Origin of the sequence: Hymenobacter sp. BT559 (assembly GCF_017571525.1) — a bacterium.
GTDB lineage: Bacteria > Bacteroidota > Bacteroidia > Cytophagales > Hymenobacteraceae > Hymenobacter > Hymenobacter ginsengisoli.
Genome location: NZ_JAGETY010000004.1, coordinates 57672 through 114648 on the forward strand (window position 1 = coordinate 57672; position 56977 = coordinate 114648).

The following is a 56977-nucleotide window of genomic DNA, read 5'->3' on the forward strand; positions in this document are numbered from 1 at the left end:
GCAAGGATTTTAGCTCGTTCACGGCCTTGCGCCGCCAGTAGATGTCGGTGCCAACGCTCAGGAAGTGGTTCAGAAAATCATACTTCCCCGCAATGTTGTCAAACATGCGGGCCACCTGCGATTTCTTATCGGCGGCGTCTTCTTTGTAGGGTACTACGGCCATATAGGGAATGCAAAGAACGGCACGGGGCCATAAAAATTGCGTGTTTTGCCTGCGAGTTTCGGGCTGCTTCTAGCAGGACAAAAAAACGGCCGGACTGTTCGTCCGGCCGTTTTCTTTTTCAGCAAAGTTGCCGTGGATTACTCAGCTTTGGTTTTCACCTTAGCTTTTTCGCCCGAAGCGTCCTTGGCTTTTGAGTCAAGCTCACCGTCTTTCGACACGGTCTTTGACTTTTCGCCAGCGGCGCCTTTGGTTTTCACTTTCACTTTGTCGCTGTCCTCGTCCACTTTGGTTTTCACCTTCGTGCCATCGGCCATGCGCACCTTGCTCTTGCCGGGCAGCGGGCGGGCAGGCGCCACCGGTACGGCAATAACAGTTGTGCTAGTCGTGGTAACCGGCTGTACAGTCGGCATCGGCTCACCTTCTTTGAACACCGGCTTGAAGTCATCGCGGCGGTTAATCTGCATGTTCTCCGGCGAGTCGTTCGGCACTTTAGGCTTGCGCTCGCCGTAGCTTACCGTAGTGAGGCGGCTAGACGAGATGCCTTGCTTTACGAGGTAGTTTTTGGCAGCATCGGCGCGGTTCTGGCCGAGTACCATGTTGTACTCATCCGTGTTGCGCGAGTCGCAGTTACCCTCAATCGAGATGTTGAGGCCGGTGTTAGCTTTCAGGAAGGCCGTGGTGGCATTCAGCGTCTTAATCGACTCGGCCCGCAGCTTATACTTGTCGGTGTCGAAGTAAATCGGCTTCATGTTTTTAGCATACACCGTCTGCGTCGTGTCGATGTAGTCAACGTAGAAGTTCTTGGTGATGCTCGTCGAGTCGTTCGTCGAAATTGGCACCGCAAACTCTTGCGTTTCAATGTTCTTACCGTCTTTGTTTACGGCTACCTGGTAGGTACGAGCCGACAGAACCTTTACTTGGTAAGTACCGTCCTCCTTGGTGATGTCGCGGAAGCTGATGGCCGTTTTATCAGCCTGCGTGCCGTTAAACACCAGTTCTACGCCGGGGATGCGCTGCGTGCTGTCACGCTTCGAGAACACCGCACCTTTGATGTTGATGTTCTTGATATAGCTAATAGTGTAGATATCCTTCTCACCGTAGCCGCCGATGCGGTACGAGCTGAGGTAAGCATACGTGCCATCGGGCGCCAGGCGGTAGTAGGAGTCAGCGTCGGGCGTGTTAATGGGATAGCCCATATTCTCGGGCCGGCCCCATTTATGACCGATGCTATCGTACTTCGACTGGAAGATGTCGTAGTCGCCCATCGTGTTGTGGCCACGTGAGCTGAAATACAACGTGCGGCCATCGCGGCTGATGTACGGGCTGTCCTCGTCGTATTTGGTGTTAATGGTGCTGCCTAGCGACTTAGCCGGGCCCCAGTCGCCACCAGCGGTACGGGTGCTGTAATACAGGTCGAGGTTGCCATCTTCCGAGTAGCGTGCAGTTGAGAAGTACAGTGTCAGGCCGTCCGGCGTGATGTAAGCATCGCCTTCGTAAGCCTTCGAGTTGATGTTGCTGTTGAGCTTGGTTGGGGCACCCCAGTCGCCGCCGGCCTGCTTCGACGATACGAATACGTCACCGTCCTCGTCGCTGCGGTACATCAGCAGCTTGGTGTCATTGTCAAACAGCTGGTCCGACGCGTCGTGACCTTTGCTGTTGAGCGCGGCCGACAGCGAGCGCGGCTTCTCCCAGTTGTCGGCGTCGATACGGTGGGTTTCTACGATACCCTCGTAGTATTCACCGTCGGCAGCCGTCTTATTACGGGCTTTAGTATCAAGGCCAGGAATATCGGTCGGGTTAGCGCGCGTCGTAAAAATCAGCGTCTTATCATCCGAAGAAATAACCGGGCTGTGCTCCGAATACTGGGTGTTCACCGTCGGGCCCAGGTTCTTCACGAAGATATCCTTAGGCGAGTTGAACAGGATTTTCGCGTTTTTGCTGTGCTGAATCAGCTGAGCTACTTCCTCGCGGCGGGTATCATTGCGCTTTTTCAGCGTCGCGTTGTAGGCCTGGTAGTGCGTAATAGCCTCATCAAAGTTGTAGTTGAGGTGGTCGACGCGACCGAGCCAGTACTCTACATCTTTAGACACCTTTGGCTTGATTTTCTGCGCCTTATAGATGTAGTCGCTAGCCTTCTCTTTGTCAAAGGACAGGTAGGCTACACCAGCCCGGAACAGCGCCTGCGCGTTGTTGGGGTCTTTCGCAATCACCCGCTCGTAGTAAGGGATGGAGGCGCGATAGTTCTCCTGGTTGAACAGCTTGTTGCCGGTTTGCAGGTCCTTACGCGTGCTCTGCGCCTGCGCCGAGGTAGCCACGGCCGAGGTGAGAGCTAGCGCGGCAGAAGCTTGCAGCAGCCTTTTGGATAGGTTGTCCATTGAAAAAAGGGTGTTTGGAAAATTTTAAAGGAAAGAGCGAAAAGGTAGTATTAGCACAAGGCCTGGCGCCGACGCACCGCTGGCACGCTCATTTTGCCGACTTATACTAATTTTTTGCAGCAGGGTTGGCCCGTTTGGCCCACTGGCAGCAACAAAAGGAGTGAGAAAAGCCCTTTACAGCGGCAAATATATCAAAAAAGGGCCGCCGCGCCCGTTTAAAGAGGGCACTAAAACGGTTGCGCGTTTGTAAAGTAAAGTTTTATAGCTTGGTAAATAGCCGATTTGGGTGCTGCGCAAATATAGTGGCAGGTTTTGAAAGACAATTGCTTAACAAATCACTAACAGCCCCAGGTTTGTTGCTTGGCCCGCTAGCAGCCGGAGCGCAACGCATCTTTGTACCGACATTGCCGCATAGGTAACCCTGCCATGATAATTCGAGAAGCAAGTTTTTTAAGCAGCAACACGCAGGTAGCCGCCTGCCCGGCCCCAGACCGGCCCGAATATGCCTTCATTGGGCGCTCCAACGTGGGCAAGTCGTCGCTGATAAATATGCTGACCGGACGCTTGGGACTGGCCAAAACATCGAGCACACCCGGCAAAACCCAGGTCATCAATCATTTCAACATCAATAATGAGTGGTACCTAGTTGACTTGCCCGGCTACGGCTATGCCAAGGTGAGCAAGAGCTCGCGCGCCGACTGGGGCAAGATGATAAACGCTTACCTTACTAAGCGCGAAAACCTAACCTGTGTGTGCGTGCTACTCGATTCACGCCATGCGCCGCAGGCTGTTGACCTGGAGTTTATGGAAAAGCTGGGCGAAGCGGGTGTGCCGTTTATCATGATTTTTACCAAGACCGACAAGCAGTCGACCAGCCAGACGAAAGCCCTGCTCGCCGACTACCTAACCAAAATGGGTGAAACCTGGGACGAGCTGCCGCGTCACTTCGTCACATCGGCCGAAACGGGACTGGGGCGCGATGAGGTATTGGATTTTATTACGGAAATAAACCGACAGGTAGCGGCCGATGCCGCGAGCGCTTAAGTACTTTTGGCCCGCCAATTGCCTACTGGCAGGGATTTTCACGTTAGTCCCTCCCCTTATTTTGCTCATGAAAAAGATATTGCTCACGCCGCTGGCTTTGTGCGGCCTGCTAGCCTCGGCCCATGCCCAAACGGCCAAGCCCAACACCCCGCCCATGCCGAAAGACCGCCCGCAAACCGAGCAGGGCACGGGCATCAACCACGTAGCGGCCGACATTCCGGTGGCGGCCTACTACGAAGGCGGCCAGGAGGCTATGTACGCCTTCATTGCCAAAGAGCTGAAGTATCCGCTGCTGGCCAAGCGCAACCGTATGCAGGGGCGCTGCATCATCAGCTTCACGCTCAACCCCGATGGCAACATTCAGGGCCTGCGCATTGTGAAGCAGGTGGGCGGCGGCACCGGCGAGGAGGCTGCCCGCGTGGTGCGCCTGCTCAAATTTAAGAAGCCCGAATACCCAATTCTCACTAGCCTGCCCATCGACTTCAAGCTGGGCGTGACCGGCGCGAACACGGTGGAATAAGTAAAGCAGTGAGCAGTTAACAATGAACAGTGAGCAATACGCTTGCTTCAGTTAACTGCTCACTGTTCATTGTTAACTGTTCATTGTAAAAAGAATGCCCTACGATTTAAAAGAGCTGGCCTCCATTAGCGGCCAGCCCGGCCTGTTCCGCCTGGTGCGCCCGGCCCGCCACGGTGTGTTGGTTGAAAGCCTCGATGCCAAAGCTACCCGCTCGCTAGCCCCGGCCAGCAACAAAGTATCGCTGCTAAGCGAAATCGGCATGTACACGCAGGACTCGGACGAGACGCTGCCACTGGCGGAGATATTCGAGCGCATTTACCAGAAGCATGGCGCTAACGTGCCGGTGACGAGCAAATCGAGCGAGAGCGAGCTGACCAGCTTTCTGGCCGACGTGATGCCGGAGTATGACCGCGACCGCGTGTATCTGTCCGACATCAAGAAACTGGCCACCTGGTATGGCATTGTAAGCCAGCACCTACCCTACACCGAGGCTAGCGCCGAAGAGCCAGCCGCCGGTGAGCCCCTGAGCACGGGCGGCGTAATTGGCGAAACCGATGCGAACGACACCGCAGCCGGCAACCCCGAGGCTACGAAGTAGCGGCTAGCCCAACCGCCATTAAAAAGGCCGTTCCTGCTGGCAGGAACGGCCTTTCTGTTGCTTCACATGTTCCTGATTAGGCCGCCGCTTCGGGGGCCTTTTTCTCCTGCGCCAGCAAAGCCTCGGCCTGCTCGACCAGCTCTTTGCTGCCGATGAAGAGCGGGCAGCGCTCGTGGCAGGTCTGGGGCTCGATTTCGAGGGTGCGCTGCTGGCCGTTGGAGCTTTTGCCGCCGGCTTGCTCTACGATGAATGCTAGCGGGTTGCACTCGTACATGAGACGCAGCTTGCCGCCGGGCGTTTTGGCGGTGGCGGGGTAAATATAAATACCGCCCTTGAGCAGGTTGCGGTGAAAGTCGGCCACGAGCGAGCCAATGTAGCGAGCCGAGAATTTCTCGGTTTTGCACTGCTGCACGAAGGCCACCACGCCCGGCGAAAACGAGTCGGACGAGCCTTCGTTGATAGAATAAACGGTGCCGGTTTTGGGCGTCTGGATGTTGGGGTGCGAGAGGAAGAACTCGCCCAGGCTGGGCTCGTAGGTGAAGCCATTTACGCCATTGCCGGTGGTGTATACGAGCATGGTGCTGGAGCCGTAGATGACGTAGCCGGCCGCCACCTGGTGGGTGCCAGGCTGCAGGCAATCGGCGCTGCCACCTTCGCGGCCGGTGGGCGAGATGCGGCGGTAGATGCTGAAAATGGTGCCGATGCTCACGTTCACATCAATGTTGCTCGACCCGTCGAGCGGGTCAATGGCCACCACGTACTTGCCTTGGTTGTTGCCAGTCTGGATGATGTCGTCGTCTTCCTCCGAGATGATGGTGCACACCTCGCCACCGTTGCGCAGGGCCCGGATAAAGCGGATGTTGGCAATCACGTCGAGCTTCTGCTGGTCTTCGCCCTGCACGTTGCGGTTGCCGTAGGCACCGGCGATGTCGATGAGGCCCGAGCGGTTGATTTCGCGGTTCACGATTTTGGCAGCTAGCGCAATATCGCGCAGCAGCTGCGAAAGCTCCCCGGTAGCATACGGGAAGTCTTCCTGCTTGCGCATGATGAAGCGGTCGAGGGTAGTGCCGACTGGTAAAGCGAGTTTGTTATGGTCCATGTAAGCGAATAAGGGCGAGAATTGCCTACAAAGCTAGCCGGAGCGCGCCAAGCGGCCTAGCGAAAACTCCGCACTCGATTGCAGTGGCTGCTGAGGCCGTTTTTACGCCCTTTGGTGTACCTATTACGGCCGCAGCTAAGCGCCTACCCTAGCTGCGCCCTAGTTTTGGGCCTTATGAAAGACGAAGGAACAGGCTTGCAGGTCTACAAATTTGGCGGCGCCTCGGTGAAGGACGCGGCGGCGATTCTCAACCTCTGCCGCATCGTGCGCGACTTTGGCCCTAGTGGGCCACTGCTCATTGTAGTGTCGGCCATGGGCAAAACGACTAATGCGCTGGAGGAGATTTACGACCTGGCGTATCACGGGCGGGACTACTCGGCGCAATTGGCGGCGTTGAAAGCTTATCACGAGCAAGCAGGCAAAGAAATAGGTCAAGCCCTGCCTCATCCAGGCATTGACCCTAGCAAATCAGATGCTGGTTTAGCAAGCCTCTTTCAGGAACTCTCTTACAGATTAGCAAACTCATCACCTAGCAAAAGCTACGACGAAGGCTACGACCAAATAGTAAGTTTTGGCGAAGCACTTTCTTCAGAACTTGTTTATGGCGCCCTAGCAGGCAGTTTAGACTGTGAAGTGTATCACCGTTCGACACAAATTGCAACTGACAGTACTTGGCGCGAAGGAAAAGTAGATTGGCAAGAAACCGAGAAGAAGATTCGAGGAGAAATACAAGGATTGTTCTCTCCTAATGACGACGCACGAATTATTGTAACAGAAGGATTTGTAGGCCAAGTAAAAGACGACCACCGTACTACTACCCTCGGCCGCGAGGGCTCCGACTACTCGGCCGCCATCTTCGCTTACTGCCTGAATGCCGAAAGCGTCACCATCTGGAAGGACGTGCCGGGCCTGCTCAACGCCGACCCCAAGATTTTCCCCGATACGGTGCTGTACCCCGAAATCAGCTACCAGGAAACTATCGAAATGGCGTTTTACGGGGCCAGCGTCATTCACCCCAAGACGCTGAAGCCGCTGGCCGAGCGTCACATTCCGCTGCGGGTGAAGTCGTTTTTGGACCCTAGCGCGCCGGGCACGCTCATCCACGACTGTCAGCACCCGCCGCTGGTGCCGGCGTTTATTCGCAAGGCGGGGCAGTGCTTGCTATCGTTTGAGAGCAAGGATTTCGCCTTTATTTCGGAGGAAAACCTGGAAGTGATTTTTGGGGCCCTAGCCCAGGCGCGGCTTAAAATCAACGTGATGCAGAACTCCGCCATCAGCTTTTCGGTGGTAGTTGACTACAACGAAATGCGCGTGCAGCGGCTACTAGGGCTGCTGCAAGGCCAGTTTCGGGTGCAGTACAACAGCGAGTTGACGCTATTCACGATTAAGAACTACGACCAGGCTAGCGTAGACCGGCTTACCAGCGGGCGCGAATTACTGCTGGAGCAGCGCACGCGCAGCACGTTTCAGTTTTTGGTGAGGGAATAACAAGCGCGGCGCTTTTGGAGTAAGAGGGCCTGGCGGCAGTTCCCGCAGAGGGCGCCAAAGGTTGCGCAGATGGCGCAGAGCGTTCCCGGCACGGATTCACAATTTTTACTTCATAATTTTTAATTCAAGAAGATGCCCGTTCTCGTTGGCAAGCGCGCCCCTGCTTTTAAGGCCAAAGCCGTTATCGGCCAGCAGATTGAAGAAGAGTTTTCGCTCGACCGCTACCTCGGCAAGCGCTACGTGCTGCTGTTTTTTTATCCTTCCGATTTTTCGGGCCTCTGCCCTACCGAGCTGCTAGCTTTTCAGAAAGTATTGCCTGAGTTTGAAAAGCGGGGCGTGGCCGTGATTGGGTGCAGCACCGACTCTCACCAAGTGCACCAGGCCTGGCTGCGTACCCCGCTTGATGAGGGCGGCATCGTAGGCGTAACTTATCCGCTAGTGGCCGATGCTACCAAGACTATTTCGGCCAATTACGACGTGCTGGCCGGGCACTTCGACTACAACGAAACCGGCGAGATGGTCTTTATCGGCACACCGCAGGCTTACCGGGCGCTATTTTTAATTGACCGCGATGGCATTGTACGGCACCAGTTGGTGAACGACCGCTTTCTGGGCCGCCGCATTTCCGATGTGCTGCGCGTGGTCGATGCTCTGCGCCACTTCGAAGAGTTTGGTGAAACCTGCCCCGCCAACTGGGAGGCCGAGGAAGCCGACGACGTGGCCTAGCCACAAAAGCCGTAATTTTGGGGCCGCGCCCGGGCTTTTATTTCCGGGCGCGGCCTTTTTTGCGCTTTTTATATTCTTTAGGCTTAACGCTTTACGCCCTTCTGCTACGGCTGGTGGCACCCTTCAACCCGAAGGCCGCCGCCTGGGTAGCGGGCCGCGTGGGGCTGCTACCGCGGCTCGAGCAGGCCCTAGCGGCCGATGCCGCGCCGCGGCTGTGGGTGCACTGCGCCTCATTAGGCGAGTTTGAGCAAGGCCGCCCGCTCATTGAAGGCCTGCGGCGACAGTACCCGGGCCACAAAATTGTGCTCACGTTCTTTTCGCCTTCGGGCTATGAGGTACGCAAGAACTGGCCTGGGGCAGACTACGTTTTCTACCTTCCGCTCGACACGGCCGATAATGCCCGGCGCTTCGTGGCAGCGGTGCAGCCCCGGCTGGCGGTGTTCGTGAAGTACGAGTTCTGGTACTACTTCCTCAGCGAGCTGCGCAAGCAACATATTCCGGCGGTAGTGGTGGCGGCAATTTTCCGCCCTAGTCAGGTGTTTTTCAAGCCATGGGGCGGCTTCTTCCGCGAAATCCTGGGGCAACTCAGCCACATCTTCACCCAAAACGAAGCATCGGCCCAGCTGTTGCGCAGCCTGGGCCTGAAGCGGGTGACCGTAGCCGGCGACACCCGCTTCGATACCGTAGCGGCCACGGCGCTAGCCCCTGCCCGCGCGCTGCCCCTGGCCGAAGCCTTCGTGGCCGATGGCGCACCCGTGCTGGTGGCCGGCAGCACCTGGCCCGAAGACCTGCCCGCGCTAGCCCCCCTGCTGCGCAAGCACGCCCGCACCATGCGCTTTATCGTGGCCCCGCACGAGGTGAGTGAGGCGCATTTGCAGGAAGTGGAAGCCGCGCTGCCGGGCCTCACGGTGCGCTACTCGCAGGCCAGCCCGACTACCGTGGCCGAGGCCCGCCTGCTGCTTATCGACAACGTAGGTATGCTGAGCCAGCTCTACCGCTTCGGGCGCTTTGCCTACATCGGCGGCGCGTTTGGGGCGGGCCTGCACAACACGCTGGAGGCGGCGGCCTTTGGGCTGCCGGTGTTTTTTGGGCCACGCTACGAGCGCTTCCAGGAAGCTGCGGAACTGGTGCAGCTAGGGTGCGCCTTCTCGGTGCAATCGCCCCAGCAGCTTGAAGCGGCGTTCGACCGGCTGTATTACAATGAGGAAGCTCGTCTGAAAGTGCAGGATATGAGCCTCGACTACGTGCACACCCACGCGGGCGCTACGGGCCGCATTCTTTCACAGCTAACGGTGAGCAGTGAACAGTGAACAATGTTTTCCTTCCTGTTGGCTTGCTAGCTTTCCCTCAATTGCTCACTACTAACTGTTCACTATAGATGACCGGCATCGTCGTCAAATCTACCGGCTCGTGGTACGTGGTGCGCGACCGCGAAACCAGCTTGTTGCACCGCTGCCGGCTGCGGGGCAAGTTCAAGCACAAGGGCCTCAAGGTAAGTAACCCCCTAGCCGTGGGCGACGTGGTGGAGTTTGAAGTGCCCGAGCAGGCTGAGGGCGCGGGCGTGATTCACACCATCGTGCCGCGCCGCAATTACATCATCCGGCGCTCGGTGCACAAGAGCGAGCACGCGCACATCGTAGCCGCCAACCTCGACCAAGCATTGCTGGTCGTTACGCTGGTGTCGCCGGCCACCTCGTTTGGGTTTATCGACCGCTTTCTGGTCACGGCCGAGGCATATCACATTCCGGCCAAGCTGATTTTCAACAAGGCCGACCTCTACGACGAGGACACGCTCGATTATCAGCAGCAGATAGCCGGCATGTATGCCAGCCTGGGCTACCCGAGCGTACTGTGCTCAGCCGAAACCGGCGATAAGGTGGCTGAAGTGGCCGCGCTACTACCCAATAAAGTGTCGTTGCTTTCGGGCCACTCGGGCGTGGGCAAGAGCACCCTTATCAATGAGCTGGTGCCCGATTTGGACTTGAAAACGGCCGAAATCAGCGCGTTTTCCGACAAGGGCAAGCACACGACCACGTTTGCCGAAATGCTGGAAGTAGTACCCGGCACCTACCTCATCGACACGCCCGGCATCAAGGAGCTGGGGCTGGTAGACGTACCGCCGGCCGAGCTGGCGGGTTATTTCCCGGAGATGCGCGCGTTGCTCAATCAGTGCCGCTACCACAACTGCCAGCACGTGCACGAGCCCGGCTGCGCCGTGCGCGAGGCCGTAGACAAAGGAAAGCTGGCCGTGCCGCGCTACGAGAGCTACCTCAGCATGCTCGCCGACGAGGACAATCGGCACTAGGGCAGGCACAAATCTAATCTAGAGAGAACGTCATGCTGAACTTGTCGAAGCATCTCTATCGCATCGTTGGGTTATTGACCCTAGCGGCGTGGTAGAGATGCTTCGACAAGCTCAGCATGACGTCCTTTTTTGGTTGGTACGTGATTCTTAGTAGGTGAACACTTTTCCGCCAACCATTACTTCCTGCGTCTTCTCATCGAAGGTGGCTTTGAGGCCGGTGTGCGCGGCGGCTGTGGTCATAATATTGGCGATGGAGTGGCTGTAGCCGGCCTCTACAGGCGCGTGGGGCTGCTTGCGGCTGCGGATGCACTCCATCCAGTTGCGCACGTGGTTGGAGGTGAGCACGTCGCCGCCGGTATTGGCCGAGGCTACCACGGCCTCAGTCTGCGACAGGCTGAACTCGGGCAGCAGGTTGGGCTGCATGTGCATAGCCTCGGCGTGCTGCTTGGTGAGGCCACCAGTGGGCGATACGCGGTTAGTAATCAGGTTCAGCTCGCCACCGTTAGAGTAATAGATTTCGGCCGGGTGCTCGTCGCCATTGTGCATACGCGAGCCAAACGTGACCTGGAAGCCGCTGCTAAGGTCCTGGGCCGGGCCGTAGTCGAACACGGCCGTGAGGGTATCCCAGTTGCGGCGGCCGTCCTTCCACACGTAGATACCTCCGTTGGCCACCACGCTGCGCGGGTGGGCTAGCCCCGTAAACCAGTGCACAGTGTCAATCTGGTGGCTCATCCACTGCCCCGGCAGGCCCGACGAATAGGGCCAGAATAAACGGTACTCCAGGTACTTGCGCGGGTCGTAGGCCTCGGCGGGGCGGTTCATGAGGTAGCGCTTCCAGTCGATGTCGGCCTCGCGGAGCTGCGCCACCAGCTCGGGGCGGCGCCAGCGGCCGGGCTGGTTCACGTTCCAGGTCAGCTCGACCATCGTGATGGGCCCAAACTTGCCCGACTTGATGAACTGCTCGGCGGCCATGTAATTGGTGCCGCTGCGCCGCTGCGAGCCAATCTGCACAATCTGCTTCGAACCCTTGATGGCCTTGAGCGCGGCGCGGTTGTCGGTCATCGTTTCGGCAAAAGGCTTCTCCACGTAGGCGTCACAGCCAGCCTGCACGGCCTCAATGGCGTGCAGCGCGTGCTGAAAATCGGCGGTGCCGACGAACACGGCATCCACGCTTTTGCTGGCGTAGAGCTCGTCATTATTGCGGTAGGCGGCTATAGGGTGGCCTAGTTTTTCCTTCCACGCGGCGGCACCTTCTTCGCGGCGCTTGCTCCAGATATCGGACACGCCTACGATGTCGAAATTCAGCTCCTTGTAGTGCTGCAAAAAGCAGGGCATGTGCGAGTTGCGGTGGCGGTCGGAGAAGCCGACCACGCCCACCCGCACCCGGTCATTGGCGCCGAGGATGCGCTTGTAGCTGCTGGCCGACCACGTGATGCGCGGCAGCACCACGCCCGCGCTGGCTAAGGCCACTTGCTGAAGAAATTGACGACGCGGCTGCGACATGGCTAGGGTAGATTGGGTGGGATGTAGCACGGACTTTTAGTCCGCGTGCGGTTTTTGTCAATAAGTTAACTCGCGGACTAAAAGTCCGCGCTACTTCAGCTCTTTGAGCTTGATGCTGCGGAAGGACACGCGGTTGCCGTGGTCTTGCAGCAGCAGATGGCCGGCCTTGGCTTCGCCAAAGTTGGGCCAGATGTGGTACTTGCTTTGGGCCACCAGGTCGCGAAATTCCTTGGAGCCGCGCTCGTATTCGAGCACTTTGGCGCCGTTGAGGTAGTGCTCGATGTGGTTGTTGGGGTACACTACCACGCGGCCCACGTTCCACTCGCCGATGGGGTGCACGAAGCGCGGCGGCTTATTGGCCGTTTTCAGGTCATAGAGCGAGGCGAGCGTGCGGTCGCCGTCGCGGCCCAGCTTGGCGTCGGGGTGCAGCGCATCGTCGAGCACCTGGTACTCCAGGCCGATGGCCGAGCCCTCGGTTTTTTCGGCCAGGGTCACGAAGTACTTCACGCCGCTGTTGGCGCCCGGCGTCAGCTTAAACTCGAAAGACAAGTCGAAGGCGCTGTACTCGGCATTGGTCACGATGTCGCCGCCATTGGCCGCTTCCTTACCCGCCGAAGGCTGTACGGTCAGGGTACCATCGGTTATCTCCCAGCCCGCAGCCGGAAACGCCGGGCCCTTGGCGCTACGCCAACCGGCCGGGGTTTTGCCGTCGAATAACAGCTTCCAGCCGTGCTGCTTTTCGTAGGCATTCAGGTAGTTGGGCACAAAGTTGACCACGTAGATATCGGCCGGGAAAGCGCTGGGCTTCAGGTCGGTGGTCTTGATGCGGATATTTTTGAAGTACACCTTGTGGCCGGCCTGGGCGGCGTCGCTCACAGCGTGCACCTGCAAGCCAATGAAGCCGCTCGGGTCGATGGGGTCCACCACGTAGGCCACGGGCACGCCGTTGACCCAGGTTTTCATCTCGTTGCCGAGGCATTCTACTTTGAGGTGGTTGTACTGGCCTACCTTGAAAGCCGTTTTGGCCTGCGGGTGCAAATCCAAGGGATAGAGCCACTGGCGGCGGGCCTCGTCGTAGATGCCGCCCGACCAGCTCCGCGCCGAGGGGTCTACCTCCACCTGGCGGCCGTAGACCTTGCCTGGCTGCTCGGCCGAGTCGAAATGGCTGCGGGTTTGCACCCCCGAATTATTGCTAGGGTCATCAATCTTGACATCGAGTTCCAGCACGTAGTCGCCGTATTCCTTCTCCGTCACCAGGAAGGTATTGCCCGAATTGGCCACGGTAGTGCCCACAATGGCGCCATTTTCGACCTTATAGTCGGCGGTACCCCCTAGCCGCTTCCAGCCGGTGAGAGTTTTTCCGTCAAATAGGTTTTGCCAGGTTTCGGCGGCCGGCCGAGCGTGCCAGGACATGAGCAGCGGTGCGGCCGCGCAGGCCGTTAGTAACGCGGTTTTGCCAAGAAGATGCATGGGTGGGAAAAGAGAGAAGCCAGCGGGAGCGCTTGCGCCGCTAAAAGTAAGGGCCAGAAGCACTGCAAAAAACCGATGAGCTTTTTTGTCCTACACGCCCCCGAAGCAACCCCAGCTACCAACTGGTAGTATTTGGCCCGCACCTCTCCCACTCGCCCCATGCCTACCAAGCCACTGGCCACCATTGTAGCTCTCTTCTTTCCACTGCTGCTAGGCCGGCTGGCGGTAGCCCAGGCCCCGGCGCCGCTGCGGGTGGGCATCGCTGGCCTCACCCACACGCACGTGCACGGCATCCTGGGCCGGGCCAAGCGCGGCGATATCGTGATTGTGGGTATTGCCGAGCCCAACCGCGAGCTGGCCCAGCGCTACTTGCAGCAGTACGGCCTGCCTATGTCCTTGGTCTACAACTCGCTGGCCGAAATGCTGGCCAAAACCAAGCCCGAAGCCGTGACGGCCTTCGGCAGCATCTACCAGCACCTGGAAGTGGTGCAAACGTGCGCGCCTAAAGGCATTCACGTGATGGTGGAGAAGCCGCTGGCCGTGAACATGGACCATGCCCGCCAGATGCAGGCCCTGGCCCAGAAGCACCACATTCACCTGCTTACCAACTACGAAACCACCTGGTACGGCTCCAACCGCGAGGTGTATCAGCTGGTCCAGAACAAGGCCCTCGGCGATGTGCGCCGGATAGTGGCCCACGACGGCCACCAGGGCCCCAAGGAAATTGGCGTCAATAAGGAGTTTCTCGACTGGCTCACCGACCCCGTGCAGAATGGCGGCGGGGCCCTGCCCGACTTTGGCTGCTACGGCGCCGACCTCATGACCTGGCTTATGCACGGCGAGCGGCCCTTGTCGGTTACGGCCAGCGCTTTGCACATCAAGCCCGATGTGTACCCCAAAGTGGAGGACGACGTGACGATTTTGGTCAACTACCCCAAGGCCCAAGGCGTCATTCAGGCGTCGTGGAACTGGCCCTACGCCCGCAAAGACCTCGAAGTGTATGGCCAGACCGGCTCGGCCATTGCCCTCGACCGCGACCATGTGCGCGTGCGCCGCGCCGAAAAAGACCCTGCGAAAGACGAAACCGTGGCCGCGCCCCCGGCGCCCTACGATGAGCCCTTCGCCTACCTGGCGGCCGTGGTGCGCGGCACCGCGCCCGAAGACGTGCTTTCATCGCTGCCCACCAACATGCTGGTGGTGGAGATTCTCGACGCGGCCCGGCAGTCTATCAAAGAGGGCAAAACCGTGCAGCTACCGCGCTAGCCCCTCCTTACTCGCCGGGATAGCGCAGGCCAATTTCGGCCCGCACGGCGTCGAGCGTGCGCATCAGGTCAAGGCTGAAGGCGAGCGGCAGCAGCGGGCTTTCGGCTAGGCCCTGCGCCAGGCATTCTTGCACGTGGGCGGCCTCGTAGTGGTAGCCCAGGCCGGTTTTCGGGTACGGAATTACTTCTATTTCCTGCCCCGGACGGTGAATTTCCAGGCCGCTAGGGGCATGAAACCGACCCATAAGGTGCAGTTGGCCGGTGGCGCCATAAAGCACGCAATTGTTGTTGCTGGTGGCTGCTATCGTAGAAAACAAGCTGGCTGTGGCGCCACTGGCGTAGGCCAGCGCCATTGCACAATTCTGGTCGACGCCGGTAGGCGCGGGCGTAGCCACGGCGCGCACCGTGGCCGGCACACCAAGAAATAATTGACTGATAAACAGCGGATAAACTCCGATGTCGAGCAGCGAGCCACCGGCCAGCGCGGGGGCAAATAGCCGCGACTCGGGCTTAAAATCAGTGATGAAGCCGAAGTCGGCCGCCAGGTGCTTTACCTCACCGATAGTGCCGGCCTGCACCAGCTCCAACGCCTGCTTAATGGCCGGGAAGAAGCGCGTCCAGAACGCTTCCATCAGAAACACGCCGTTTTGCTGGGCTGCCTGCACCATTTCCTCAGCCTGGCGGACGTTCTGGGCGAAGGCTTTTTCGCAAAGCACGGGCAGGCCGCCGCGCAGGCACAACAGCGCGTGAGCGTGGTGCTCAGAGTGCGGCGTGGCAATGTACACGGCGTCGATATCGGGCACGGACAGCAATTCTTCATAGCTACCCACGGCATGGGCCGCGCCGTGCGCAGCGGCAAAATCCTGGGCCTTGGCCAGGCTGCGCGAGGCTACGGCGTGCAGACGCGCCTGTGGCACCAGGGCCAGGTCGGCGGCAAACTTGTGGGCGATGTTGCCCAGGCCCAGAATGGCCCAGTTGAAGGTGCGCATGCGCTAGCTGGCGAAGAGTGAATGGCGGCGCAAGGTACCAGCGGCCTGGCTGAACGCGGACCCGGGCAGCCCGCTTTTTTCGCCCTGGCTAGCCCCCCAAATAAGCCCGACAAGGCAGGCAGCGCGGCAACGGTAGCCCGGTGCCGCTCGTTTAGCCAGTCTACGCTTTTCTATTTTCCTTATCCACATCATGCACGAAGAACAAAACCTCAGTCGGCGCGCTGTGCTGGGCGGCCTGGGGGCCAGCCTCGCGGTAGCCGCCGTGGCGCCCCTCGAGGGCGTGGCCAGCCCGGCAGCGGCCACCCCGGCTGCCCTGGTCAATCCCGTTACGAAGTATCCTAAGCCGCCGTTTAAGGGCCAGTCGCAGCCGTTTCCGGGGCTAGCCAGCCAAATGGACCCGCGCCCCGACCACGGCGAAACCAGCTACAAGGGTTCGGGCCGCCTGGCCGGCCGCAAGGCCCTCATCACGGGCGGCGACTCGGGTATGGGCCGCGCGGCTGCCATCGCCTACGCCCGCGAAGGCGCCGACGTGGCCATCAACTACCTACCGGCTGAAGAGGCCGATGCCAAGGAAGTTATCGCGCTGATTAAGAAGGAAGGCCGCAAAGGCATCGCCATTCCCGGCGACCTGCGCGAGGAAGCTTTCTGTCAAAAGCTAGTGGCCGAGGCCGTACGCCAGCTTGGCGGGCTCGATATTGTGGTGAACAACGCCGGCCGGCAGCAGCAGCGCCAGTCCATCCTGGACCTTACCACCGAGGATTTCGACGCCACGATGAAAACCAACATCTACGCGCCGTTCTGGATTATTAAGGCTGCTCTGCCGCACCTGGCGCCCGGCTCGGCCATCATCGGCACTACCTCCGAGCAGGCCTATGACCCTAGTCCCAATCTCTACGACTACGCCCAGACCAAGGCTGCCACGATGAACTACGTGAAATCCCTGGCCAAGCAGCTGGCCCCTAAGGGCATTCGCGTCAACGGCGTGGCGCCCGGTCCCATCTGGACGCCCTTGCAGGTGGCGGGCGGCTCGACTCAGGAAAACCTCAAGGAGTTTGGAGGCAAAACGCCGATGGGCCGCCCCGGCCAGCCTGCCGAGCTGGCGTCTATCTACGTGCAGCTCGCTGCGGCCGATGCCAGCTACGCCACCGGGCAGGTCTATGGCTCGGCCGGCGGCGGCGGGCAGCCCTAGCGTTTTGAGTGAGCAGTTAGCAGTGAACAGTTCACTGCTAACACTAGGGGCGCAGCATGTACAGGTGCGGAATACCGTCTTCGAGGTAGCCTTCTACTTGCTGCACGAAGCCGAAGCTTTCGTAAAATGCCTGCAGGTATTGCTGCGCCCCAATCTTGATAGGCTGCGCCCCGAATCGCGCTTCGCACTCGGCCAGGGCCTGGGTGAGCAGCTGCCGGCCTAGCCCCGCGCGCCGGTAGCGGGGCGAAGTCACCACCCGCCCAATGCTCACTTGCGCATAGCTGCGCCCGGCTTCAAATAGCCGGGCGTAAGCGGCCAGCTCGCCGGTTGAGGTGTGCCCCAGCAGGTGGTAGGCCACTTGGTCTTGCCCGTCAATATCCTGAAACGGGCAGGTTTGCTCCACTACGAAAACTTCGCTGCGGAGCTGCAGCAGGGCGTAAAGCTCGGCCAGGGTAAGGGCCTCAAAGGGTTTGGTGGTCCAGGAAATCGTCATCGGCTGCGAAAATAAGCAGGTTGGCAGCGGCCCCACCAGCAACCCCCTGCGTCCTTCTGGGTTTAGGAGGCCATTGTCTCCCTCTTTTCACTTCTTTTAACCAAGTACCTTTTCATGACTATTGCTTTCCTGGGCCTGGGCAGCATGGGCGCCGCTATGGCCGCCAACCTGCTCAAGGCTGGCTTCCCGCTGACTGTTTACAACCGCACCGCCGAAAAAACCGAGCCGCTGCGCCAGCAAGGCGCTACCGTGGCCGCTAGCCCCGCTGAGGCCGTGCGTTCGGCCGATATCGTCTTCACGATGGTGACCGACGACAAGGCGCTCGAAGAGCTTACCACTGGCCCCGACGGTATCCTCACTACCCTACCCCAGGGTGCCATTCATGCCTCGTGCAGCACCGTGGCGCCCGACACCAACCGCCGCCTGGCCGAAGCACACCGCGCTCACGGCTCGTTCCTGGTGGCCTCGCCAGTGTTTGGCAAGCCCGATGTGGCGGCAGCCGGTAAGCTCTGGGTGGGCTCGTCGGGTCCGGCCGAGGCCCGCCAGCGCCTCAAGCCCGCGCAGGATGCCATCGGCCAGGGCACGCACGATTTTGGCGACGACCCCGGCGCGGCCAGCGTAGCCAAGCTCTGCGGCAATTTCCTGCTCGGCACCGTGATTGAGGGCCTAGCCGAAGCCCTGACCCTGGCCGAGAAGTGCGGCCTCGACCGCGTGGGCTTTTACGAGATGCTGACCAGCACGCTCTTCAACAACCCTATTTACAAGAGCTACGGCAAGCTCATTGCCGAGCAGCACTACCAACCGGTGGGCGCACCGCCGGCCATCATCCGCAAGGATATGAACCTTGTGGTGCAGGAGGCCTATAAGCAGGACATGCCCATGCCCTTCGCCAACATTGTGCGCGACCGCCTCACGGCTACCGTGGCCCTGGGCGAGCCCGACGTAGACTGGGCCAGCTTCGCCAAGCGCGTGTCGGAAGACGCGGGGATGTAAAAATGGTTACTTGATAAATGGTCAATGGTTAATGCCGTTCAGAACTGAAGAACGACATTAACCATTGACCATTTATCAAGTAACCATTAAGTACTATTTCGCGAGCGGCAGCACTACGGTATCAATCACGTGGGTCACCCCGTTTTTGGAGATTACGTCGGCGATTTGCACGGTTGCGGGGGCATCCTTGCCGTTGCCTACCATCACTTTACCGTCTTTAACCATCATGTGCAGCTTCTCGCCGTTCACGGTAGTCAGTTCCTGGCCGTCCTTGAGGTCGGCGGCCACGAGGCGGCCGGGAATGACGTGGTAGGTGAGCACGCCCTTAAGCTTGGCGGCGTTGGCGGGGTCTTGCAGGGCAGCCACTGCCGCTTTCGGCAGCTTGTCGAAGGCCGCGTTGGTGGGGGCGAATACGGTGAAGGGGCCAGGACCCTTCAGGGTTTCGACCAGGCCAGCCTGCTTGACAAGCGCTACCAGCGTGCTCACGCTTTTGGCACCCATCGCGTTGTCAACGATGTCTTTGTCGGCCGTCATGGCCACGCCATCTACCATTACGCCGCCGGGCTTGGCCATGCGTGCCGAGTCGCCGGCCATGGCGGCTACCGAGTCGGCGGGATTAGCGGTGCTGGCCTCGGTAGTGGTGGTGCTGGTTTCGGTGGTTTTGTCGCTGCCGCAGCTGGTCAGGCCTAGCGACAGGGCGAGCGCCGTAGCCAGGGGGAAGAAAATCTTCTTCATGAAAAAAGAGTAGAATTAAGGGTTTGGAAAAACATCCGGCTAGCCTTACGTAATAGCTAGGCCCGGCGGTTCGCTTAAACCCCGGCCCGCGGCGGGCTGTTTACCTTCGCAATGCCCAGCCAGCCTAAGCTGGGCCGTTTCCCACCCTTCACTTCAGGTTATTTTTCGATGAAAACCGCTGAAATCCACACGCCTAAGGGCGTTATGAAAGTCGAGTTCTACGAGCAGGACGCGCCCAATACTGTGAAGAACTTCACTGACCTGGCCAAGAAAGGCTTCTACGACGGCACCACCTTCCACCGCGTTATCCCGAATTTTGTGATTCAGGGCGGCGACCCCAACACCAAGCCCGGCGCCAAGGGCATGCCCGGCACCGGCGGCCCCGGCTACAAAATCGACTGCGAAACCAGCGGCGGCCATCAGTACCACGAGCGCGGCGCCCTCAGCATGGCGCACGCCGGCAAAAACACCGGCGGCTCGCAGTTTTTCATCGTGCACAGCCGCGACAATACCGCCCACCTCGACCGCGTGCACACGGTATTTGGCAAAGTGGTAGAAGGCCTGGACGTAATCGACCAGATTAAGCCCAATGACACGATTGAGAAAATCGTGGTGAAGGACGACGCCCAAGGCTAATACCTTAGTGCAAGTTCGTCTTTACACCTTAGCTGGACACTAAAAAAGGCCCTACCAATAATGGCAGGGCCTTTTTTAGTAATTGCATAATTAGCGTTCAGCCACCACCTAACGGCGACGGCGCGGCTTTTGCTCCTCGTCGTCATCGTCATCATCGCCGAAGCTGGGCATGGTGAACATCGACGACAGCAGGTCCTTGAACTGGGCGCCGGCCGTGAGCTTATTGCGCGAGATGAGCGAGTGCTCGGCTAGCCCGTGCAGCAGGAATTCCATAAGGAAATAGGTCGTTTCGACGTCCTCGTTGGGGTGCAGCTCTTTCACGATGTCGCGCAGGCCGGGCACTTTGTCGAGGGCGGCGCGGTAGTCGGCGGTGCTGGCATCGCTGAGGATGTCGAGCGTGTTGCCATTGCCAAACCACTCCTGCACCGTTTTGTAGGGGCTAGGGCGGTTTTTGAGCTTCTTCGACTTGTCAGGGTCAGGGAAGTAGTTGAGGAACAGCGTGCGGATGGCTTTGCCCATAAGCTTCTCGGCCACAATGCCCGCGCCTTCCTGCTCGCCTTCATACACCAGCTCTACCTTGCCGGTGATGGCGGGCACGGCCGAGATGAAGTCGGCCACGCGCACGTAAGTCGTGGTTTCACCGTTGATGAGCGCCCGGCGCTCGGCGCCGGCAATCACCTGCTCGTAGGCCGAGATGGTGAGGCGGGCCGACACGCCCGACTTGGCATCCACAAACTCGGAGCCGCGGGCCTCTACGGCCACCTGCTCCACGAGGTCGTGGGTTATCTCATTGGTTGTCACTAGGCCGCGCTGCTCTTCCTTGATGCGCGCCTCCTGCTTGGTGATGCGCTTGCCGATTTCAATCGACTTGGGGTAGTGCGTAATAATCTGCGCGTCGATGCGGTCCTTTAAGGGCGTCACGATGCTGCCACGGTTGGTATAGTCCTCGGGGTTGGCCGTGAACACAAACTGAATATCGAGCGGCAAACGCACCTTGAAACCGCGAATCTGAATGTCGCCTTCCTGCAAGATATTGAACAGTGATACCTGAATGCGCGCCTGCAAGTCGGGCAATTCGTTGATAACGAAAATGCCGCGATGTGCCCTGGGTATCAAGCCAAAGTGAATCACGCGCTCATCCGAGTACGGCAGCTTGAGCGTGGCGGCCTTGATGGGGTCGGCATCGCCGATGAGGTCGGCCACCGTCACATCGGGCGTGGCTAGCTTCTCGGTGTAGCGGGCATCGCGGCCCAGCCACTCGATGGGCGTGTCGTCGCCTTTCTCCTCAATGAGGTTTTTGGCGTAAATCGACAGCGGCTGCATGGGGTCGTCGTTCAGCTCCGAGCCCTTCACCACCGGCACGAAGGGGTCGAGCAGGTTGATGAGCAGGCGGGCTATACGGGTTTTGGCCTGGCCACGCAGGCCTAGTAGGTTGATGTGGTGCCCGGCCAGGATGGCGCGCTGCAGTTCGGGTATCACGGTTTCTTCGTAGCCGAAGATGCCCGGAAACACGTCTTCCTTGTTTTTGAGTTTAGCGATGAGGTTATCCCGCAGCTCTTGTTTTACGGTGCGGGGCTGGTAACCACTGGCGCGGAGTTGGCCCAGGGTGCGGATAGTTTCGTGCTGCATAAAGAAGAATTGGCGGAAGGGAGCTTCCGGCTTACTTAACTCCGAAACAGTAGCTGAGGTTCAGCCAATGGCCTGTGCACTCTTCCGGAGCAGCTGGTGGCCGGGGAGGGCAGCGATAGAACGAAAGTGCTATTTGATTTCGGGCGCGGCGTGTAGTACTTGCCGCCCTGGTTTTCATCTCCTTAAGCGGGCGTTGCCCTCCTCCCAACTATGAAAAAAACGCTACGCCTGCTGAGCTGGGCTGCCGGGCTGCTGGTGCTGGCGGCGGCCGGCTTTGCCGCCTATGTTAGCCTGCGCGGGGTGCCCCGGTACCCTGTGCCAACGGTGGGCCAGGTGCTGCCCAGCACTCCGGCCCGGCTGGCACACGGCGAGCAGCTGGCCACCATGATGTGCATGCACTGCCACCGCGACCCGGCTACCAATACGTTCAGCGGCCGGGCCTTACCCGAGGTTGGCACTGCCCTAGGCCAGCTGCACTCGGCCAATATCACCCAAGACCCGGTTTATGGGATAGGCAAGTGGACCGACGTGCAGCTGGTGGGCCTGCTGCGCACCGGTATCGGCGCCGATGGCCGCATGCGCCTGGTTATGCCGCACTTCGCCTACCTGAGCGATGAAGACGCGGCTAGCCTCGTGGCCTTCTTGCGCTCGGGCGATGCCCTGGTGCGTGCTACGCCCACCGCCCAGGGTCCGCAGCAGGTATCGTTTCTGGCCAAGGCGCTCACTAACACCGTTATGAAGCCGACGCCCCTGCTGGCGCACCCTGCCGATGCGCCGCCCGCCACCGACCCCGTAGCCCTGGGCCATTACCTGGTAGTAGCTCGCTACCAGTGCTACTACTGCCACTCCCGCGACTTTAGCACCATCAACCAAGCCCACCCCGAGCAGTCGGAGAACTACCTTGGCGGGGGCAATGCCATGCTGGGCGACAAGCTGGAGCCCCGCGTGAGCCGCAACCTAACCATGGACCCCGAAACCGGCCTGGGCGACTGGTCGGAGGCTCAGTTCAGTCGAGCCATTCAGGCTGGTATGTCGCCTCACGGCCCGCTCTATGAACCCATGCCTAAGTTTACTGCCCTCACCAACGAGGAAGCCCACGCCATTTGGGCTTATCTGCAAACGGTGCCGAAAATCAGAAACGCCACGCCTGAGGACGGCGCCCTGGCCGGCCGCTAGGGGCCGGGTGGCTTAACGCAGCTACGCTAGCCTATTCCCGATGAGTACAACGCACGAACCTGACAACCTATCCACCCCGACCAACCTCCTGCCCTACCTGGTGCCGGCCGCCGCGCCGCGCCAGCTGCGCTGGTATATGGGCGGGCTGCTACGGTTTCTGGCTACTGCGCCCGATACGGGCGGGTTGTTCAGCCTCTTTGAAGTGGAGATGCGCCAGGGGGCAGCGCCTCCCCGCCACCTGCACACCCACGAAGACGAAAGCTTCTACGTGCTGGCCGGCGAGCTGGAAGTCTGCGTCGGCGATGTTACGCATCAGTTGCGGCCGGGCGACTTCCTCTTCCTGCCTCGCCAGGTGCCGCACAACTTCCGCGTGCTGAGCGAGACCGCGCGGTTTCTGAATCAGCTGGCCCCCGCCGGCCTCGAGCGCCTGTTTCTGGAGCTGGGCACCCCCACCGAGCGGGCCGAGCTGCCGCCCCGGCCCACAGGCCCGCCTCCGGCCGAGTTTCTGGCTCGCGTGCAGGCGCTGCAATACCAGCTCGGCATCCGGCCGGCTTAGCAGCTTATCTACGAGCCGCTTACAACGACTTGCGCCGGTTCTTCTTGTAGTCTTCAAACACCAGATGGCCTAGCCCCTTCAGGCCCGAGTAGTAGGCCTTGCCCTGGTTTACCTCCGTGAACTCTTCCACGAACTTCTGCAAATACGGGTCGGAGGTAATCATGAACGTGGTAATCGGAATCTTGATGCGGCGGGCAGCGGCGGCCAGGTTCAGGGTCTTGTTCACCACCTTGCGGTCGAGGCCAAAGCTGTTTTTATAGTAGCCATTGCCCTCTTTCAGGCAGGTAGGCTTGCCGTCGGTAATCATGAAAATCTGCTTGTTGGGCGTTTTGCGCTTGCGCAGCAGGTCCATGGCCAGCTCGAGGCCGGCTACGGTGTTGGTGTGGTAGGGGCCGACTTGCAGATAAGGCAGGTCTTTCACCTCAATCTGCCAGGCGTCGTTGCCGAACACAATGACATCGAGCGTGTCTTTGGGGTATTTCTGCTTCACGAGCTCGGCTAGGGCCATCGCCACCTTTTTGGCAGGCGTGATGCGGTCTTCGCCGTAGAGTATCATCGAGTGCGAGATGTCAATCATCAGCACCGTGCTGGTCTGCGACTTATGCTCATTTTCGCGCACTTCGAGGTCGCCCTCGGTCAGCATAAAGCTGTCGCCGTCCATGCCGTGGTTGAGCTGGGCATTGCGGATGCTTTCCGACATCTGAATCTGCTCCAGCGAGTCACCGAAGCGGAATTCGCGCAGGTCGGTGCTCTGCTCGTCGCCCTGCCCGGTGTGGGGCGTGCGGTGGTTGCCGGTATTGCCGCGCTTGAGTTTGCCAAAGATTTCCTCCAGCGCTGACTTACGGATTTTTTGCTCGGTCTTGGGCGTGATTTTCAGCTCGCCCCGCTCCTGCTCGTTCTCATCGATGTAGCCCTTCTTCTTGAGGTCATCAATAAAATTGCCCATGCCGTAGTCGTTGTCGGTGAGCCCATACTGCTTGTCAAGCTCATTGAGCCACTGCAGGGACTCGCCCACATCACCGCTGGTGATGGTTATCAACTGCATAAACAGCTTGAACAGTTGCTCAAACCCCTTATCACCCGCGTTTTCATCAGGCACAAAATCACGAAAGCGAACACCAATAGCCATATAATCTACGTAACGGTAGTAAGGCAAAAACAACACGCGCCTCTGCAATGTTCACTCGCTTATGAAAGCCGTTTGGAACAATACCGTCGTGGCTGAGAGCGACGACACCGTGGTGGTGGAAAATAATCATTATTTCCCCGCCGATTCGCTCAAAAAAGAGTTTTTTGAGGACAGCATTGCCCACACGTCCTGCCCCTGGAAGGGACGCGCCAGCTATTATTCGCTGCGCGTGAATGGCGAGCTCAACAAGGATGCCGCCTGGTTTTACCCCGAAACCAGCCCCGCCGCCCAGAATATCCAGGGCCGCGTAGCGTTCTGGAAGGGTGTAAAGATTGAAAAATAGCTATTGCCAATCGTCAGAAGTCGAAACAGTTACCAGCTGAAAAAGAAAGCATCTGCTTGCGGCCGAACGGTTAGGCTCCAGCGTAAGCAGATGCTTTCTTTTTCAGCAAACCGGCGTGCTTATTTTTTCTCCGGGCGCTGCGGCACGATAACCACCTTGCCCGTAGTGTGGTGCGACTCTATCTGCTCGAAAGCCTTCTTCACGTCATCGAGTGCAAAGGTGGCGGCGATGGGCACCGTCAGCTTGCCCGCATCGGCTAGCTCGCGCAGGTGGTCGAGGTCGGCCACGCTGGGCTGGGCCATCACGTGCTGAAAGCGCACGCTAGCCGGTAGGCTCAGGCTTTTGCCATCGTTGAGCACGGAGATGAGCCGGCCATTGGGTTTGAGCGTGGCCAGGCTTTGGGCGAGCGTGTCGCCGCTGATAGCATCGAAAAGCAGGTCTACGCCTTCGGGAGCGAGTTTTTTCACCGTATCGGCCACCGGACCGGCTTTATAGTCGATGGTTTCATCGGCCCCAAGCTTGGTCATGTAGTCGGCATTTTCGGCGCTGGCCACGGCCAATACCCTAGCGCCGGCATCCTTCGCCAGCTGAATGGCCGCGCTGCCCACGCCACCCGACGCCCCTAGTATCAGCACGGTTTCGCCGGCCTTCAGCTGCCCGGCCTTGATAACCGACTGATACGCGGTTAGGCCCACCAGCGGCAGGCCGCCGGCTTCGACCCAGCTCAGCTTTTCGGGGCTTTTAGTCAAATACTGTTCGGGCACTACAATGCGCTCGGCAAAGGTGCCGTGCTGGGCCACCGGCTGGCGCACGTAGCCATACACTTCGGTGCCCACGGGCAGGCGCGTGGCCTCGGGGCCGCACTTTTCGACGATGCCGCACACGTCCCAGCCCGGCACGGTAGGGAAAGCGCTCGGCACCACCGGGGCAAACTTACCCTCGCGCACTATCGCATCGACGGGGTTGATGCCGGCCGCTTGTACCAGCACCTGCACGTCGGCCGCGCCGAGCTCGGGCAGGTCGAGCGGGCCAACCTGTAGTTTATCGATGCCGCCAAACTCGGTGTAGTAGGCAGCCTTGGTTTGTTGAGCCATGAGGAAAAGAAAAATGAGTATGAGGTACTGATAACTCTTTTTTCGGTCAATAGTTGGGCGCAAAAAAGCCCCGGTTGCGCAAGGCAGCCGGGGCTTCTCAATCTTAAAGGGCCAAGGCAGGGCCTAGCTAATCCACTTGAACTTGTATTCGAGCTTAGGCACGGCCATGCGCTCGCTCACGCGGCGCAGGCGGGCGGGCAGGTTCATCACGTAGTCCTGGGCCTTCTGGGCAGCGGGCGTGAGGCCGGTGCGGTCGGCTATCTTCCACTCGTCGAGCAGCGAGTCGAGGATATCGGTGTAGTCGTTGCTGGTATAGACGCCAATACGCTGGGCAGCATCGGTAAAGTGGCCGAAGGTTTTGCCCATATCCACCCCTAGCTCGCGCATGTAGTGGGCCGGCATCACGATTTTTTTGCGCATCATGTCCTCAAAAGCCAGCATCATCTCGCTAGGGTCGAGGTCAAAAATCTTGCTTACGAATGTTTTGTAGGCCTTGGCGTGGCGGTTCTCGTCGCCGGCAATCATGCCGCAGATTTTCGAGAGCTGGTCGTCGCCGGCGGTGCGGGCCAGCTGGCCCACGCGGCGGTGCGACACGTTGGTAGCCATTTCCTGGTAGCTCGTGTACACGAAAGCGCGGTACGGGTCATTGGCCGTGCCCAGGTCGAAGCCGTCGTTGATGAGGTGCTGGGTCGAGTACTCAAACTCGCGCATGTTCACGCGGCCGCTGAGGTAGAGGTAGCGGTTGAGCAGGTCGCCGTGGCGGTTTTCTTCGGCCGTCCAGCCCCGAATCCACTGCGCCCAGCCGTTGTCGCGGTCGCGCTTAAGGTTATCGAGCTCGTGAAACCAGGCCTCGTAGTTAGGCAGGGCTTCTTCGGTAATAGTATCGCCGATAAGCACGGCCAGCAGGTCGTAGCTCAGGCCTTCGGCCTTTTGGCGCAACTCTTTTACCTCGTCGAAGAAGGTATCGCGGCGGGAGTCGGGCAGGTAGTCGGCTGGCTGCCAGCTGTTTTCAACCGGCTTGAGAAATTCGTAAATGTTTTCTTTAATAAAGCCTTCGAGCTGTTCCAATACTTCGCCACGCGAAATCAGCACGTCATCAGGGAGCATCATAGGAAGGGGGCACCGCACATGAGCGCGCAGTGTAATGAACACGCGAAGGTCCGATTTTAGTTGGATTTCAGGGGTACAACATTAAGGCATTTCTAAACTAAGGGCGCAGTCGCTAGGGGGCATTTTTACCGGAATACTGCTACTCGGCTTTTTCTCAGTCACTAAGGAATTTTGCTTGCATTATGCCCCGCGCAAAAAAAGTAGTTGGCGCTAGCCTGCTCTGGCCCGGCCGCTCGCTGGTTTACCTCAGGCAACAGGCTTTGGCGCAGCTTCCACTGGTCACGAGGCTACTTTAAACGCCCTGCCACTACAGTTTCTCAGCCACCACCAAGCGGGCGCAGCCGGGCCACAGCCGCTGCTGCCGCACCGCGCCAAACCCTGCCTCGCGCAAGGCCGCCAGCACTGCTGGCCACCGCACCCCGAGGCAGGCATAGCGCGGCAGGGCGGCGTGGCCCGCAGCCTCGGGGCACACGTGGCGCAGCGTAGCCGGCAGCAGCCGCAAATACGTGAGCATGGCCGCCCGCACCCAGGGCTGGGCGGGCAGGTCAAACTCCAGCAGGGCTAGCTGGCCGCCGGGGCGCAGCAGGCGAGCAGCCTCGGCGGCCAGGGCCGGGTAGGCGGCCGGGGCCAGCGTTTTCAGGCCGAAGGCGCAGGTGACCGCGGCCGCCGCACCCGAGGGCATGCCGGTGGCCAAGGCATCGGCCTGCAGCGGCGTGAGGCCGGGCGCGGCCCGCCGGGCGGCGCGGGCCAGCATAGACGCCGAAAAATCGACGGCAGTGAGCGCCAGCCGCGACCCTAGCCGCTGGTGCAGCGGCGCCCACAGCTCGGCCCCGCCGGCCATCAGGTCGACCACCGCCACGGGGCCGGCGGTGGGCCAGCGCAACGCACCCACCAGGCTGCGCCGCCAGCGCCCCAGCTGCCCGCCCGACAGCCATTCGGCCGCGCCGTAGGTGCCGGCCAGCTCATCAAATAAGGCCCGCACGCGGGCGGGGCGGTAGCAAGCGGCTACCGGGAGTGCGGATTGCAGCAGCTCAGTCATGGCGAGTTGAGGGTTGGCTTTCGGCTTCAGCTTTGAGGGTGGCCAGCACGCGCTGGTGCATGGCATCAAGCAGGTAATCAGACCAGAGCTGCCAATAGGGCCGCGGCCCAATGCGGTGCCGATACACCGTGCGGGCTTCGAGCAGGGTGCGCCCGCCCGGCAGCGGCCGCAGCCGAAACGTGCCGCTATCGACTTGAAAATACCCGTGCAGGTGCGGCGCGTGCACCTGCGGATATGGACTTAGCTCGTGCATCGGGGCGGGCATATCGGCCGGGGGCACGGCGAAGGTGAGCTGCCGCCCCGGCTGCCAGGCCAGCACTGGCAAGTGCGCCAGCCCCTGCGAGTAGCGGCACACCAGCGTGCGGCGGCCGGTAGCCGGGTCAAGGCCAAGGGCCGTGCTGCGCGGGTACACCACGCCCGCCCGAAACCACCCTGTGGCGGCCGGGTACTGCACCGGCCGCGTGAGCACCGCCCACACCCGGGCGGGCGGCGCGTTTACTTCGAGCTGCGTGGTTACGAGCCGGGGCACCACCGGCGCGGGATGGCTAGCCTCGTAGTGCTGCGCGGCCGGGTAAAGCACCAGCACCGTCATGAATAGGGGCAGCGGGCGCGGCCGGCCGGTGGCTTGCACCATCAGTGTGCCTAGCGCCGCCCCTAGCAGCGCCATCACGATGGCAATGGGCAAGGCCATCGCAAGGCAGATAAAGCCTTCCAACTGTAAACTCAGCAAGCATACCAGCGAGAAGCCAACCCCTAGCACTCCCACCACGGCCTGCGTAATCGACCAGGTGATGCCCGCGGCGCTGGGCCGCGCCCATTCGTGCAGCAGCACGGCTAAAAAGGCGCTAATGGCCGGCGACAAACAAAACACCACGCCGCCGTAGCTGCCGTAGCCTTCGATGGAAAACGCCATCAGGGCAGCCCCTAGCAGGCCGGTAGCCACAATGGCCACCACGGCGCACCACCACGGCGAGTCGCGCCAGCATGCTTGGGCCGTAGTGGTTGGGCGCACCGATTCCGGCCCCGCCTCGGAGGCGGGTTTATAGGGAGGTTCCATACGTGAAAAGGGTAAGTGAGAGGCTACAAAAACAGCTTCAGGAACTTGTCCAGAAACCAGTTGCGCTCGGCCTTCATGAGGCGTGTGAGCAGCTTGTCGGACGTATCGGCCAGCTGCTGGATGTCGGCGAGCGCGGTGTGGAAGGCATGGTAGTCGGGGTCGGCGTCGTTGCCGGGCAGCTGGGCCAGCTGGTCGAGGGTGCGCTTCATCTGGTCGAGCTCGCGGCGCTTGCGCGAGGCAATGATGCACTGCGTCACGCGCAGCATGTCTTTCTCGGCCACGAAATACTCGCGGCGCTCGCCGGGGCGCAATTCTTTGTAAATCAAGCCCCAGTCAATCAGCTCGCGCACGGTCTGGCTGGCATTGCCCCGCGAGATGCTAAGCTGCTCCATGATGTCCTCGGTGCTCAGTGCCTGAGGCGACACCAGCAACAGCGCGTGCGTCTGAGCCAGCGTCTTGCTCACGCCCCAACTCGAACCCGACACCCCCCAGAGGTTGATAAACTGCGCTTTGGCTTCGGCGAGGGAGAGGGCGGGCGTGGGTTGGTCGGGAGACATTAGATGATAGAGCTGACCAATTTAAAAACAACAGCGAATAAACAGCCAGCGGCAACAGGAAAGGCAATATGGTGAACAATAGTTTGTGCCGCAGGTCCAGTTTCGTCACCCATAGCGACATACTACTGCCCAGCAACAGCGGCAAGGCGAAAATCAGAAAATACGGGTTGCAGCATAGCATGCCACCTACAAAGGCCAAGCTAATTCTGCCACTAGGCCAGTCGTTTTGGTTCGTTGTGGTCATAGATAGGCTGTATTTGTGTTTTTCTCAGCAGCTCCCCCACCGCTGCCTCGCACCGCTCATACTCAAACTGAAACCCAGCTGCCAGTAGCTGCTCGGGATACACCTTGCGGCTTTTTAAAATCAGCTCGGTTTCGGTGCGCAGCGCAAAGGCGCCTATTTCGAGCAGCCAGCGCGGCTGGGGCAGCCGCAGTAGCGGGCGCAGCTCGCGGGCTAGCAAGGCGTTAAATTCTCCATTTCGCAGCGGGTGCGGAGCGCAGAGATTTACGGGCCCGCTCAGGCTGTCGGCCTGCGCCAGAAACGCTACCGCCCGGCAAAAATCCTGGATATGCAGCCAGCTAATCCACTGCTGGCCCGTGCCTTGCGGCGAGCACAGGCCTAACCGCGCCAGGCGCGCCATCACTGGAAAAGCGCCGCCATCGCGCCCTAGCACGATGGCCGTGCGCAGGGCCACCTTCGTGGCGGGCGCCGGGCTGGCCGCGAAGGCCGCCTCCCAGGCTAGCCCCACCTCCTCCGAAAATGAGGTGCCGGGCGTGGCACTGACTTCGGTGTTAGCGGGGGCGGCACCTTGTGTATCGGGACAAATGGTGGCCGTCGAGGCATTCAGCCACACCCGGGGCGGCCGCGCGCACGCGGCTACGGCGGCGCCCAGCACCCGCGTGCTTTCAGTGCGGCTAGCTAGGATGGCGCGGCGGTTGGCCGCGGTGTAGCGGCAATCGACCGAGCGGCCGGCCAGGTTCACCAGCAGGTCGGCGCCTTCCAGCTCCTGCACCCAGGGGCCAGGCGTGCGAGCATTCCAACGCACGTCGCCTGGGCCAGTACGGCTAATGCTTACTATTTGATACCCAAGCCCCCGGAAATGCGCGACCAGGTGGCGACCCAGAAAGCCATTGCCACCGATAAGGACGAGTTTGAGCTGGGTCATGGCTGAGTGCGGGGCTAGTGAACCGGCGGGGTGCCGGAGCTAGTGCCTTTGACGAGGCAAATGTATCACAAATTTCAATAATTATTGAAACTTGTGATACATTTTCCCGCTTCAGCCTTTCGAAAAGGCGTAGCACGCTAATTTACAACGCCATAAAATTGCTTGCGCACGCGCCGTAAAGTTTCTTCGGCTGCGGCAGCATCGGGTGCGACGGGCAGGGTCGAACTGGCAAAGGCGGCCTCAACCCGGACTACCAGCTGCTCGGCCTCGGCAATGAGCTCGGCATAGTGAAACTCGCCCCGGCGGATTTGCAGCAGAAACTCGCGGTTGGGCCGGCGCACCTGGATTTCGCCGGTCAGGGCAATTTCCTCGGCCATTTGCAGCAGCCGGAACACATGCAGCATGTTTTTGGCGTCATAGTTTTTGCCGTGCTGCACGGTGGTTGAGTAGCGCTCCTTATTGCGTTTGGCCACCCAGTCCCAGTACTCGCGAAAGGCGCGGCAATACACGCTGTAGCCGTTGCGATTGAACGACAGATACGCCACCGGCACCTCCCCTTTCGGCACGGCCGAGAGCTGCACATCCTGCGAAAGCTCGGGGTCGCGCACCAGGCCGCGGTAGCCCAGCGGGCGTGCCGGGCTAGGGTCTATAAACAGGGCGTAGAGGTCGGTAAGGTGCGGCACATTGGCCAGGCCGCACTGGGCTTGGTCCAGGCTTTGGCGGGCTAGCCAGGTGGCCACGGGCTGGGCGCCGGCGCCCACCGTCACGTAGCAAAAGTCGAGCACCGACTTGCGGGCCGGCGGCTCGGGGTAGTTGATTTTCTTGTTGAGCCCCTGCGCCTTGCGAATCTGGGCCACCGCATATTCGGCGAAGCTGGGGCGGCAGAGCTGGGATAGGAAATCGGCCGCTTGGAACTGGTCGAACAGGGGGTGTTTGTAGAGAATGCAGTCGGCCGGCGTGCCGAGTAATTCGAGCACGGTGGGGTTGTTTTTCAGCAATAACTCGACGAAGCGGCGCAGCTCGTAGAACACCTCGTCGTTGGTGTCGTTGGCAATTTGCGGCACGTAAGTGAGCCCGAAGAACTGGTCTTCCGGCAGCACGAATACCCCTTTCAAATCGGTATCGGAATGCGGCAGGCTGGTGCCGTAGGCGCGGCTGCCACTCACGGCTTCGAAGAGTATCAGGTTGTGCTGGCGCAGGTCGGCAATAGTCATAAGGGGCGGGAATGGCACCGCGAAAGTGCTACAGAATTTCTCCAAAGCCCAGCGCTTGCTTTGCGGCTGCATTGCCCATAGGCTGCTACCGGACTGGGGAGCCCGCTAGTTGGAATGCTGTTTTTATGCTTCGTTTTTCTTCGCTACCGCTAGTAGTGGCGCTCAGCCTGCCGGCCGCCGTGCGCGCCCAAAGTATTACCATCGTCCTGCGCGACTCAACCAGCCGCCAGCCGCTCATCGGGGCTAGCGTGGGGGTGCCGGGCACCGGCGTAGGCGGCACCACCGATGCGCGCGGCCTCGTGCAGCTAGCCCCCGCGCCCGCCGTGGGCACCCGCCTGCGAGCGGAGGCGCTGGGCTACAGGGCCCGCCTGTTTGCGGCGCCGGCGCCGGGTGCCGCGCCGCTTACCGTACTGCTGGCCCCGAGTGCAGCGGCCATTGAGGAAGTGGTGGTGATGGCCACCCGCACCAACTCGCGCATCGAGGACCAGCCCGAGCGCATTGAGGTGCTGGGCCAGGAAGAAGTGGAGGAAGAGGGCGGCATCAAGCCGGGCAATATAGCCAGCCTGCTCGGCGACATCGCGGGCACCCAGATTCAGCCTACCTCCCCTACTACGGGCAATGCAGATTTGCGCATTCAGGGCTTGCAGGGGCAGTATTCGCAGATTTTGCGCGACGGGCTGCCCCTGTACGGCGGCTTTGCGGGCAGCTTCGGCATCCTGGCCGTGCCGCCGCTCGACCTGCGCCAGCTTGAGCTGCTGAAGGGCTCGAACTCTACGCTCTACGGCGGCGGGGCCATCGCGGGGCTAGTGAACCTGGTGAGCAAAACGCCCACGCTGGGCACGCCGCAGTTTACGGCCACCCTCAACCAAACCACGCTCCGCGAAACCAACCTCAACGGCTTTGCCGCGCAGCGCGGGCAGCGGCTGGGCTACTCGCTGTTTGTGGGCCTCACCCGGCAGCAGGATGTGGACGTGGATGGCGACGGCTTCGTGGATGTGCCGCGCGTGCGCAGCCTCAACGTGCACCCGCGGCTGTTTTTCTACCCTACTACCCATAGCCAGCTGGCCGTGGGCTACACCGGCACCTTCGAGAGCCGGCGTGGCGGCCACCAAAGCACCCTGCGCGACGAGGCCGAGGTGCTGGGCGGCGCCACGTATTTCGTCAACAACGCGAGCCAGCGCCACACCTTCGACGCCGTGTATACCAACGACAGCGTGGGCACCGGCCGCCTCACGCTGAAGGGAGCCCTGACCAGCTTCGGGCGCGATGTGCTGACGAATACCGTGGCATTTAAGGCGTATCAAACAACGTATTACACCGAAGCCAGCTACCTGTACGAGGCCGGACGCGGCAATACGCTGGTGGGCGGGGTGAACATCAACGGGGAGCAATTGCGCAACGCCGACGGCCGCGCCACGCCGCTGCTCAGCCCCTACACCTACCACACGCTAGGGGCCTTTGTGCAGGATAACTGGATGCCCTCGCCGCGCTTCAACCTCCAGGCCGGCCTGCGCTACGACCACCACAACCAGTACGGCGGCTTTGTGCTGCCGCGCCTCTCGGCGCTCTATAAGCTCACCGACGCGCTCACGGCCCGCCTCAACGGCGGCCTGGGCTACCGTGTGCCGGTGCCGTATGTGAACAGCCTCGACGAGCGCGACTACCCGCAGGTGCAGCCTTTGCGCGGCCTGGTGGCCGAAACCTCGCAGGGCCTGAATGGCGACCTTAATTACCAGCACACCTTCGCCAACTTTGGCGATGAAGGCGAGCCGCTGATTCTTAACATCAACCAATCATTTTTCTACACGCGGCTTTCAACCCCGCTCATTTTACCCGATGGCGGCATCGTGGGCGGCCCCGGCTCGGGCACTTACCAGCCGGGCAGCAGCCCACTCACCTGGCAAAATGCCAGCGGGCCGGTCATGACCAAGGGCCTCGAAACCTACGTGCGCCTGCGCGCCGACGAAACCGAGCTGTATCTGGGCTACGTCTTCACCGACGCCCGGCGCCAATACGACCCCGCTAACCCGCACGTGGAGCTGGCCGCCCGCCACAAGTTTGCGGCCGTGGCCCTGGCCGAAATGACCGAACACTTTAGTGTCGGCCTTGAGGCCAGCTACACCGGCCAGCAGTACCTCAGTGATGGCACCACTACCCCCGGCTACCCCATTATGGCGGCGCTGCTGCGCTACCGCACGGGCCCGTATACGCTGGTGCTCAATGCCGAAAATATTTTCGACTACCGCCAAACGCGCCGTGAGCGCGTGGTGCTGCCCGTGGGAGGCAGCTACGCTAGCCCCCTCTTCCGCGAGCTGTGGGCGCCGGTCGAGGGCCGGGTGGTGAATTTGTCGGTAAACTGGAAATTTGAGCGATAACAGGACGTGGGCCCCCTTAAGCGGCAACCACCTGATGGTGAAGCGCAAGGCTGTACCTGCTTGCTGAAGCTGCGCTAATTAAGCTGAAACGACCGCCGGAATGCCAGCGGCGAGAGGTTCGTCTTGGTTTTGAAAAACCGGCTGAAGGACTGCGAGTGCTCGAAGCCAAGCGCGTAGGCTACTTCGCTCACCGACAGGCTAGTGGAGGCCAACTGCTCTTTCGCCAGCTCGATGAGCTTGTCGTGGATGTGCTGCTGGGCGCTTTGCCCGGTAAGCGTGCGTAGCATATCGCTCAGGTAGCTGGGCGACACGTGCAGGCACTGCGCCAGGTACTGCACCGTCGGAATACCCTGCTCGGGCAGGCGCTCGGGGCTAAAGCACGCGGCTAGGGTGCTTTCCAGGCGCTGCAGCAGGTCGCTGTGCACGGCTTTGCGCGTCAGAAATTGGCGCTTATAAAAGCGGTTCGCATAGGTCAGCAGCAAGTCGAGCTGGGCAATCACCACATCTTGGCTGAACTCGTCGAGGCGGCTGGCCAGCTCCGCTTCCATGGTTCTGAACAGCGCCAGCAGCACCTCGCGCTCCGGCTCCGACACGTGTAGCGCCTCATTGGCCGAGTAAGTAAAGAAGCCGTACTCACGGATTTTCTGGGCCAGAGGGTAGCTCGCCAGAAAGTCGGGGTGAATAAGCAGGGTCACGTGGGCGCACACTTCGTCCGCCTCGTGTTCGGGTGTGCCGCCCAAGAGCTGGCCGGGGGCGGCAAACAGCAGGCCACCGGCCTCAAAATCATAATGCCCCTGGCCGTACCGGAGCTTGTGGTTCTGCCTGGGCCAAAAGGATATCTTATAAAAGCTCAGCACGTGGGGCTGATGTGGGCCGCTGCCGCGCTCAGGCGGCCGGGCATTACGCACCAGGCTAATAAGCGGGTGCAGGGGCGCCGGCAGGCCTAGTGCCCGGTGTGCCTCCGAAAGGGAGGTAAACCGCTGCGGCGCGTTATCGTGCTTTTTCATGGCTTAAAAGGCTGTGCAACTAGGCTGTTCTTGCTTTTACTTATACTCGCAAGAACAGCATAGTTGCTGTCTAGGCTAGCTGGCTTGGCCTTGGGCAGCATTAGAAACGGCGGCCCAGGCCTCCCAGGTGGCTAGTCGCTCGGCATAAACCGCCCGCACCTGGGGCAGGTTGTGGCTGCCCAGAAACAGCCGCAGCGGCGGCTGCTCGGCATCTACGACGGCGAAGAGGGCCGCCGGGGTGGCGGCGGGGTCGCCTTTTTCCAGGCTGCGCAAGCTCCCGAAGAAGTGATTCTTAAAATCGGCGTACGCCTCCAGGCCAGCCGCAAAGCGCAATGACTCCGGGCTGCCGAACTCGGTAGCGTAGGCGCCGGGCTCAATGATGGTAACCTTAATGCCAAACGGAGCTACCTCAACGGCCAGGCTTTCGTGAATCGCTTCGAAAGCCCATTTGGAGGAAGCATAAAACCCGATAACCGGCAGCGCAACGTGGCCCAGCGTGCTCGAAACCCCTAGAATGTGGCCGTGGCCTTGCGCCCGTAGCAGCGGCAGCGCCGCTTGCAGCACCGAAACGGTGCCAAGCACATTGGTTTCGTACAGCGCCCGAAGCTCTTCCAGGCTGGCCTCCTCAATAGTACCGACCAGGGAGTAGCCAGCATTGTTGAGCACGATATCGAGCCGGCCGAAGTGCGCGTGGGCCTGCGCTATGGCCGTTTTTACCTGCTCGGGCTGGGTTACGTCCAGCGCCAGGGGCAGCACGCTAGCCCCGTATTTTTCGGCTAAATCGGCAATACTAGCTAGCTGGCGCGCCGTGGCGGCCACTTTATCGCCCCGTTGCAAGGCGGCCTCGGCCCAGACGCGGCCAAAGCCGCGGGAAGCGCCTGTGATAAACCAGATTTTGGGGCTAGCGCCCCCGGCGGTGAGTGGTTGCGGTGTCATGCGTTGTGAATGCGTTAATGAACACGGCAAAGGTCCCGCTAGGCTGCAGGCCACTCCGTAGCCGGATTGCGGAAGTTTGTAGCTGAATCGCGGCTGGCAAGTAGCCTGGACTTTGCAGTCCGGGCGCGAGCAAAGCGAGCAGTAGCGGCAGAACGACCTAGCGCGAGATGCTCGCGCCCGGACTACAAAGTCCAGGCTACTTGCTCGCGCAACACTGCATCCAGTGCTTCCACTAGGCCCGCTGGGCGAACTATGGGCAGCCTCTCGCGGGCCACTTGCCCAGCCGCGTACTCGGCCCCTAGAAACTCAACCAGGGCCACCGGCCGGGCAGCCGTCGTCTTCTCATTGGAATAAGCTTTTTGCGCCAGCAGCTCATCCACAACCCCTTGCAGCTCAGCTGGCAGCAACGTCCGCAACGGCGCAAACTCCATTGGGGGCAACGCATGCTGTTCGCGTATCCAGCGGGCGGCCAGGGCCGAGCGCAGGGCATAAAACAGCCGCTTCAGGCGCACCTCCTCGCCTGTCAGTTCTTCTTCTACGCCGCGCCGCAGCTGGCCCAGGAGTGATGCAGGCTGGCTTTCAGGTTGAAGGCCAGCGGCAACAGCGGGGCTAGCTGGCCGCGAAAGCCTTGAGCCTCGTGGTAGACGATGGGCGACTGCAGCCACTCGAACAGCGCGGCGTTGGAGCCGCGCAGCAGGCGCAGGGTTTTGCGCAGCTCCCAGCCGGCCAGGTCGAGCTCATCATCGACGGGGAAGTTGAGTGTATCGGGATTCTCGTCAAGCCCCAGATACCAGTGGTGGGGCTGCACATAAATAAAGCGCACATCAAAATCGGAGTCGGGTGAGGGGAAGCCCAGGCCCGGCTACCCGACTCGCAGGCGTAGAGAATGCGGATGTTGTGCGCAGCTTCGAGGCTAGCCAAAGCGGCTTGGCTGCGAACTTACATTAAACAAAAGTGCGTAAAGCAGCGCCAGGTGCCGGCCTCGTAGACTAGGGGCGGCAGTTGGCGCTTAAACAAGAAAGTGGCTTAGCAGGCCGCGTTGGAGAAAAATTTCCACCTTCGTTAAACAAACTGCCGGCGACCAGAACTATCGGCTAGCCCACTAGTTGAACAGAAGCCGAACCCTCGGCAACCGGCCCGAATGCCAAAAATTTTTAGCCGATTTTCGCAAACCTAAACGCGAGTTGCCGGTACTTTGCCCAGTTATCTTTTTAACCCCCTACCCCTATTCCAATGGAGAATCCCCAGAATGGGCAGACCTCGTCGGCCAACGGCAGCGGCACCGCTGTTAATGGCGCCGGCTCGGCGCAAGACCAGCGCACTGCCCAAGGCGAGAATGCCCAGACCCTGACGACCCGCCAAGGCCACCCGGTTTCGAACAACCAGAACCTGCGCACCGTGGGCAACCGTGGCCCCGCTACCCTCGAAAACTATCAGTTTATTGAGAAAATCAGCCACTTCGACCGCGAGCGCGTGCCCGAGCGCGTGGTGCACGCCCGCGGCGCCGGTGCCCACGGCGTGTTCGAAGCGTACGGCACCGTAGGCGGCGAGCCCATTGAGAAGTACACCCGCGCGAAGCTGTTCAACACTAAGGGGAAAGAAACGCCGGTATTTGTGCGCTTCTCGACGGTGGGCCACGGCGGCCACTCGCCCGAAACCCTGCGCGACCCGCGCGGCTTCGCGGTGAAATTCTACACCGAAGACGGCAACTGGGACCTCGTGGGCAATAACCTGAAGGTGTTCTTCATCCGCGACGCCATCAAGTTCCCCGACCTGATTCACTCGCAGAAGCCCGACCCGGTGTTCAACCGCCAGACCGGCCAGCGCATCTTCGACTTCATCTGCAATACTCCCGAGGCCATGCACATGGTGGCCTTCCTGTTCTCGCCCTGGGGCATTCCGGCCAACTACCGCCAGATGCAGGGCTCGGGCGTGAACACCTACAAGTGGGTGAACGCGCAGGGCGAAGCCGTGCTGGTGAAATACCACTGGGAGCCGCAGCAAGGCGTGAAAAACCTGACCGCTGGTGAAGCCGAGGCCATTCAGGCCAAAAACTTCAACCACGCTACCCAGGACCTGTTCGACAACATCAAGAAGGGCAATTTCCCCAAGTGGGAGCTGTCGGTGCAGATTATGTCGGACGATGAGCATCCGGAGCTGGACTTTGACCCGCTCGACGACACCAAAATCTGGCCCGAAGACAAGTTCCCGCACCTGCCTGTGGGCATGATGACGCTGAACCGCAACCCCGAGAACTACTTCGCCGAGGTAGAGCAGTCGGCGTTCGGTACCGGCGTGCTCGTGGACGGCCTCGATTTCTCGGACGACAAGATGCTGCAAGGCCGCACCTTCTCGTACTCCGATACGCAGCGCTACCGCGTGGGTCCCAACTACTTGCAACTGCCCATCAACGCGCCCAAAAAGCACGTGGCCACCAACCAGCGCGACGGCCAGATGACGTACCACGTAGACGCGGCCCCCGGCCAGAACCTGCACGTCAACTACGAGCCTAGCAGCCTGAATGGCCTGAAGGAGTCGCCCTCGCAGGGCCCCGACCACACGCCGTACTACGCTGCCAAGCTGGTGCGCCAGACCATCGACCGCACCAATAACTTCGGCCAGGCCGGCGACCGCTACCGCCAGCACGAAGACTGGGAGCGCAACGACCTCATCAACAACATGGTGGGCGCGCTGGCCGATGCCGAGCAGGTGATTCAGGACAAGATGATTGAGCTGTGCACCAACTGCGACGCCGACTGGGGCAAGCGACTGGCCGACGGCATCAAGGCTGCCCAGGCCAATACCGACGGTGGCAACCAGTACAACGAGCGCCAGGCTACCGAAGCGGTAGGCCAGGCGGAGGAAAAGGCGCACGACGCCAAGCCTTATTAATACCCGCTAGGGCCCCTGACCGCGCCCCTGCAACCCAGAACGCCGCCCTGACCACGGGGCGGCGTTTTTTGTGGGCACCGTGGCAGGTCAGCTGCGGCTAGCTCCTACTTTTACGCCCAGCCCCAAGTGGGCAGGCCTGCTATGACCTTTCCTAATACGCTGAAATTATTACCCCTGGCGTTGCTGCTTTTGGCCTGCGAGAGCCGCTCCGACACGCATACGGTGCCCACTGTAGCGGCTCAGGCTACTGCTACGCCTCCGCCGCACAAGCCAGCCCCGGCCCGCAAAGCCATGCAAACGTTTACCTGGCAAGATGACGTGTGCGAGAATACGGGTACTTTTCCGGCGGGGGCCTACACGCAGCGCCAACTGCGGGATACCTATCAACTGGTAAACGGCTTTCAGCTCAACACTACGGTCGTGCCCTTTCAGCTAGGGCACTACAACGACGCGTTCTTTTCTCAAGCGGCGCAGCACCTCACGCAGGAGCACGATTCGCTGGCGGCGCGGCTGCATGGGCTTCAGGTAGTGCCTACCCCCTACTGGCGAAATATCAAGCGATTGCGCGAGTTGGAATTGGCGGAAGAATATGTCCTCGACCACGCTACGCTGGAAGGTTATTTTCATCCTGACACCTGGCTCAGCAATGCGTATTATGCACATTGCGCCGAGTATGCCACCGCCCTGGCTTCGACAGATTCGGCCGTGGTGATACCTGCCTGGCGTAAGTTGGTTGATGCGGAAAAGGTAAACAATGGTATTCCGGCAAGCCTGGAAGCGGCTTTCAAAACCCAGCTGGCGTCGCCCGAGCGCATGCGGTACGCCAAAGTGGCCCTCATGACATTTGGCTGGAGCAACTGCGCGAATGCGCAGCGGAAGTACAGCGACTTGTCGGGGCAACATCCGCTGCAAGACGATTTTGCCAAGCTTTTCACGCACGTGGCGCAAGCCAACTGCGTCGACGTAGATTAATTTTTGACTTACCCCATGCAGAAAGGCCGCCTCGAAGCATTCAGCGACGGTGTTCTCGCCATCATCCTCACCATTATGGTGTTGGAGCTTAAGGTACCGCACGGCGACAATTTAACAGCTCTGAAACCGCTGCTGCCCGTGTTTCTGAGCTACGTGCTGAGCTTTGTGTACGTGGGTATTTACTGGAATAATCACCACCACATGCTCAGCAGTGCCCGGCACATCAACGGCACGGTGCTGTGGGCCAATCTGCACTTGCTGTTCTGGCTGTCGCTCACACCCTTTGCCACCGGCTGGATGGGCGAAAACCACTTTGCGCCGGCCACGCTAGCGGTGTATGGCGTGGTGCTGCTAGGGTCGGCTATCGCGTATTTTATCCTGCAAGGCCGTCTTATTGCCGTCAACGGGCCCGATTCAGCGCTGGCCCACGCCGTGGCCGGGCGCGACTGGAAGGGCCGGATTTCGCCGGTGCTGTACCTGGTGGGCATCGTGAGCAGCTTCTGGCTGCCGTGGCTATCGGGCGCGGCCTACGTGGCAGTGGCCCTGATGTGGCTGGTGCCCGATAGCCGCATCGAACGCACGCTAGCCACCGAAAAATCGGAATAAGCACGCTAGGCTCTTTTCACAGCTAAGGCCTACCTTGGGGCTGTTTACGCCCAGTAGCGGGCCTCTATGCGCACTTTTTTATGAGCTTACTCTACCGCGCGGCTGGCGCCGCCAGCCTGTTGAGCCTGGCCCTGGCCGGCTGCCAATCAACCAAGCCAGCCGAAACTGCGGCTACAGCAACTACCATAGCTGCCCCAGCTACGCCTACAGCTCCCGCCGATGCCATCACGGCCAACGATATCAGTGGCTACCTGCAAGCTGTATCTTCGGATGAGATGTTGGGCCGCAAGCCGTTTACGGCGGGCGAGGAGCGCATTACCAGCTATCTGGCGGCGCAGTTTAAAGACTTGGACTTGCTACCAGTACCTGAAAATGATGACAGTACTATTCTCCGGGAGCAAAGGAAAGTCAGCTATTTTCAGCCGGTGCCAATGGTGGAAATCGCCGTTTCGCCCGCCCCGACCATGCAAATTGCGGGCAAGGGCCGGAAGCTGAGCCTGAATTACAAGACTGACTACGTGGTATTCAGCCAGCGCGAGCAGCCCACGGTGGCCGTGCAAAATTCGCCGCTGGTATTTGCCGGCTACGGCGTGGTAGCGCCTGAGTACGGCTGGGACGACTACGCCGGCCTCGACGTGAAAGGCAAAACCGTGGTAGTGCTCGTGAACGACCCCGGCAACGCCGGCCAGGATACGACCCTGTTCAAAGGCAAAGCCATGACCTACTACGGCCGCTGGACTTACAAATACGAAGAAGCCGCCCGCCACGGCGCGGCTGGCCTACTCATCGTGCACGACACCCAGCCCGCCGCCTACCCCTGGAGCGTGGTGCTCAGCGGCGCGCTCGGCCCCAAACTGCGCCCCCAAACCGCCGACCACGGTGCCAGCAAGTGCGCCCTCGAAGGCTGGTTGACCCTTGACGCAGCCAAGCGCCTCTTCACCGCCGCCGGCCAGAATTACGATGCCCTCTACGCTGCCGCCAACCAGCGCGGCTTCCGCGCCCGCTTGCTAGGCCTCACCCTCAGCACCAGCCTCAAGCAGAAGCTGCGTAGCCAGACATCCAAAAACGTGCTGGCCGTGCTGCCCGGCACCACCAACGCCAGCGAGTACGTCATTTACTCAGCGCATTGGGACCATTTCGGCGTGGGCAAAGTCATTGCCGGCGACTCTATCTACAACGGCGCTGTGGACGATGGCACGGGGCTAGCCGCGCTGCTGAGCATCGCCAAGGCGTTTAAAAATGCCCCCGAAAAGCCAGCCCGCAGCATCGTATTCCTGGCCGTGACGGGCGAAGAGCAGGGCCTGCTAGGGTCCAATTACTACGCCCAGCACCCGGCATTCCCACTGGCTAAGACGGTGGCCGACCTCAATATGGACATGCTCTGGCCCTACGGCCGCATGAAGGACCTGACCGTTATTGGCTACGGGCAGTCGGAGCTAGAGGACTACGCCCGCGCCGCTGCCAAGGAGCAGGACCGCTACCTACTGCCTGACCAGACGCCCGAAACCGGCATGTTTTACCGCTCCGACCACTTCAGCTTTGCCCACGTGGGCGTGCCTTCGCTCTACGCCAGCGGCGGCTTCGAAAGCCGCAGCCAAGGCAAAACCTACATTGCCGACAAGCGCCAGGCCTACACCACCAACATGTACCACAAGCCCGCCGACCAGTTCGACCCTAGCTGGGACCTCAGCGGCGTGGCCCAGGATGCACAATTATATTTCCGCGTGGGCCAGCGCTTGGCCGGCGAAACAACGTTTCCACAGTGGCGCGCCGGCTCTGAATTCAAGGCAGCTCGCTCGAAATAATTCGGTGCCCTAGCCAATTAAGCAACACATTCCCTCCTTTTCCCACCCATGAAAAAATACCTGTCTTTTTGCCTGCTTGCGCTGCTGGCACTAATGGCCCCGGCCAAACGCGCGTTCGCCCAAGGCCCGGTTGGGCTCAACCACATTGCGCTGTATGTAGTGGATTTACAGAAGAGCGCTGATTTCTATAAGAATGTGCTGCTACTGCCCGAAATCCCCGAGCCCTTTAAGGATGGGAAGCACGTGTGGCTGCGCATCGGGCCGCACAGCCAGCTACATATTATTCAGGGTAATAAAGCGCAGGACCACGACATTAATACTCACTTAGCATTCAGCGTAAAGGACCTGTCGAAATTCATGGCGCACCTCGATAAGCTAGGTGTGCGCTACGGCAGCTGGAAATCTGAGCCAGGCAAAACCACGCCCCGCCCCGACGGCGTGAAGCAGATTTATTTGCAAGACCCCGATAATTTCTGGCTTGAAGTAAACGATGACAAATTCTAGGTAATAATTAAATAAAAGACCGTCATGCTGAGCTTGCCGAAGCATCTCTGCCACGCCGCTAGGGTCGTTCGGCAGAGATGCTTCGGCAAGCTCAGCATGACGGTCTTTTTTAGTTGAACGACAATTAAATTATTGCAGCACCTTACAAATCGGAATAATCGGCCGGGTGCAGAAACGTGATGTCAATGTGCGACACATTATTCTGGTACTCGGGCATGCTCGATAATTTCTTCCATTCGGGGTCGGCACCAAAGGCTTTCCAATGCGCTTCGCGCTCTGCTCTGTTGGCAAAGGAGGTCATATACATGAGGTTGGGCATTTTAGGGCCAAACAGGACTTCGCTGTAGAAAATACCGTTGAAGCCCAGGCGGTCAAATAATTTAATTTCGCCGCCAGCATTAAACATGCGCACTTTATTGCGAAATATTTTTTCGCTAGCCCCCTCGTAGCTGCGCAGTTCGTACACACGCTCATTTTTGGGCGTGCTGAGCTTGGGCGCCGCCAAGGATTTCATTTCGTCAAAAGCCTTGAGCAGAATGGTTTCCTGGCGGGTGTAGACGGGCGCGGTATAAGCCGTGTTTTCGTAGGAGCCGCCCGCCGCCAGCAATTTGGCGGAGGTTTCTTGGTCGATTTTTTCCCACTGTTTCAGGGACGTAAACGGCGTAAACACATATACGCGCCGGTCGGCGGCGGTGTCATTGCCGATGGGTTTAAAGACGCCGATAGTGGAAATGCCGGCCGCGTGCAGCGTGGGTAAATATTGCCGCTGCAAAAAGCTATCAATTACGGCTTCCTGGCGGTTAGTTTTCAGGTGGTATACCTTGAGAGCGAAGTAGGTGGGGCGCTCGGCAGCCGGCGTGGCCGCACTGGCTAGCCAAGTGCCCAGACCGGCGGCGAGGATGGACGCGAAAAATCGTTTTTTCATTGGGTAGGAAAAGGAATAAAGCAATTGCAACTACGTAGGCACAAGCCCACAGCAACACCCTACGCATAGGACGGCGCCTTGGCTACAGGCGCGGGTCTATGGGTTCGCTTTCGAGGGCTAGCACGCCAAATACGCACTGGTGCACCAGGCGCAGCGGCTGCCCGGCCACGAATCTTTCTAGCCCCTCGACCCCGAGGGCAAATTCGCGTAGGGCCAGGTTGCGCTTGCCTTTCACGTTGCGCTGACGCAGGCGCTCCAGGTTGCCTTCCAATAAATAATCGGGGCCGTAGATGATGCGCAGGTACTCGCGGCCGCGGCACTTGAGGGCGGGCTGGATGAGCGAGCGGCCGGTTTTGGGGATGAAGTCGTAGGGCTTCACCACCATGCCTTCGCCCCCGCCGGCGGTGAGGGCTAGCCACCAGTCGGTAGCCGCTTCGATTTCGGCGGGGTTGGTGAGGTCGACCACACGGTAGGGCGTGGCGCGCAGCAGGCCGGGGTCGGCGAGGCTCAGGGCGCGCAGGGTTTCCATGTGCCAGGCGTGGTCGCGGTCGAAGTAGGTGTGGCCTTCGGTGGCGAGCAGGTGGAAAGGTGCCAGCTTGAGGTCGTCGAGCGACTGCACGGGCCAGCAATAGCAGCGGTAGGCATCGGCGTAGTCGGTGGCCGCGGCGCGGCGGGCACTGGTGCGGGCCAGCAGGACATCGGCGCCGGCTAAGCCCCTGGCGACTGCGGCAGCTAGAGCCGTTTCGGCCTGGGGCAAGGCGGCGGTAGCCGCGGCCGCCACGGCGGCGTACTGGCTTTTCACCAGCTCCTGGGCCTTGGCCGACCACGGCAGCAGCTCGGCATCGAGGCACACCCAGTCGGTGGCGAATTTGTCCCAGAAGCCGGCGGCCGTGAGGGCACCGCGCAGGCGTTCCAGAAAAGCCTTTTCCAGCGCCTCGTCGGTGAAGAAATTGCGGCCGGTGCGGGTGTAGCACTTGCCTATCCCCTCGCCCACCACCCCCAGCCGGCGCTGGATAGCGGCTTCGTCGCGGCCCAGCACCAGCACCACGCGGCTGCCCATGTGCTTTTCCTCGCACACCACGCGCGCCACACCTTGGCGCTGGTAGTAGGCGAAGGCTTCGGCGGGGTGTTCGAGCAGGTCGGGCAGCTCCGAGGTTTCGGTGGGCGACATGGTGGGTGGCAGGTAGAGCAGCCACTTGGGGTTGAGGGCGAAGCGCGACATTACCTCCAGGGCGGCCACGGCGTTTTCCTCGCGCACCGTCACGGTGTTCAGCAAGCGCGTGTTGATGAGCTGCTTGCCGGTCACGTCGCGGATGTCGAGCAGGTCGTCGTGCTGCTGCTGGGCGGACTGTAGCGCGGACTCTGTAGTCCGCGTCTCCGTGCTGTTCTCCTCGTTCGGGTTTCCGCCGAGGGCGCGGACTACATCGTCCGCGCTACTGCTCGGGCGGTGCGGGTTGTAATGGAGCGGCCGGCTGGGCTCAGCGTACACCTCGTGGGCGGGCACCGTCACGAGGGCGCGCTCGGGGTAGCGCAGGGCCGTGAGGCGGCCGCCAAACACGCAGCCCGTGTCAATGTCGATGGTGTTGTTGAGCCATTCGGGCACGGGCGTGTGGCCATACACCACCATCGCCTTGCCCCGGTACTCGCTAGCCCAGTGGTAGCGCACGGGCAGACCAAACTCGTCGGTTTCGCCGGTGGTTTCGCCAAACAGCGCGAAGTTGCGCACCGCCCCCGAGCCCCGGCCCTGCATTTCCTCGGTGAGGCCGGCGTGGGCCACCACCAGCCGGCCACCGTCGAGCACGTAGTGGCTCACCAGCTTATCCAGAAACAGGCGCACTTGCTCTTTGAAGGCAGGCGTTTCGGCTTCGAGCTGGGCGATGGTTTCGGCCAGGCCGTGGGTGTGCGACACGTTTTTGCCGTTGAGGTGGCGCAGCAGCTTGATGTCGTGGTTGCCGGGCACGCACAGGGCTAGGCCATCGCGCACCATGCTCATTACCAGACGCAATACCTGCGGCGAGGCGGGCCCGCGGTCCACGAGGTCGCCCAGGAAAATGACTTTGCGAGTAGCTTGGAATGGCATTCCGGGCTGATGCGCAGCATCAATCGGCACTTGGCTAGCCGGTTCTGACGCCTGATTTGCGCAATCGCGCAAGCCCGGAATACAATTCCAGGCTACTCGCACGCCCAAATCACGGGCGTCCTGCACGGGCTCTTCCTCCACCACGTACCCTAGCTGGCCCAGCAGCTCGCATAGCTCGCGGTAGCAGCCGTGCACGTCGCCGATGATGTCGAAGGGGCCGGTTTCCTGCTGGCGATTGTTGTGCAGCGGGTCGCGCACGATGTGCTGCACGGCGTCAATTTCCTCCACTCCGCGCAGGTGGAAGATGTGCCGAAACCCCTCGGGCTTGAGCGTGCGCAGGCTTTGGCGCAGCAGGCGGCGATGGTTGGCAATGACGTGGGGCTTGAGGCCGGCGCGGTCGGGGCGCTGGCGGTTGCGGTCGGCGGCCACGCTTTCGGGCACGTCGAGCACGATAGCCACCGGCAGGCAGTGGTACTGCCGGGCCAGGGTCACGAAGGCCTTGCGGTCTTCGGCGCGCACGTTGGTGGCATCGACGACCGTGAGCCGGCCGCGCTTGAGGCGCTTGGCTACCCAGTAGTGCAGCAGGTCGAAGGCGTCGTTGGTGGCGTCGAGGCTGTTTTCATCATCCGATACCAGGCCCCGGCAGGTATCCGACGACACGACTTCGGTGGGCTTGAACAGGCGCCGCGCAAATGTGGACTTACCCGCGCCCGTGCTGCCAATGAGCAACACCAGCGAGAGTTCGGGGAGCTTCAGGGTATCTTGGGGCATTGAGCGATACAATGTTCTTGTATATTTGAGATAATAATGATTTTGGCTACTTTTCACGATAGCGAAATTCGCACTTTCAACTTATTAACAGACAATCAGCCATGAGTATTACTCCCAAAGGCATGAGCTTGCAAGAAGCTTATCGCAATTATACAACTGATAAATTTTTAGTAAATCGCAAGTATCAGAGAAAACTAGTATGGACGGTTGACGAAAAAGAATATCTTATAGATAGTATTAATAGAGGTTTCCCAATCCCACTAATACTACTGGCTCAAACTCCTGAAGGAAAACTTGAAATAATTGATGGCCTTCAAAGATTAAATGCAATAGTTTCTTTTATAGAAAATAGATTCGCATTATCAGGAAAATTCTTTGATGTAAACCAATCTGCGCGAGCGAAACAATTAGCTGAAGAAGGCATTTTCCCATATCATACGGATAACCTTTTAGACCCTAAAGAGTGTGCTAATATTTTAGACTACCAGCTTGCTGTTACAATATATCCTTCTTCAGGAGAAAATGAAATTACAGATATATTTGGCAGAATAAATTCCGGAGGAAAACAATTAAGTCCTCAAGAGAAGCGCCAAGCTGGAATGATAGATAATTTTTCAGATACTGTAAGAAAACTTGCCTCAGAAATAAGAGGAGATTCTTCGCAAGATTTAGTCTCTCTATCCAAAATGCCCGAAATTAGTATTGATTCTACACGGGAAGATATTGGTTACGGGCTAAAGGCCGATGAAATATTTTGGTGCTCACAAGGCGTCCTATGGAAAGCACAATTGAGAGACAGCGAAGACGAAGAAATGATTGCTGATATAGTAGCATCAATTATTTATGATGAGCCTTTTGCGCGTAGCAAAGAGCTCTTTGATAAGGTTTATGAACCTTCTGATGAGCAGCACATCAAAATGAACGCTCAACTCTCCCTTTATGGAATAGAAAGAGTAGTACATGAAGTGAAAGTGGTTTTTTCTATACTTGAAAAGATTTTTGACGACGAAAACTGTACAATAAGAGAAGTTGTCAATCCAAAATCATCTAACCCCGTCAAGGCATCATTCTATGCACTATTCATGGCTGTATTTCATCTAGTTGTAAAGGAAGAAAAATCCCCTGACCAAACAGATAAAATTATTAAAGCTATAGCAGGACTTCAAAAAGACATGATTTCTACTGCTAAGTATTCAACTACTGAAGACAGAACAAAGAACGTTCATAAAACCACAGGTCTAATCCAGTCTTATTTCATTAAGAAAGACCCACCTGTTTTAAAGCATGGGGCAGGGTTATCAATTGATTTTGAAAATTCTATAAGGAGGTCAAAAGTTGAGACTAATAGATACGAATGCAAGCAGGGATTTATTGACCTGTCTTCCAAAAGAGAGATTAACGAAGACCTATTCGATAGACTTATTGAAACAATCTGTGGTATAGCAAATGTGGGCCCTGAAGCTGACGGCTATTTGTTCATAGGAGTTGCGGACAAAAAGGCTGATGCCGACAGAATAAATGAACTTGATAAAATTACTCCAGCAGTGATTAACCAAAGATATATAGTTGGTATAGACAGAGAGCTCAAAATTATGGGCTGTGATATGGATGGTTATATCAATAAATCCATGTCCAAAATAGCTAAGTCAGACCTCAGCGACCCTCTGAAGACCCAGGTTCTTTCCCAATTAGATGTTATTGATTATAAAACTCATAGCGTTCTAAGACTCCGAATTCCAAAGCAGACACAGCTCTCTTTTGTGGGAGACAAAAGCTTTACTAGAGAAAACTCTAAAACCATCGAACTGAAGGGACCCAAGCTGCTTGCAGTGAGTGCCTTGTTCAAGCCATAGCGAAAAAACACCTATTGCAAAATCCCGTAAGTTACTCTCCTACTGCACCTTAATCCGCAGCACCCGGCGCGAATGGGCGCTGAAGTACCCTAGCGCGCCGCCCGAGAAATTTGATTTGGGGTTGGCGGGGGTGGTGCTGGGGGCACCGCCGACGGTCAGAATCTGGTTGAGGGTGCGGAAATATTCGTAGACGTTGGGGTCGATGTTTTGCATCTCGACCTGGAGGCTGTCGCCCGCCGCAAGCTTGTTGACGCCGTTGGGGTCGGTGCTGCTGTTGCTGAAGCTGCGCAGGGTTTGGGTGATGTGCTTGCCGTCGGTAAACTGGTCGTTTTGCACGAAGATGGCGTTGTTGAGGCGGCCGTTGCGGTACTGGCGGAAGAGGTAGCTGTTGCCCGGCCCCACGGGGTCGGTGTAGTCCACCACGGCCTGGATGTTGTTGCCCACGGTGCTAACCTGGGTGCTCAGCTTCTCGAAGGGCACCACCGGCGACGGCAGCGTCGACACGGCCACGTAAGAATTACCGCCGGTTTCGACCCGCAGCGTATAAGAGCGGCCCGGCACGCCCTTTATAGTAGCGCCCGTGTACTGGCCAGGCGTGGCTTCGCGCAGCGTTTCGGTGCTGCCCGCGTTGTCGGCTAGGGTCACGGTGGCGCCGGTAACGGGCGCAAAGGTGTTAGTGTCGGTGTAGTTGGCCGAGGTGCTGAGGCTGACCTGGCAAGGGCGGTTGTCATCCACCAGATTGCCCTCAATAACGAGTTGCGTGGGCGAAGTTTTCAGGTTGAGATTGACGACTTTTTCGCAACTGGTACTGACGAGCAGCAGGGTAGCAAGGAGCAGAATAAGTAAGCGATTGGGCGAATTTTCAGACATAGCAAATAATAAATAACAGAACGTCATGCTGAGCTTGCCGAAGCATCTCTACCGCGCCGCTAGGGTCACTTTCCCAATAATGCGGTAGAGATGCTTCGGCAAGCTCAGCATGACACGAAAAATAAATTTTCTAACAAGGACTTAAAAGCTGAAATTGTACGTGGCCGAGGGCACCATCCGGAACAGGGCCGTTTGCACAGCCTGGGTTTTGCTGGCGTCGTTGGGGTCAGGCTGGAAGCGGATGCTGTAGGGGTTTTCGCGGCCCAGCGCATTATAAATCGAGAACGACCAGCTGCTGTGGAAACGCTTACCTTCCTGGCCGGGCTTCTCGTAGGTGGCGCCCAGGTCAAGGCGCTGGTAGTAGGGCAGGCGGTCGGCGTTGCGCTGGCCGTAGAGGCTCACCACCTGGCCAGCCACCGCGTACTTACCCACCGGGAAAGTAGCCGCGTTGCCGGTGCTCATCAGGAAGGTGCCCGAGAACGTCCACTTCTTATTGAGCTGATAGATACCTACTACCGACACGTCGTGCGGCCGGTCCTGGCGGGCATTAAACCACGAGCCGCCGTTGATTTCAGTAAACTGGCGCTGCGATTTGCTCAGCGTGTAGCCTAGCCAGCCGGTGAAGCGGCCCACGTCTTTGCGCAGCAAAAACTCGATGCCGTAGGCCCGCCCAATGCCGTAGAGCAGGCTGGCCTCCACGTCGAAATTGCCGCGCAGCTGCGTGCCATCGCGGTAGTCAATCTGGTTGCCGAGCGACTTGTAATAGCCCTCCACGGTAAGCGAATAGGTCTTGTCGGGGCCCAGCGTGCGGTAGTAGCCAGCCGAAATCTGGTCCGAGGTTTCGGGCTTCACGTTGAACGTAGTGGGCACGTAGAGGTCAGTAGGCAGCGAGGTGCTGCTGTTGCTGAGCAGGTGCAGGTTTTGCACGTTGCGGGCGTAGCCGGCCTTAAGCTGGCTAGCCTCGTTGAGCTGGAAGCTGGCCGCAAAGCGTGGCTCCAGGCGCACGTAGGTTTTCAAAAACTGGCCCTTGCTGCTGTAGGGCGTGGCCGTGAGCACGGTGCCGGCTGCGTCGTAGGTCGAGTAGGTTCCGGGCCCTAGCAGGCTAAAGCTCGATAGCCGCAGGCCGGTGGTGAAGTTGAGGCGCGGCGTGGCCTGCCACTCGTGCGAGGCGTAGGCCGCCGTTTCGAGCGAGTAGTTGGTGCGGTCGGCCGTGGCGTTTACCGACGAGCCGGCATCGGCCACCACGTAGCCCGGCGTGATGGTGTGATAAATGGCATTGGCCCCGAAGCGGAAAGTCTGGGTAGCGCTGGGCGTAAATTCCACGTCTTCCTTCAAATTCAAGTCCTGAATTTTCGAGATAATGCTGAAATTCTGCGCGTTGGACGTGATGTCAATTTCGTAATCGTACTTACTGAAAATGAGCGAAGTATTGGAGAATACCCGGTCGCTGAACAAGTGATTGAGACGCAGCGTGGCCGTCTTGTTGCCGTAGTACTGCCCGAACGTATTGGCGAGCCCTAGCGCGTCGCGCCCCAGGTAGGCGCTGAAATAGAGCCGGTTGCGCTCGTTGAGCAAGTAGTTAGCCTTGGCATTGACGTCGTAGAAATACAGGCTCGAATTTTTGGTGGTTTCGTTTTTCGAGAACTTCAGAAAGACATCGGCGTAGGTGCGCCGGGCTGTTACGATGAACGAGCCTTTGTCTTTCACAACCGGCCCTTCGAGGGCTAGCCGGCTGGCAATGAGGCCGATGCCGCCGCTGCCGTGCAGCTGTTGATTGTTGCCATCTTTCATCTTGATATCGACCACCGACGACAAGCGCCCGCCATACTGCGCCGGCATACCGCCCTTAAACACAGTCAGGTCCTTGATAGCGTCGGAGTTGAAGGTCGAGAAAAACCCGAGTAAGTGCGAGGCGTTGTACACGGGCGCCTCATCTAGCAAAATCAGGTTCTGGTCTACGGCCCCGCCGCGCACCGAAAAGCCGCTGCTGCCCTCGCCGGCCGATTTAATACCCGGCAGCAAGGTCAGCGTTTTAATCACGTCCTTTTCACCAAAGAGCACCGGCACCTTAGCTATCTGCTTGAGGTCGAGAGTTTCGACGCCCATCTGCGCCTTGCTAATATTGGCGTCGGCGCTGCGGCCGGTCACCACCACTTCGTTCAGGTCGTTGCCGCTGGGCTTGAGCTTAAAATCAATACGCTGGCTAGCCCCGATAGTGAGCGAGCGCTGCTGGCTGGCGAAGCCTACAAAGCTGGCTTCCAGCGTGTAGGTGCCGGCCGGCACCGTGAGCGTGAAGAAACCGTAGGCATTGGCGCCGGTACCCACGCCGGGCAGTTCCCGCACCCGCACAGTGGCGCCAGTCAGGTTTTCGCCCGAGGTGGCATCCTGCACGGTGCCGCTGATGGTAAAGCGCGATTGAGCCAGCGCCGGGTGCCACAGCAAGAGCAGCACCAGCAGCCACGCCCCCAGCGGATAAATACGTTTTTGCATAGAAAAGGCCAGGAAATGGGCCAGGCGGTATTTGGGAAGGCTAAAAGTACAACCGGCAGGGTGCGCTTGCCCAGCTTTTCGGCTGACCTCAGCTATACCTGCTTCCCTATCCAGCCTCAGGCTTTGAGCCTTGTCTTCAATTTGCGACGTTGCGCGCAAATACCGCCAGCTGCGAGGGCGCCCCTAGCCCCTCCACCTCCTCCCCCATGCTCACCAGCCGCACGGCGTAACCGTGGCGCTCAGCCACGCCGCTAGCCCAGGCGGCAAACTCGGCGCGGGTCCATTCGAAGCGGTGGTCGGCGTGGCGGAAGTTGCCGGCCGACAGCGTTTCGTACACTTGATTGTACTCCGCATTGGGCGTCGTGACGAAGACGTGCGCTGGCCGCGCCTGGCAAAATACTACGGCTTCGAGGGCGGCCAGGCGGCTAGGGTCGAGATGCTCAATAACCTCCACTAGCGCCGCCGCGTCGAAGCCGGCGAGGCGCTCATCCTTATACAAAAGCGAGCCCTGAATGAGGTCGAGGCGGGCGCGCTGGCGCGGGGGCATCTCGGCCAGGTGCAGGCGCTGGGCGGCGCGAGCCAGCGCCTGGTGCGATACATCTATGCCTAGGATGTACTCGATTTTATGCTGCCGCAACAGCAAGCGCAATAGTTTGCCCTCGCCGCAGCCTAAGTCGAGCACGCGCTTGGGCCCTAGCTCGTAGATTTCCTGGGCCACCTGCTGGAGGCGCTGGTCGTGGAGCGACAGTTTGGGCTCCGGGGCGGGGCTAGCCGCGGCGATGGGCGATGAAATGCTAGCTTCATCGGTCTCCGGGGCCGCTGGCTCCGGCAATTCCTCCTCGGTGCTTTCCAGCAGCCTAGCCAGCGCGGGGTTCACGTACAGCGCTTTATAGCGCAGGTAGCGGCGCGTGATGAAGCTGCGTTCGGGGTGGCGGGGCAGCCAGTCGCCGCCACGGTGCAGCAGCTTTTCGGCCTCGTTCTGGTCTACGTAGTAGTGCTTGTCGTTGTCGAGCACGGGCAGCAGCACGTAGAGGTGCGTCAGCACGTCTTGCAGGCGCAGGCCCTCGTGGCGCAGGTGCAGGGTGTAGTAGCCGCTGTCGCCCCAGGTGGGCTGCGTGGGGTCGAGCGGGGAGGTTGCTACTTTCACCTGGTACCCTAGCGGCTCGAAGAGGCGGCGCGGCCAGTCGGGGCCGGGCGCCGAGACTACGGCCACGGTCACGGCGAGCGGCAGGGCTTCGGCGGGCAGGGCGGGGCGGTCTTTGCAGGTGCCGTTCATGGCCGTGCCGAAGGCTTTGCTCAGCGCCACGCTCAGGAAGGACGAGGCCACGTAGGGCCGGTCGTTCACGTATTCCTGCAACGAAAAGCCTTCACCGGGCGCGCCGCCGCGGCCACGCACCAGCCCGATGGGGTCGAGGTCGAGCAGCAGCGCGGCGGTGCAGCGCTCGGTGCTGGCCTCGGGGTAAAATACGTGGGCCTGGCCGCCGGTAATTTCCACGCTTTGCAGGCGCGCCGGGTTTTTATGGAGCAAATACCCGAGGTCGGTAGCGGGCTGGTGGGTGGTCGAAATCGTGAGCAGCATGGGCAGAAAGCACGGAGCAGAAGCCCGAAAGTAGCACACCCCAGGGCTCGGGGCTAGCCAGCGGCCTAACTACTTGGCATACCGAGCATAGTAGCTTGCCGCTCGGGCCGGCTGGTGCTTACCTTCGCTAGCCTAGCTTCTTCCCGACCAACTTCCTTTTCCCACCCCCTAGCCGCATGAAATTTCGCGCGCCCCACCTGCTCTTCCTGTTTTTCTATTTGGCCCTGGCCCAAGCTAGTTTTGCCCAGCAGCTAGGGGCCTTCGATGGCCAGCAAGATGTAGGCGCCACTGGCCTGCTCGGCACCGCTAGCTACCTGCCCAGCACCCAGCAATACGTGGTAACGGGCGCCGGCGCCAATATCTGGGCCGACCACGACGCGTTTCACTACGTCTATAAAAAGCTCACCGGCGACTTTATCGTCTACGCCCGGGCTGGTCTAGTAGGCTGGCGCGGTGCCGAAACCCACCGCAAAATGGGCTGGATGGTGCGCCAAAGCCTGGAGGCCAACTCGCCGCAGGTGAGCGCGGCCGAGCACGGCGATGGCCTCACCTCGCTACAATACCGCAAAACCGCCGGCGCCACCACCGAAGAAACCCGCGCCACCATCACCCAGGCCGACATCATTCAATTGGAGCGTGTCGGCACCACCTACACCATGCGGGTAGCGCAGTTTGGCCAGCCTTTCGAAGTGGTGCAGGTAGCCAACGTGGACCTGGGCCAGGAGGTGTACGTGGGCCTTTTTGTGTGCGCCCACAACGCCGACGTAACCGAAACGGCCGTTTTCCGCGATGTGCGCCTGACAACGCCCGCGCCCGCTAGCCTCGTGGCCTACAAGCAGTACCTGGGCAGCCACCTCGAAGTGCTCGACGTGGCCTCCGGTAACCGCGAGGTTATCTACTCGGCGCCCAATTCCATCCAGGCGCCCAACTGGCGGCCCGATGGCAAAAGCTTGATTTACAACAGCGACGGCTTGATGTACAATTTCGACCTGGCCACCCGGCAGCCGGCCGTGCTGCCCACCGGCGACGTCAAGAATAACAATAATGACCACGTGCTGGCCTTCGGCGGCAATATGCTGGGCCTGAGCAGCGGCGTCGACAAGCTCGGGGGCTCCATTGTGTATACGGTGCCGGCTAGCGGCGGCACGCCCCGCCAGATTACGCCGCGCGGCCCCTCCTACCTGCACAGCTGGTCGCCCGATGGCAAGCTGCTGCTCTTCACCGGCCAGCGCAACAATGACTTCGACATCTACCGCGTGCCGGCCAAGGGCGGCAAGGAAGTGCGCCTCACCACTGCCAAAGGCCTCGACGACGGCCCCGAGTACACGCCCGATGGCCAGTACATCTACTTCAACTCGGCGCGCACCGGCACTATGCAAATCTGGCGCATGAAGCCGGACGGCAGTCAGCAGGAAGCCGTGACGACCGGCGAGTTCAACGACTGGTTTCCGCACATCTCGCCCGATGGCAAGTGGCTGGTCTTCGTCTCCTTTTTGAAGGATGAGGTGCCCGCCGGCGACCACCCCTTCTACAAGCACGTGTACCTGCGCCTGATGCCCCTAACCGGCGGCCAGCCCAAAGTCATCGCCTATGTCTACGGCGGCCAGGGCACCATAAACACGCCCTCGTGGTCGCCCGACAGCAAGCGCGTGGCCTTCATCAGCAACAGCGGCCCGCTGAAGTAACTGCTTATACAAAGCAAAACGTCCGTCATGCTGAGCGTGTCGAAGCATCTCGCTCGCGCCGTTAGGTTAGTACCCCTAGCGGCGCGAGCGAGATGCTTCGACAAGCTCAGCATGACGTTCTGGTTAGGAACTGCTAGCAGTTATGAAGCCATCTGTCCTTGTGAGCGCAGCGCGGCAATCGCCCCAGAACAACACCCGGACGATTTCGTTCTGGGGCGATTGCCGCGCTGCGCTCGCAAGGACAAACTATTCAATGATATGTAAATCAATTTTCTAGCTAGTCTACGCCCGGCCTACCTTTTCCAGCAATGCCTTGGTTTTGCGGATGCCGTCTTCTTCACTCAGCGTATCGCCTTCGTACTCGATACCCACGTAGCCATTGAAGCCCGATTTTTTAATGATGCCAAACATCTTGCTGTAATCTGTTTCCACGCAATTACCAGCCGCATCGAAGTCGAAGGTTTTGGCACTCACACCCTTCGCTAGGGGCATCCACTCCTGCACGGCCTTGTACTTGTCGTATTCCTCGATGCACTTGCCTTTATAAAGCTCGCCGCTGTCGCGCCGGATGCAGAAGTTGCCGAAGTCGGGCAGAATACCCACGCTCTTTTTATCGACCTGCCGAATGGTTTTCAAGAGCCACTGACCGTCAGAGGTATAGCTGCCGTGGTTTTCCACTATCACGTTGATGCCCGCTTTTTGGGCGTACTCGTTCAGGCGGCTCAGGCCATCGATGGCGGCTAGCTGTACCTCGGTCGCCGAGCCCTTGCCGAAGGCGTTGACCCGCACCGTGAGGCAGCCCAAGTACTTGGCGGCATCGACCCATTTGTAATGGTTCTCAACGGCTTTGCGGCGCTCAGCCTCGTTGGGCGCGCCGAGGTCGCCCTCGCCGTCTATCATGATGAGATGGTTGCGCACGCCATTGTCGTGGCAGCGCTGCAAGAGGTCGCTCAGGTACTTGGTATCCTGCGCTTTGTCTTTGAAAAACTGGTTAACGTACTCCACCACGCTGATGCCATACTCTTTTTTGGCAATGGCCGGGAAGTCGAGGTTATCGATTTTCTTGCTGAATAAGGCTTTGTGCAGCGACCACTCGGCCAGCGAAATCTCGAAAAACGGCTGGGCAGCCAGCTCGTGGGCGATGGCGGGCGGGGCCAGGGCCGCCGTAGCGGCCACGGTAGCCGCCTGTTTGAGAAAATGACGGCGCGAAGTAGTCATGGGCAGGTGGGTGGGAAAAGGATGCTAGCCAGGCTGCTACCGCCCGGCCCGCCGAAAGTAGCACCCCTGGCCGTAATGGGGAAGCCGGCCCCGCCCGAACTTTGCGGCCCTAGCGCCGGCCCGCGCCCGGCGGCCTTTCTCCCAGCGTACTTTTCCCGTGTCCGAATTACCCACTCCCGCCGCGTCGGCGCAGCCTTCCCTCACCGACTTCGCCAGCTTCTACCTCTACGGCCTCACGAATAATCCCTACCAGCAGTCCACGGACCTCGGCAAGTTTGGGCAGCTCTACAACCTCGTTATCGGGGAGCACGGCGGAGTGGGGCTAGCCAGCTCCTTTCACCCCTACCAGCTCGTGAACCAGGCCGGCGTAACGGTGTGGTACGCGGCCTACGCCCAGCTCTACGCGCAGCCCAACCGGGCGGCACTCTTCGAGGCCATGGCCGACGAGCAGGCGCGCTTCGTAGTGGCGCCGCCCGCCTCCTTCAGCGAGTTTCACGTGTGGCCCGATACCCGGCTGACGAGCGTGGAGAACCCGGTTTTCAGCCACTACATCCCGTTTGTGCTGCCCTTCTTGGTGCGCAAAGGCCCGGCCGCCCTGCGTTGGGATGCCGAGCTGGCCGCCGCTGAGGGCGACCGTGCCCGCTTCGGCCAGTACCTCGATGCCGTGAACGAGGCCATCCGCTTTGTGCAGCCCGCGCCGGGGTTTGTGCTGGGCTTCGGCGAATTTAATGAGCAAGAGCCTAGCCAGCTC

The 56977-nt window shown here is 59.8% G+C and carries 49 protein-coding genes and 1 pseudogene (2 of these 50 only partly in view); 23 read left to right on the forward strand and 27 right to left on the reverse strand.

Annotated elements, in window-relative coordinates:
- Together ubiE and J4D99_RS06640 are read right to left on the reverse strand one after the other, a co-directional pair.
- Positions 1–163: the start of a bifunctional demethylmenaquinone methyltransferase/2-methoxy-6-polyprenyl-1,4-benzoquinol methylase UbiE gene (gene ubiE, locus J4D99_RS06635; protein ID WP_208130934.1), read on the reverse strand. The gene continues 566 nt to the left of window position 1, outside the view; only the first 163 of its 729 coding nucleotides appear in the window; it begins with the start codon at positions 161–163; its stop codon lies beyond the left edge, outside the window.
- A 137-nt stretch (positions 164–300) separates the two neighbouring features.
- Entirely contained in the window at positions 301–2538 is a 2238-nt protein-coding gene (locus J4D99_RS06640) for an OmpA family protein (protein ID WP_208130935.1), read from the reverse strand.
- A gap of 426 nt (positions 2539–2964) precedes the next feature.
- On the opposite strand from J4D99_RS06640, the gene yihA reads away from it, so the two are divergent.
- The 3 genes from yihA (at position 2965) to J4D99_RS06655 (ending at position 4700) form a co-directional block, all read left to right on the forward strand.
- Positions 2965–3582 (forward strand): ribosome biogenesis GTP-binding protein YihA/YsxC, encoded by a 618-nt coding sequence (gene yihA, locus J4D99_RS06645; protein ID WP_208130936.1) that lies wholly within the window; start codon positions 2965–2967, stop codon positions 3580–3582.
- 67 nt (positions 3583–3649) lie between these two features.
- On the forward strand, positions 3650–4102 hold the full coding sequence (locus J4D99_RS06650) for an energy transducer TonB (protein WP_236018556.1): 453 nt from the start codon (positions 3650–3652) through the stop codon (positions 4100–4102).
- Between the two features lie 94 nt (positions 4103–4196).
- Positions 4197–4700, forward strand: coding sequence for a DUF5606 family protein (locus tag J4D99_RS06655; RefSeq protein ID WP_208130937.1), 504 nt, complete (start codon positions 4197–4199; stop codon positions 4698–4700).
- A gap of 76 nt (positions 4701–4776) precedes the next feature.
- Here J4D99_RS06655 and fbp read toward each other — a convergent pair whose 3' ends face one another.
- Positions 4777–5799 carry a class 1 fructose-bisphosphatase gene (gene fbp / locus J4D99_RS06660; protein WP_208130938.1) on the reverse strand — a complete coding sequence of 341 codons (1023 nt, stop codon included), beginning with the start codon at positions 5797–5799 and terminating at the stop codon, positions 4777–4779.
- A gap of 174 nt (positions 5800–5973) precedes the next feature.
- On the opposite strand from fbp, the gene J4D99_RS06665 reads away from it, so the two are divergent.
- From J4D99_RS06665 to rsgA, 4 genes are all read left to right on the forward strand, one after another.
- Positions 5974–7287, forward strand: a complete 1314-nt coding sequence (locus tag J4D99_RS06665) for an aspartate kinase (protein ID WP_236018557.1) — start codon at positions 5974–5976, stop codon at positions 7285–7287.
- A gap of 132 nt (positions 7288–7419) precedes the next feature.
- Positions 7420–8013, forward strand: coding sequence for a peroxiredoxin (locus tag J4D99_RS06670; protein ID WP_208130939.1), 594 nt, complete (start codon positions 7420–7422; stop codon positions 8011–8013).
- A gap of 113 nt (positions 8014–8126) precedes the next feature.
- Positions 8127–9323, forward strand: coding sequence for a 3-deoxy-D-manno-octulosonic acid transferase (locus J4D99_RS06675; protein ID WP_309509559.1), 1197 nt, complete (start codon positions 8127–8129; stop codon positions 9321–9323).
- Between the two features lie 68 nt (positions 9324–9391).
- The gene (gene rsgA, locus J4D99_RS06680) at positions 9392–10318 is read left to right on the forward strand and encodes a ribosome small subunit-dependent GTPase A (RefSeq protein WP_208130941.1); all 927 of its coding nucleotides are present in this window, start codon (positions 9392–9394) and stop codon (positions 10316–10318) included.
- A 147-nt stretch (positions 10319–10465) separates the two neighbouring features.
- Here rsgA and J4D99_RS06685 read toward each other — a convergent pair whose 3' ends face one another.
- Both J4D99_RS06685 and J4D99_RS06690 read right to left on the reverse strand, forming a co-directional pair.
- On the reverse strand, positions 10466–11821 hold the full coding sequence (locus J4D99_RS06685; protein ID WP_208130942.1) for a Gfo/Idh/MocA family protein: 1356 nt from the start codon (positions 11819–11821) through the stop codon (positions 10466–10468).
- A 90-nt stretch (positions 11822–11911) separates the two neighbouring features.
- Entirely contained in the window at positions 11912–13291 is a 1380-nt protein-coding gene (locus J4D99_RS06690) for a 3-keto-disaccharide hydrolase (RefSeq protein ID WP_208130943.1), read from the reverse strand.
- Positions 13292–13450: 159 nt separating this feature from the next.
- On the opposite strand from J4D99_RS06690, the gene J4D99_RS06695 reads away from it, so the two are divergent.
- A complete protein-coding gene (locus J4D99_RS06695; RefSeq protein ID WP_208130944.1) occupies positions 13451–14554 on the forward strand; it encodes a Gfo/Idh/MocA family protein in 1104 nt (367 codons plus the stop codon).
- Between the two features lie 7 nt (positions 14555–14561).
- Here the strand turns inward: J4D99_RS06695 and J4D99_RS06700 are convergent, their stop codons facing one another.
- Positions 14562–15542 carry a Gfo/Idh/MocA family protein gene (locus J4D99_RS06700; protein WP_208130945.1) on the reverse strand — a complete coding sequence of 327 codons (981 nt, stop codon included), beginning with the start codon at positions 15540–15542 and terminating at the stop codon, positions 14562–14564.
- Between the two features lie 190 nt (positions 15543–15732).
- Between J4D99_RS06700 and J4D99_RS06705 the strand changes: the two genes are divergently transcribed.
- Positions 15733–16731, forward strand: coding sequence for an SDR family oxidoreductase (locus tag J4D99_RS06705; protein WP_208130946.1), 999 nt, complete (start codon positions 15733–15735; stop codon positions 16729–16731).
- Positions 16732–16774: 43 nt separating this feature from the next.
- On the opposite strand, the gene J4D99_RS06710 is transcribed toward J4D99_RS06705, so the two are convergent.
- Positions 16775–17224, reverse strand: coding sequence for a GNAT family N-acetyltransferase (locus J4D99_RS06710; RefSeq protein ID WP_208130947.1), 450 nt, complete (start codon positions 17222–17224; stop codon positions 16775–16777).
- A 114-nt stretch (positions 17225–17338) separates the two neighbouring features.
- On the opposite strand from J4D99_RS06710, the gene J4D99_RS06715 reads away from it, so the two are divergent.
- The gene (locus J4D99_RS06715; RefSeq protein WP_208130948.1) at positions 17339–18217 is read left to right on the forward strand and encodes an NAD(P)-dependent oxidoreductase; all 879 of its coding nucleotides are present in this window, start codon (positions 17339–17341) and stop codon (positions 18215–18217) included.
- Between the two features lie 93 nt (positions 18218–18310).
- Here J4D99_RS06715 and J4D99_RS06720 read toward each other — a convergent pair whose 3' ends face one another.
- Positions 18311–18952 carry a fasciclin domain-containing protein gene (locus J4D99_RS06720; protein WP_208130949.1) on the reverse strand — a complete coding sequence of 214 codons (642 nt, stop codon included), beginning with the start codon at positions 18950–18952 and terminating at the stop codon, positions 18311–18313.
- Positions 18953–19120: 168 nt separating this feature from the next.
- Between J4D99_RS06720 and J4D99_RS06725 the strand changes: the two genes are divergently transcribed.
- Entirely contained in the window at positions 19121–19588 is a 468-nt protein-coding gene (locus J4D99_RS06725) for a peptidylprolyl isomerase (RefSeq protein ID WP_208130950.1), read from the forward strand.
- Positions 19589–19696: 108 nt separating this feature from the next.
- Here J4D99_RS06725 and J4D99_RS06730 read toward each other — a convergent pair whose 3' ends face one another.
- Positions 19697–21217 (reverse strand): sigma 54-interacting transcriptional regulator, encoded by a 1521-nt coding sequence (locus J4D99_RS06730; RefSeq protein ID WP_208130951.1) that lies wholly within the window; start codon positions 21215–21217, stop codon positions 19697–19699.
- A gap of 210 nt (positions 21218–21427) precedes the next feature.
- Here J4D99_RS06730 and J4D99_RS06735 point away from each other — a divergent pair, with 210 nt between their 5' ends.
- Together J4D99_RS06735 and J4D99_RS06740 are read left to right on the forward strand one after the other, a co-directional pair.
- Entirely contained in the window at positions 21428–22393 is a 966-nt protein-coding gene (locus J4D99_RS06735) for a c-type cytochrome (protein ID WP_208130952.1), read from the forward strand.
- Positions 22394–22433: 40 nt separating this feature from the next.
- Positions 22434–22949, forward strand: a complete 516-nt coding sequence (locus J4D99_RS06740; protein WP_208130953.1) for a quercetin 2,3-dioxygenase — start codon at positions 22434–22436, stop codon at positions 22947–22949.
- Between the two features lie 19 nt (positions 22950–22968).
- On the opposite strand, the gene J4D99_RS06745 is transcribed toward J4D99_RS06740, so the two are convergent.
- Positions 22969–24078 (reverse strand): vWA domain-containing protein, encoded by a 1110-nt coding sequence (locus tag J4D99_RS06745; RefSeq protein ID WP_208130954.1) that lies wholly within the window; start codon positions 24076–24078, stop codon positions 22969–22971.
- A gap of 61 nt (positions 24079–24139) precedes the next feature.
- On the opposite strand from J4D99_RS06745, the gene J4D99_RS06750 reads away from it, so the two are divergent.
- Positions 24140–24421 (forward strand): DUF427 domain-containing protein, encoded by a 282-nt coding sequence (locus tag J4D99_RS06750; RefSeq protein ID WP_208130955.1) that lies wholly within the window; start codon positions 24140–24142, stop codon positions 24419–24421.
- A 119-nt stretch (positions 24422–24540) separates the two neighbouring features.
- Here J4D99_RS06750 and J4D99_RS06755 read toward each other — a convergent pair whose 3' ends face one another.
- The 7 genes from J4D99_RS06755 to J4D99_RS06785 form a co-directional block, all read right to left on the reverse strand.
- The gene (locus J4D99_RS06755) at positions 24541–25515 is read right to left on the reverse strand and encodes an NADP-dependent oxidoreductase (protein ID WP_208130956.1); all 975 of its coding nucleotides are present in this window, start codon (positions 25513–25515) and stop codon (positions 24541–24543) included.
- Positions 25516–25638: 123 nt separating this feature from the next.
- Positions 25639–26622: an acyl-ACP desaturase gene (locus tag J4D99_RS06760; RefSeq protein WP_370551403.1), complete on the reverse strand. Its 984-nt coding sequence runs from the start codon at positions 26620–26622 to the stop codon at positions 25639–25641.
- A 310-nt stretch (positions 26623–26932) separates the two neighbouring features.
- Positions 26933–27664 carry a class I SAM-dependent methyltransferase gene (locus tag J4D99_RS06765; protein WP_208130958.1) on the reverse strand — a complete coding sequence of 244 codons (732 nt, stop codon included), beginning with the start codon at positions 27662–27664 and terminating at the stop codon, positions 26933–26935.
- Entirely contained in the window at positions 27657–28721 is a 1065-nt protein-coding gene (locus J4D99_RS06770) for an SRPBCC family protein (RefSeq protein ID WP_208130959.1), read from the reverse strand. Before J4D99_RS06770 ends, J4D99_RS06765 begins: the two co-directional genes overlap by 8 nt.
- Positions 28722–28744: 23 nt before the next feature.
- Positions 28745–29278: a GbsR/MarR family transcriptional regulator gene (locus tag J4D99_RS06775; RefSeq protein WP_236018558.1), complete on the reverse strand. Its 534-nt coding sequence runs from the start codon at positions 29276–29278 to the stop codon at positions 28745–28747.
- Positions 29279–29490: 212 nt separating this feature from the next.
- On the reverse strand, positions 29491–30390 hold the full coding sequence (locus tag J4D99_RS06780; RefSeq protein WP_236018571.1) for a TIGR01777 family oxidoreductase: 900 nt from the start codon (positions 30388–30390) through the stop codon (positions 29491–29493).
- A gap of 191 nt (positions 30391–30581) precedes the next feature.
- Positions 30582–31658 (reverse strand): DNA polymerase beta superfamily protein, encoded by a 1077-nt coding sequence (locus tag J4D99_RS06785; RefSeq protein WP_208130961.1) that lies wholly within the window; start codon positions 31656–31658, stop codon positions 30582–30584.
- Positions 31659–31783: 125 nt separating this feature from the next.
- Here J4D99_RS06785 and J4D99_RS06790 point away from each other — a divergent pair, with 125 nt between their 5' ends.
- Positions 31784–34033: a TonB-dependent receptor plug domain-containing protein gene (locus J4D99_RS06790; protein WP_208130962.1), complete on the forward strand. Its 2250-nt coding sequence runs from the start codon at positions 31784–31786 to the stop codon at positions 34031–34033.
- A 74-nt stretch (positions 34034–34107) separates the two neighbouring features.
- On the opposite strand, the gene J4D99_RS06795 is transcribed toward J4D99_RS06790, so the two are convergent.
- The 4 genes and pseudogenes from J4D99_RS06795 to J4D99_RS22000 all read right to left on the reverse strand — a co-directional run bounded on the left by J4D99_RS06795 (position 34108) and on the right by J4D99_RS22000 (position 36897).
- Complete coding sequence (locus tag J4D99_RS06795; RefSeq protein ID WP_208130963.1) at positions 34108–35040, reverse strand: helix-turn-helix domain-containing protein; 933 nt, start codon at positions 35038–35040, stop codon at positions 34108–34110.
- Between the two features lie 75 nt (positions 35041–35115).
- Complete coding sequence (locus J4D99_RS06800; protein WP_208130964.1) at positions 35116–35976, reverse strand: SDR family NAD(P)-dependent oxidoreductase; 861 nt, start codon at positions 35974–35976, stop codon at positions 35116–35118.
- Positions 35977–36158: 182 nt separating this feature from the next.
- Positions 36159–36488, reverse strand: coding sequence for a DNA polymerase beta superfamily protein (locus tag J4D99_RS21995; RefSeq protein ID WP_208131221.1), 330 nt, complete (start codon positions 36486–36488; stop codon positions 36159–36161).
- 23 nt (positions 36489–36511) lie between these two features.
- Positions 36512–36897, reverse strand: a pseudogene (locus J4D99_RS22000) (nucleotidyltransferase domain-containing protein).
- A 312-nt stretch (positions 36898–37209) separates the two neighbouring features.
- On the opposite strand from J4D99_RS22000, the gene J4D99_RS06820 reads away from it, so the two are divergent.
- The 5 genes from J4D99_RS06820 (at position 37210) to J4D99_RS06840 (ending at position 42755) form a co-directional block, all read left to right on the forward strand.
- On the forward strand, positions 37210–38868 hold the full coding sequence (locus tag J4D99_RS06820) for a catalase (protein ID WP_208130966.1): 1659 nt from the start codon (positions 37210–37212) through the stop codon (positions 38866–38868).
- Between the two features lie 141 nt (positions 38869–39009).
- Entirely contained in the window at positions 39010–39840 is an 831-nt protein-coding gene (locus J4D99_RS06825) for a hypothetical protein (RefSeq protein WP_208130967.1), read from the forward strand.
- Between the two features lie 15 nt (positions 39841–39855).
- Entirely contained in the window at positions 39856–40446 is a 591-nt protein-coding gene (locus J4D99_RS06830; protein WP_208130968.1) for a TMEM175 family protein, read from the forward strand.
- Between the two features lie 80 nt (positions 40447–40526).
- The gene (locus J4D99_RS06835) at positions 40527–42251 is read left to right on the forward strand and encodes a M28 family metallopeptidase (protein ID WP_208130969.1); all 1725 of its coding nucleotides are present in this window, start codon (positions 40527–40529) and stop codon (positions 42249–42251) included.
- Positions 42252–42299: 48 nt separating this feature from the next.
- Positions 42300–42755, forward strand: a complete 456-nt coding sequence (locus J4D99_RS06840) for a VOC family protein (RefSeq protein ID WP_236018559.1) — start codon at positions 42300–42302, stop codon at positions 42753–42755.
- 142 nt (positions 42756–42897) lie between these two features.
- On the opposite strand, the gene J4D99_RS06845 is transcribed toward J4D99_RS06840, so the two are convergent.
- Both J4D99_RS06845 and J4D99_RS06850 read right to left on the reverse strand, forming a co-directional pair.
- Complete coding sequence (locus J4D99_RS06845; RefSeq protein WP_208130970.1) at positions 42898–43680, reverse strand: NIPSNAP family protein; 783 nt, start codon at positions 43678–43680, stop codon at positions 42898–42900.
- Positions 43681–43762: 82 nt separating this feature from the next.
- Entirely contained in the window at positions 43763–46531 is a 2769-nt protein-coding gene (locus tag J4D99_RS06850) for a polynucleotide kinase-phosphatase (RefSeq protein WP_208130971.1), read from the reverse strand.
- A gap of 101 nt (positions 46532–46632) precedes the next feature.
- On the opposite strand from J4D99_RS06850, the gene J4D99_RS06855 reads away from it, so the two are divergent.
- Positions 46633–48384 carry a GmrSD restriction endonuclease domain-containing protein gene (locus J4D99_RS06855; protein ID WP_208130972.1) on the forward strand — a complete coding sequence of 584 codons (1752 nt, stop codon included), beginning with the start codon at positions 46633–46635 and terminating at the stop codon, positions 48382–48384.
- A gap of 39 nt (positions 48385–48423) precedes the next feature.
- Here J4D99_RS06855 and J4D99_RS06860 read toward each other — a convergent pair whose 3' ends face one another.
- From J4D99_RS06860 to J4D99_RS06870, 3 genes are all read right to left on the reverse strand, one after another.
- Positions 48424–49254, reverse strand: coding sequence for a DUF4249 domain-containing protein (locus J4D99_RS06860; protein ID WP_208130973.1), 831 nt, complete (start codon positions 49252–49254; stop codon positions 48424–48426).
- Positions 49255–49395: 141 nt separating this feature from the next.
- Positions 49396–51744, reverse strand: coding sequence for a TonB-dependent receptor (locus J4D99_RS06865; protein ID WP_208130974.1), 2349 nt, complete (start codon positions 51742–51744; stop codon positions 49396–49398).
- Positions 51745–51880: 136 nt separating this feature from the next.
- Positions 51881–53323 carry a 3' terminal RNA ribose 2'-O-methyltransferase Hen1 gene (locus J4D99_RS06870; RefSeq protein WP_208130975.1) on the reverse strand — a complete coding sequence of 481 codons (1443 nt, stop codon included), beginning with the start codon at positions 53321–53323 and terminating at the stop codon, positions 51881–51883.
- A 176-nt stretch (positions 53324–53499) separates the two neighbouring features.
- On the opposite strand from J4D99_RS06870, the gene J4D99_RS06875 reads away from it, so the two are divergent.
- Positions 53500–55008, forward strand: coding sequence for a TolB family protein (locus J4D99_RS06875; RefSeq protein WP_208130976.1), 1509 nt, complete (start codon positions 53500–53502; stop codon positions 55006–55008).
- A gap of 282 nt (positions 55009–55290) precedes the next feature.
- On the opposite strand, the gene J4D99_RS06880 is transcribed toward J4D99_RS06875, so the two are convergent.
- Positions 55291–56226: a sugar phosphate isomerase/epimerase family protein gene (locus J4D99_RS06880; protein ID WP_208130977.1), complete on the reverse strand. Its 936-nt coding sequence runs from the start codon at positions 56224–56226 to the stop codon at positions 55291–55293.
- A 157-nt stretch (positions 56227–56383) separates the two neighbouring features.
- On the opposite strand from J4D99_RS06880, the gene J4D99_RS06885 reads away from it, so the two are divergent.
- Positions 56384–56977, forward strand: the 5' portion of a protein-coding gene (locus J4D99_RS06885; protein ID WP_208130978.1) for a hypothetical protein. The gene runs 45 nt beyond the window's last position; 594 of the gene's 639 nt are visible here — the first part of the coding sequence; it begins with the start codon at positions 56384–56386; its stop codon lies off the right edge, out of view.

Coding starts and splice junctions, on each gene's coding strand:
- J4D99_RS06640 (WP_208130935.1), bottom strand. CDS start 2,538: ATGGACAACCTATCCAAAAGGCTGCTGCAAGCTTCTGCCGCGCTAGCT.
- yihA (WP_208130936.1), top strand. CDS start 2,965: ATGATAATTCGAGAAGCAAGTTTTTTAAGCAGCAACACGCAGGTAGCC.
- J4D99_RS06650 (WP_236018556.1), top strand. CDS start 3,650: ATGAAAAAGATATTGCTCACGCCGCTGGCTTTGTGCGGCCTGCTAGCC.
- J4D99_RS06655 (WP_208130937.1), top strand. CDS start 4,197: ATGCCCTACGATTTAAAAGAGCTGGCCTCCATTAGCGGCCAGCCCGGC.
- fbp (WP_208130938.1), bottom strand. CDS start 5,799: ATGGACCATAACAAACTCGCTTTACCAGTCGGCACTACCCTCGACCGC.
- J4D99_RS06665 (WP_236018557.1), top strand. CDS start 5,974: ATGAAAGACGAAGGAACAGGCTTGCAGGTCTACAAATTTGGCGGCGCC.
- J4D99_RS06670 (WP_208130939.1), top strand. CDS start 7,420: ATGCCCGTTCTCGTTGGCAAGCGCGCCCCTGCTTTTAAGGCCAAAGCC.
- rsgA (WP_208130941.1), top strand. CDS start 9,392: ATGACCGGCATCGTCGTCAAATCTACCGGCTCGTGGTACGTGGTGCGC.
- J4D99_RS06685 (WP_208130942.1), bottom strand. CDS start 11,821: ATGTCGCAGCCGCGTCGTCAATTTCTTCAGCAAGTGGCCTTAGCCAGC.
- J4D99_RS06690 (WP_208130943.1), bottom strand. CDS start 13,291: ATGCATCTTCTTGGCAAAACCGCGTTACTAACGGCCTGCGCGGCCGCA.
- J4D99_RS06695 (WP_208130944.1), top strand. CDS start 13,451: ATGCCTACCAAGCCACTGGCCACCATTGTAGCTCTCTTCTTTCCACTG.
- J4D99_RS06700 (WP_208130945.1), bottom strand. CDS start 15,542: ATGCGCACCTTCAACTGGGCCATTCTGGGCCTGGGCAACATCGCCCAC.
- J4D99_RS06705 (WP_208130946.1), top strand. CDS start 15,733: ATGCACGAAGAACAAAACCTCAGTCGGCGCGCTGTGCTGGGCGGCCTG.
- J4D99_RS06710 (WP_208130947.1), bottom strand. CDS start 17,224: ATGACGATTTCCTGGACCACCAAACCCTTTGAGGCCCTTACCCTGGCC.
- J4D99_RS06715 (WP_208130948.1), top strand. CDS start 17,339: ATGACTATTGCTTTCCTGGGCCTGGGCAGCATGGGCGCCGCTATGGCC.
- J4D99_RS06720 (WP_208130949.1), bottom strand. CDS start 18,952: ATGAAGAAGATTTTCTTCCCCCTGGCTACGGCGCTCGCCCTGTCGCTA.
- J4D99_RS06725 (WP_208130950.1), top strand. CDS start 19,121: ATGAAAACCGCTGAAATCCACACGCCTAAGGGCGTTATGAAAGTCGAG.
- J4D99_RS06730 (WP_208130951.1), bottom strand. CDS start 21,217: ATGCAGCACGAAACTATCCGCACCCTGGGCCAACTCCGCGCCAGTGGT.
- J4D99_RS06735 (WP_208130952.1), top strand. CDS start 21,428: ATGAAAAAAACGCTACGCCTGCTGAGCTGGGCTGCCGGGCTGCTGGTG.
- J4D99_RS06740 (WP_208130953.1), top strand. CDS start 22,434: ATGAGTACAACGCACGAACCTGACAACCTATCCACCCCGACCAACCTC.
- J4D99_RS06745 (WP_208130954.1), bottom strand. CDS start 24,078: ATGGCTATTGGTGTTCGCTTTCGTGATTTTGTGCCTGATGAAAACGCG.
- J4D99_RS06750 (WP_208130955.1), top strand. CDS start 24,140: ATGAAAGCCGTTTGGAACAATACCGTCGTGGCTGAGAGCGACGACACC.
- J4D99_RS06755 (WP_208130956.1), bottom strand. CDS start 25,515: ATGGCTCAACAAACCAAGGCTGCCTACTACACCGAGTTTGGCGGCATC.
- J4D99_RS06760 (WP_370551403.1), bottom strand. CDS start 26,622: ATGCTCCCTGATGACGTGCTGATTTCGCGTGGCGAAGTATTGGAACAG.
- J4D99_RS06765 (WP_208130958.1), bottom strand. CDS start 27,664: ATGACTGAGCTGCTGCAATCCGCACTCCCGGTAGCCGCTTGCTACCGC.
- J4D99_RS06770 (WP_208130959.1), bottom strand. CDS start 28,721: ATGGAACCTCCCTATAAACCCGCCTCCGAGGCGGGGCCGGAATCGGTG.
- J4D99_RS06775 (WP_236018558.1), bottom strand. CDS start 29,278: ATGTCTCCCGACCAACCCACGCCCGCCCTCTCCCTCGCCGAAGCCAAA.
- J4D99_RS06785 (WP_208130961.1), bottom strand. CDS start 31,658: ATGACTATTGCCGACCTGCGCCAGCACAACCTGATACTCTTCGAAGCC.
- J4D99_RS06790 (WP_208130962.1), top strand. CDS start 31,784: ATGCTTCGTTTTTCTTCGCTACCGCTAGTAGTGGCGCTCAGCCTGCCG.
- J4D99_RS06795 (WP_208130963.1), bottom strand. CDS start 35,040: ATGAAAAAGCACGATAACGCGCCGCAGCGGTTTACCTCCCTTTCGGAG.
- J4D99_RS06800 (WP_208130964.1), bottom strand. CDS start 35,976: ATGACACCGCAACCACTCACCGCCGGGGGCGCTAGCCCCAAAATCTGG.
- J4D99_RS06820 (WP_208130966.1), top strand. CDS start 37,210: ATGGAGAATCCCCAGAATGGGCAGACCTCGTCGGCCAACGGCAGCGGC.
- J4D99_RS06825 (WP_208130967.1), top strand. CDS start 39,010: ATGACCTTTCCTAATACGCTGAAATTATTACCCCTGGCGTTGCTGCTT.
- J4D99_RS06830 (WP_208130968.1), top strand. CDS start 39,856: ATGCAGAAAGGCCGCCTCGAAGCATTCAGCGACGGTGTTCTCGCCATC.
- J4D99_RS06835 (WP_208130969.1), top strand. CDS start 40,527: ATGAGCTTACTCTACCGCGCGGCTGGCGCCGCCAGCCTGTTGAGCCTG.
- J4D99_RS06840 (WP_236018559.1), top strand. CDS start 42,300: ATGAAAAAATACCTGTCTTTTTGCCTGCTTGCGCTGCTGGCACTAATG.
- J4D99_RS06845 (WP_208130970.1), bottom strand. CDS start 43,680: ATGAAAAAACGATTTTTCGCGTCCATCCTCGCCGCCGGTCTGGGCACT.
- J4D99_RS06850 (WP_208130971.1), bottom strand. CDS start 46,531: ATGCCCCAAGATACCCTGAAGCTCCCCGAACTCTCGCTGGTGTTGCTC.
- J4D99_RS06855 (WP_208130972.1), top strand. CDS start 46,633: ATGAGTATTACTCCCAAAGGCATGAGCTTGCAAGAAGCTTATCGCAAT.
- J4D99_RS06860 (WP_208130973.1), bottom strand. CDS start 49,254: ATGTCTGAAAATTCGCCCAATCGCTTACTTATTCTGCTCCTTGCTACC.
- J4D99_RS06865 (WP_208130974.1), bottom strand. CDS start 51,744: ATGCAAAAACGTATTTATCCGCTGGGGGCGTGGCTGCTGGTGCTGCTC.
- J4D99_RS06870 (WP_208130975.1), bottom strand. CDS start 53,323: ATGCTGCTCACGATTTCGACCACCCACCAGCCCGCTACCGACCTCGGG.
- J4D99_RS06875 (WP_208130976.1), top strand. CDS start 53,500: ATGAAATTTCGCGCGCCCCACCTGCTCTTCCTGTTTTTCTATTTGGCC.
- J4D99_RS06880 (WP_208130977.1), bottom strand. CDS start 56,226: ATGACTACTTCGCGCCGTCATTTTCTCAAACAGGCGGCTACCGTGGCC.